54 protein-coding genes (2 of these 54 running past the window's edge) are annotated in these 56,041 nt (G+C 69.5%); 28 read left to right on the top strand and 26 right to left on the bottom strand.

The window, feature by feature from the left end:
• The 5 genes from GGQ91_RS16910 to obgE all read left to right on the top strand — a co-directional run.
• Positions 1-20, top strand: the 3' portion of a protein-coding gene (locus tag GGQ91_RS16910; RefSeq protein ID WP_182592466.1) for a hypothetical protein. It extends 382 nt beyond the left edge of the window; the window shows 20 of its 402 coding nt (coding positions 383-402); the start codon falls outside the window, past its left edge; it ends in the stop codon at positions 18-20.
• Between the two features lie 191 nt (positions 21-211).
• Entirely contained in the window at positions 212-526 is a 315-nt protein-coding gene (rplU, locus tag GGQ91_RS16905) for a 50S ribosomal protein L21 (RefSeq protein ID WP_010683509.1), read from the top strand.
• 86 nt (positions 527-612) lie between these two features.
• Complete coding sequence (gene rpmA, locus GGQ91_RS16900) at positions 613-879, top strand: 50S ribosomal protein L27 (RefSeq protein ID WP_043352185.1); 267 nt, start codon at positions 613-615, stop codon at positions 877-879.
• A gap of 187 nt (positions 880-1,066) precedes the next feature.
• Positions 1,067-1,663, top strand: coding sequence for a GNAT family N-acetyltransferase (locus GGQ91_RS16895; protein ID WP_182592465.1), 597 nt, complete (start codon positions 1,067-1,069; stop codon positions 1,661-1,663).
• An 89-nt stretch (positions 1,664-1,752) separates the two neighbouring features.
• Positions 1,753-2,781, top strand: coding sequence for a GTPase ObgE (gene obgE, locus GGQ91_RS16890; protein ID WP_043754988.1), 1,029 nt, complete (start codon positions 1,753-1,755; stop codon positions 2,779-2,781).
• 84 nt (positions 2,782-2,865) lie between these two features.
• Here obgE and GGQ91_RS16885 read toward each other — a convergent pair whose 3' ends face one another.
• Positions 2,866-4,056 carry a cupin domain-containing protein gene (locus GGQ91_RS16885; RefSeq protein WP_043754985.1) on the bottom strand — a complete coding sequence of 397 codons (1,191 nt, stop codon included), beginning with the start codon at positions 4,054-4,056 and terminating at the stop codon, positions 2,866-2,868.
• A gap of 293 nt (positions 4,057-4,349) precedes the next feature.
• Between GGQ91_RS16885 and proB the strand changes: the two genes are divergently transcribed.
• The 10 genes from proB to GGQ91_RS16835 all read left to right on the top strand — a co-directional run bounded on the left by proB (position 4,350) and on the right by GGQ91_RS16835 (position 13,997).
• Positions 4,350-5,465: a glutamate 5-kinase gene (proB, locus tag GGQ91_RS16880; RefSeq protein WP_182592464.1), complete on the top strand. Its 1,116-nt coding sequence runs from the start codon at positions 4,350-4,352 to the stop codon at positions 5,463-5,465.
• A 158-nt stretch (positions 5,466-5,623) separates the two neighbouring features.
• Positions 5,624-6,922: a glutamate-5-semialdehyde dehydrogenase gene (locus GGQ91_RS16875; protein WP_182592463.1), complete on the top strand. Its 1,299-nt coding sequence runs from the start codon at positions 5,624-5,626 to the stop codon at positions 6,920-6,922.
• Positions 6,923-6,941: 19 nt separating this feature from the next.
• Positions 6,942-7,616, top strand: a complete 675-nt coding sequence (locus tag GGQ91_RS16870) for a nicotinate-nucleotide adenylyltransferase (protein WP_182592462.1) — start codon at positions 6,942-6,944, stop codon at positions 7,614-7,616.
• Between the two features lie 57 nt (positions 7,617-7,673).
• On the top strand, positions 7,674-8,063 hold the full coding sequence (gene rsfS / locus GGQ91_RS16865; RefSeq protein ID WP_075381505.1) for a ribosome silencing factor: 390 nt from the start codon (positions 7,674-7,676) through the stop codon (positions 8,061-8,063).
• A 15-nt stretch (positions 8,064-8,078) separates the two neighbouring features.
• Positions 8,079-8,573, top strand: coding sequence for a 23S rRNA (pseudouridine(1915)-N(3))-methyltransferase RlmH (gene rlmH / locus GGQ91_RS16860; protein WP_043358097.1), 495 nt, complete (start codon positions 8,079-8,081; stop codon positions 8,571-8,573).
• 6 nt (positions 8,574-8,579) lie between these two features.
• Entirely contained in the window at positions 8,580-9,947 is a 1,368-nt protein-coding gene (locus GGQ91_RS16855) for a murein hydrolase activator EnvC family protein (protein WP_182592461.1), read from the top strand.
• Positions 9,947-11,287, top strand: a complete 1,341-nt coding sequence (locus GGQ91_RS16850) for a S41 family peptidase (protein ID WP_043358098.1) — start codon at positions 9,947-9,949, stop codon at positions 11,285-11,287. The genes GGQ91_RS16855 and GGQ91_RS16850 overlap by 1 nt, the downstream gene beginning before the upstream one ends.
• Before the next feature lie 171 nt (positions 11,288-11,458).
• The gene (locus GGQ91_RS16845; RefSeq protein ID WP_182592460.1) at positions 11,459-12,694 is read left to right on the top strand and encodes a divergent polysaccharide deacetylase family protein; all 1,236 of its coding nucleotides are present in this window, start codon (positions 11,459-11,461) and stop codon (positions 12,692-12,694) included.
• A 94-nt stretch (positions 12,695-12,788) separates the two neighbouring features.
• Positions 12,789-13,343, top strand: a complete 555-nt coding sequence (locus GGQ91_RS16840) for an RNA pyrophosphohydrolase (RefSeq protein WP_182592459.1) — start codon at positions 12,789-12,791, stop codon at positions 13,341-13,343.
• Positions 13,344-13,367: 24 nt separating this feature from the next.
• Positions 13,368-13,997 (top strand): DUF2939 domain-containing protein, encoded by a 630-nt coding sequence (locus GGQ91_RS16835; protein WP_075381502.1) that lies wholly within the window; start codon positions 13,368-13,370, stop codon positions 13,995-13,997.
• 97 nt (positions 13,998-14,094) lie between these two features.
• On the opposite strand, the gene GGQ91_RS16830 is transcribed toward GGQ91_RS16835, so the two are convergent.
• Both GGQ91_RS16830 and GGQ91_RS16825 read right to left on the bottom strand, forming a co-directional pair.
• Positions 14,095-14,460, bottom strand: coding sequence for a hypothetical protein (locus GGQ91_RS16830; protein WP_043358110.1), 366 nt, complete (start codon positions 14,458-14,460; stop codon positions 14,095-14,097).
• A 24-nt stretch (positions 14,461-14,484) separates the two neighbouring features.
• Positions 14,485-14,913 (bottom strand): response regulator, encoded by a 429-nt coding sequence (locus GGQ91_RS16825; RefSeq protein ID WP_043380355.1) that lies wholly within the window; start codon positions 14,911-14,913, stop codon positions 14,485-14,487.
• A 207-nt stretch (positions 14,914-15,120) separates the two neighbouring features.
• On the opposite strand from GGQ91_RS16825, the gene GGQ91_RS16820 reads away from it, so the two are divergent.
• The 4 genes from GGQ91_RS16820 to GGQ91_RS16805 all read left to right on the top strand — a co-directional run bounded on the left by GGQ91_RS16820 (position 15,121) and on the right by GGQ91_RS16805 (position 18,755).
• The gene (locus GGQ91_RS16820; protein WP_043760585.1) at positions 15,121-15,795 is read left to right on the top strand and encodes a YoaK family protein; all 675 of its coding nucleotides are present in this window, start codon (positions 15,121-15,123) and stop codon (positions 15,793-15,795) included.
• Positions 15,792-16,805, top strand: a complete 1,014-nt coding sequence (locus GGQ91_RS16815) for a WD40 repeat domain-containing protein (protein ID WP_182592458.1) — start codon at positions 15,792-15,794, stop codon at positions 16,803-16,805. Before GGQ91_RS16820 ends, GGQ91_RS16815 begins: the two co-directional genes overlap by 4 nt.
• 80 nt (positions 16,806-16,885) lie before the next feature.
• Entirely contained in the window at positions 16,886-17,410 is a 525-nt protein-coding gene (locus GGQ91_RS16810) for a DUF2937 family protein (RefSeq protein WP_182592457.1), read from the top strand.
• A 106-nt stretch (positions 17,411-17,516) separates the two neighbouring features.
• Positions 17,517-18,755, top strand: a complete 1,239-nt coding sequence (locus GGQ91_RS16805) for a hypothetical protein (protein ID WP_043380516.1) — start codon at positions 17,517-17,519, stop codon at positions 18,753-18,755.
• Between the two features lie 4 nt (positions 18,756-18,759).
• Here the strand turns inward: GGQ91_RS16805 and GGQ91_RS16800 are convergent, their stop codons facing one another.
• On the bottom strand, positions 18,760-19,773 hold the full coding sequence (locus GGQ91_RS16800) for an alpha/beta hydrolase (RefSeq protein ID WP_043380518.1): 1,014 nt from the start codon (positions 19,771-19,773) through the stop codon (positions 18,760-18,762).
• Positions 19,774-19,889: 116 nt separating this feature from the next.
• On the bottom strand, positions 19,890-21,191 hold the full coding sequence (locus tag GGQ91_RS16795; RefSeq protein ID WP_043380521.1) for an RsmB/NOP family class I SAM-dependent RNA methyltransferase: 1,302 nt from the start codon (positions 21,189-21,191) through the stop codon (positions 19,890-19,892).
• 212 nt (positions 21,192-21,403) lie between these two features.
• Here GGQ91_RS16795 and GGQ91_RS16790 point away from each other — a divergent pair, with 212 nt between their 5' ends.
• Positions 21,404-21,577 (top strand): hypothetical protein, encoded by a 174-nt coding sequence (locus tag GGQ91_RS16790; protein WP_164706329.1) that lies wholly within the window; start codon positions 21,404-21,406, stop codon positions 21,575-21,577.
• Between the two features lie 21 nt (positions 21,578-21,598).
• Here the strand turns inward: GGQ91_RS16790 and panE are convergent, their stop codons facing one another.
• The 3 genes from panE to GGQ91_RS16775 form a co-directional block, all read right to left on the bottom strand.
• Positions 21,599-22,543: a 2-dehydropantoate 2-reductase gene (gene panE / locus GGQ91_RS16785; RefSeq protein WP_182592456.1), complete on the bottom strand. Its 945-nt coding sequence runs from the start codon at positions 22,541-22,543 to the stop codon at positions 21,599-21,601.
• A 7-nt stretch (positions 22,544-22,550) separates the two neighbouring features.
• Positions 22,551-24,044 (bottom strand): IMP dehydrogenase, encoded by a 1,494-nt coding sequence (gene guaB, locus GGQ91_RS16780; RefSeq protein ID WP_043351032.1) that lies wholly within the window; start codon positions 24,042-24,044, stop codon positions 22,551-22,553.
• Positions 24,045-24,355: 311 nt separating this feature from the next.
• Positions 24,356-25,246, bottom strand: a complete 891-nt coding sequence (locus tag GGQ91_RS16775) for a DUF3313 domain-containing protein (protein ID WP_043351034.1) — start codon at positions 25,244-25,246, stop codon at positions 24,356-24,358.
• A 207-nt stretch (positions 25,247-25,453) separates the two neighbouring features.
• On the opposite strand from GGQ91_RS16775, the gene GGQ91_RS16770 reads away from it, so the two are divergent.
• Positions 25,454-26,902 carry an MFS transporter gene (locus GGQ91_RS16770; RefSeq protein ID WP_182592455.1) on the top strand — a complete coding sequence of 483 codons (1,449 nt, stop codon included), beginning with the start codon at positions 25,454-25,456 and terminating at the stop codon, positions 26,900-26,902.
• On the opposite strand, the gene GGQ91_RS16765 is transcribed toward GGQ91_RS16770, so the two are convergent.
• From GGQ91_RS16765 to GGQ91_RS16750, 4 genes are all read right to left on the bottom strand, one after another.
• Positions 26,903-27,430, bottom strand: a complete 528-nt coding sequence (locus GGQ91_RS16765) for a DoxX family protein (protein WP_043754957.1) — start codon at positions 27,428-27,430, stop codon at positions 26,903-26,905. It lies immediately after the preceding gene.
• Between the two features lie 75 nt (positions 27,431-27,505).
• The gene (locus tag GGQ91_RS16760) at positions 27,506-28,777 is read right to left on the bottom strand and encodes a multidrug effflux MFS transporter (protein ID WP_052083506.1); all 1,272 of its coding nucleotides are present in this window, start codon (positions 28,775-28,777) and stop codon (positions 27,506-27,508) included.
• An 87-nt stretch (positions 28,778-28,864) separates the two neighbouring features.
• The gene (locus GGQ91_RS16755) at positions 28,865-30,151 is read right to left on the bottom strand and encodes an MFS transporter (RefSeq protein ID WP_043356721.1); all 1,287 of its coding nucleotides are present in this window, start codon (positions 30,149-30,151) and stop codon (positions 28,865-28,867) included.
• 37 nt (positions 30,152-30,188) lie between these two features.
• Complete coding sequence (locus GGQ91_RS16750; RefSeq protein WP_244538818.1) at positions 30,189-30,545, bottom strand: MarR family winged helix-turn-helix transcriptional regulator; 357 nt, start codon at positions 30,543-30,545, stop codon at positions 30,189-30,191.
• 242 nt (positions 30,546-30,787) lie between these two features.
• Between GGQ91_RS16750 and GGQ91_RS16745 the strand changes: the two genes are divergently transcribed.
• The gene (locus GGQ91_RS16745) at positions 30,788-35,632 is read left to right on the top strand and encodes an NAD-glutamate dehydrogenase (protein ID WP_182592454.1); all 4,845 of its coding nucleotides are present in this window, start codon (positions 30,788-30,790) and stop codon (positions 35,630-35,632) included.
• 4 nt (positions 35,633-35,636) lie between these two features.
• Here GGQ91_RS16745 and GGQ91_RS16740 read toward each other — a convergent pair whose 3' ends face one another.
• The gene (locus GGQ91_RS16740) at positions 35,637-36,812 is read right to left on the bottom strand and encodes an MFS transporter (protein ID WP_182592610.1); all 1,176 of its coding nucleotides are present in this window, start codon (positions 36,810-36,812) and stop codon (positions 35,637-35,639) included.
• Positions 36,813-37,641: 829 nt separating this feature from the next.
• Positions 37,642-38,166, bottom strand: coding sequence for a Ros/MucR family transcriptional regulator (locus GGQ91_RS16735; RefSeq protein WP_170861839.1), 525 nt, complete (start codon positions 38,164-38,166; stop codon positions 37,642-37,644).
• Between the two features lie 293 nt (positions 38,167-38,459).
• Here GGQ91_RS16735 and GGQ91_RS16730 point away from each other — a divergent pair, with 293 nt between their 5' ends.
• Positions 38,460-40,274 (top strand): outer membrane beta-barrel protein, encoded by a 1,815-nt coding sequence (locus tag GGQ91_RS16730; protein ID WP_403091343.1) that lies wholly within the window; start codon positions 38,460-38,462, stop codon positions 40,272-40,274.
• Between the two features lie 95 nt (positions 40,275-40,369).
• On the opposite strand, the gene GGQ91_RS16725 is transcribed toward GGQ91_RS16730, so the two are convergent.
• Positions 40,370-40,861, bottom strand: a complete 492-nt coding sequence (locus tag GGQ91_RS16725) for a nucleoside deaminase (RefSeq protein WP_075381495.1) — start codon at positions 40,859-40,861, stop codon at positions 40,370-40,372.
• A gap of 143 nt (positions 40,862-41,004) precedes the next feature.
• Here GGQ91_RS16725 and GGQ91_RS16720 point away from each other — a divergent pair, with 143 nt between their 5' ends.
• The 4 genes from GGQ91_RS16720 (at position 41,005) to rsmD (ending at position 43,899) form a co-directional block, all read left to right on the top strand.
• Positions 41,005-41,196 carry a CsbD family protein gene (locus GGQ91_RS16720; protein ID WP_043348685.1) on the top strand — a complete coding sequence of 64 codons (192 nt, stop codon included), beginning with the start codon at positions 41,005-41,007 and terminating at the stop codon, positions 41,194-41,196.
• Between the two features lie 77 nt (positions 41,197-41,273).
• A complete protein-coding gene (locus tag GGQ91_RS16715; protein ID WP_043348682.1) occupies positions 41,274-41,450 on the top strand; it encodes a DUF1328 domain-containing protein in 177 nt (58 codons plus the stop codon).
• A gap of 119 nt (positions 41,451-41,569) precedes the next feature.
• The gene (locus GGQ91_RS16710) at positions 41,570-43,345 is read left to right on the top strand and encodes a pseudouridine synthase (RefSeq protein ID WP_182592453.1); all 1,776 of its coding nucleotides are present in this window, start codon (positions 41,570-41,572) and stop codon (positions 43,343-43,345) included.
• A complete protein-coding gene (rsmD, locus tag GGQ91_RS16705) occupies positions 43,342-43,899 on the top strand; it encodes a 16S rRNA (guanine(966)-N(2))-methyltransferase RsmD (RefSeq protein WP_075381493.1) in 558 nt (185 codons plus the stop codon). Before GGQ91_RS16710 ends, rsmD begins: the two co-directional genes overlap by 4 nt.
• 6 nt (positions 43,900-43,905) lie before the next feature.
• Here the strand turns inward: rsmD and GGQ91_RS16700 are convergent, their stop codons facing one another.
• The 4 genes from GGQ91_RS16700 to GGQ91_RS16685 all read right to left on the bottom strand — a co-directional run bounded on the left by GGQ91_RS16700 (position 43,906) and on the right by GGQ91_RS16685 (position 46,653).
• Positions 43,906-44,280 carry a cupin domain-containing protein gene (locus tag GGQ91_RS16700; protein WP_075381492.1) on the bottom strand — a complete coding sequence of 125 codons (375 nt, stop codon included), beginning with the start codon at positions 44,278-44,280 and terminating at the stop codon, positions 43,906-43,908.
• Positions 44,281-44,338: 58 nt separating this feature from the next.
• Complete coding sequence (locus GGQ91_RS16695) at positions 44,339-44,779, bottom strand: helix-turn-helix domain-containing protein (RefSeq protein ID WP_043754937.1); 441 nt, start codon at positions 44,777-44,779, stop codon at positions 44,339-44,341.
• A gap of 399 nt (positions 44,780-45,178) precedes the next feature.
• Positions 45,179-46,117 (bottom strand): alpha/beta fold hydrolase, encoded by a 939-nt coding sequence (locus tag GGQ91_RS16690; RefSeq protein WP_182592452.1) that lies wholly within the window; start codon positions 46,115-46,117, stop codon positions 45,179-45,181.
• Positions 46,114-46,653 carry a phasin family protein gene (locus GGQ91_RS16685; RefSeq protein ID WP_179697850.1) on the bottom strand — a complete coding sequence of 180 codons (540 nt, stop codon included), beginning with the start codon at positions 46,651-46,653 and terminating at the stop codon, positions 46,114-46,116. Before GGQ91_RS16685 ends, GGQ91_RS16690 begins: the two co-directional genes overlap by 4 nt.
• A gap of 225 nt (positions 46,654-46,878) precedes the next feature.
• Here GGQ91_RS16685 and GGQ91_RS16680 point away from each other — a divergent pair, with 225 nt between their 5' ends.
• Positions 46,879-48,531 carry an AMP-binding protein gene (locus GGQ91_RS16680; RefSeq protein WP_182592451.1) on the top strand — a complete coding sequence of 551 codons (1,653 nt, stop codon included), beginning with the start codon at positions 46,879-46,881 and terminating at the stop codon, positions 48,529-48,531.
• 48 nt (positions 48,532-48,579) lie between these two features.
• On the opposite strand, the gene GGQ91_RS16675 is transcribed toward GGQ91_RS16680, so the two are convergent.
• From GGQ91_RS16675 to GGQ91_RS16645, 7 genes are all read right to left on the bottom strand, one after another.
• A complete protein-coding gene (locus GGQ91_RS16675; protein ID WP_182592450.1) occupies positions 48,580-49,347 on the bottom strand; it encodes an SDR family NAD(P)-dependent oxidoreductase in 768 nt (255 codons plus the stop codon).
• A gap of 215 nt (positions 49,348-49,562) precedes the next feature.
• Entirely contained in the window at positions 49,563-51,509 is a 1,947-nt protein-coding gene (gene mutL / locus GGQ91_RS16670) for a DNA mismatch repair endonuclease MutL (protein ID WP_182592608.1), read from the bottom strand.
• A gap of 63 nt (positions 51,510-51,572) precedes the next feature.
• Positions 51,573-51,926 (bottom strand): hypothetical protein, encoded by a 354-nt coding sequence (locus tag GGQ91_RS16665; RefSeq protein ID WP_043348654.1) that lies wholly within the window; start codon positions 51,924-51,926, stop codon positions 51,573-51,575.
• 186 nt (positions 51,927-52,112) lie between these two features.
• Entirely contained in the window at positions 52,113-53,099 is a 987-nt protein-coding gene (locus GGQ91_RS16660; protein WP_043380392.1) for a branched-chain amino acid ABC transporter permease, read from the bottom strand.
• 23 nt (positions 53,100-53,122) lie between these two features.
• Positions 53,123-54,010: a branched-chain amino acid ABC transporter permease gene (locus tag GGQ91_RS16655; protein WP_043380394.1), complete on the bottom strand. Its 888-nt coding sequence runs from the start codon at positions 54,008-54,010 to the stop codon at positions 53,123-53,125.
• Positions 54,011-54,038: 28 nt separating this feature from the next.
• Positions 54,039-55,256 (bottom strand): ABC transporter substrate-binding protein, encoded by a 1,218-nt coding sequence (locus tag GGQ91_RS16650; RefSeq protein WP_043348643.1) that lies wholly within the window; start codon positions 55,254-55,256, stop codon positions 54,039-54,041.
• Between the two features lie 95 nt (positions 55,257-55,351).
• A protein-coding gene (locus GGQ91_RS16645) for an ABC transporter ATP-binding protein (RefSeq protein ID WP_043380399.1) crosses the window boundary here: on the bottom strand, positions 55,352-56,041 show its 3' portion. 51 nt of this gene lie beyond the right edge of the window; only the last 690 of its 741 coding nucleotides appear in the window; the start codon falls outside the window, past its right edge — the gene reads right to left on this strand; it ends in the stop codon at positions 55,352-55,354.

Here is a 56,041-nt window from a genome sequence, read left to right as displayed (position 1 = left end):
CCGGCGCCCCGATCCGCTGACGGAGCCCCGGGAGTCCGGCGCGGATTGACACGGCGGCATCAGGCCCGTAGTGACCCCGCATGGCGCGCGGCCTCTGTTTGAGGTCCGCGCGTTTCGCGTTGTCCGGGCGGAAAGCCCGCGCAATGACTTCAAACAAGAAGCCGGTCCAGGGGCAGCCGCCCCGGAGGCCGTTCGAGAACACGAGAGAACGATGTTCGCAGTCATCAAGACGGGCGGTAAGCAGTACCGCGTCGCCGCCAACGACACCATCACCATCGCCTCCCTGGCGGGCGAGGCCGGCGAGGCCGTGACCTTCGGCGAGGTCCTCCTGTTCGCCGACGGCGCGGGCGCGACCCAGGTCGGCGCCCCGACCCTGTCGGGCATCAGCGTCACCGGCGAGATCGTGCGCCACGGCCGCGACAAGAAGGTCATCGCCTTCAAGAAGCGCCGCCGGCAGAACTCGCGCCGCAAGCGCGGTCACCGGCAGGACCACACGGTCGTGCGCATCACCGGCATTTCGGCCTGACGCACGCCAGACGCTGGGCGCGTGAGGATCCCTGAGGGTCCGATCCGCGACCGCATCCAAGCCCATCAGATTTCGGAGTTCATCCCATGGCACACAAGAAGGCAGGCGGCTCGTCCCGCAACGGTCGCGACTCGGAAGGCCGGCGCCTCGGCGTCAAGAAGTTCGGCGCGGAAGCCGTGATTCCAGGCAACATCATCGTGCGTCAGCGCGGCACCAAATGGCATCCCGGCGCCAATGTCGGCATGGGCAAGGACCATACGCTCTTCGCGCTGGTACCGGGCCATGTCCGCTTCGAGACGCGCCGCGGGCGCGCCTTCGTGGCCGTAACCCCGCTGGCCGAGGCCGCGGAATAAGAGGCGGGCGCCTTTAGAGGCGAAGCTGGCGTCCCGCCCGGTGTCCCACACCGGACCGGAGACGTCGTTGCCGAGCCCCTGACGGGCCGGTTCGGACGGAACACCCGGGGAGGATGGGACGCCATCCTCCCCTTCGTCGTCTTGAGGCGGTGCCCCGGAGCCGGGAACGCCGCCCTGCGAGGGCACGATGTTCCCCGATCTGACCCGTGATGACGTTTTCCGGATCGAGACGCGGCGGCTGTGGCTGCGCTGGCCGACCGCCAAGGACAGGGACGCGATCCTGAAGCTGGCCGGTGATCCGTCTGTCGCCGCGATGCTGGCGCGGGTGCCGCACCCGCTTCCGGCCCCGGTGGTGGATGCGTTCCTGCTGCAGGCGCGCGCGCAGAACACCGCCGGGTCGGCCCTCACGCTCGCCCTCGCGCCGCGGGCGGCGCCCGGCAGCCTCATCGGTGTGATCAGCATCGAGGGGCGGACCGAGGGGCCGCCGGAACTCGGCTACTGGCTCGGGCAGCCCTATTGGGGCAGCGGCCTGATGGCCGAGGCCGTGACGGCTCTGTGCCACGCCTTCTTCGCCTATACCGGCGGGATGGAACTGGCTGCGTCGGCCCGCACGGTCAACCCGGCGTCCCGGCACGTTCTGGAGACCTGCGGCTTCGTGCAGGCCGGCAGCGCGACCCGGCCCTTCCCGGCGCGCGGCGCGGATCTGCCGGTCGATCTCTTCAGCCTCGACCGGCGGCGCTGGCAGAACCCGCCGTCGGAGCCGGCGATGACGCGGGCCGCCTGAGGCGGCCTTACGGCGCCGGGGCTGGCCGGCCGCCGTCGACAGGGTGATGGTGCGGGTCGCGAATCCGCACCCGACAAAGGATTCAGGTCGTGAAATTCCTCGACGAAGCCAAGGTCTATGTCCGCTCCGGTGACGGCGGTCCCGGCTGCGTCTCGTTCCGGCGGGAGAAGTTCATCGAGTTCGGCGGGCCGAACGGCGGCGACGGCGGCCGGGGCGGCGATGTCTGGGTGGAGTGCGTCGAGGGTCTCAACACCCTCATCGACTACCGCTACCAGCAGCACTTCAAGGCCAAGAAGGGCGAGCACGGCATGGGCTCGAACTGCCACGGCGCCAACGGCGCCGACACGGTGCTGAAGGTCCCGGCCGGCACACAGATCTTCGCCGAGGACGGCGAGACGCTGCTCGCCGACCTGACCGAGGTCGGCCAGAGGATCCGCCTCGCCAAGGGCGGCAATGGCGGCTTCGGCAACGCCTATTTCACGACGTCGACCAACCGCGCCCCGAAGCACGCCAATCCCGGCCTGGAAGGCCAGGAGATGTGGATCTGGCTCCGGCTCAAGCTGATCGCCGATGCCGGCCTCGTCGGCCTCCCGAATGCCGGCAAGTCGACCTTCCTGGCGAGCGTCACCGCCGCGAAGCCGAAGATCGCCGACTACCCGTTCACCACCCTGCATCCCGGCCTCGGCGTGGTGCGCTCGGACGGGCGCGAATTCGTGCTCGCCGACATCCCAGGCCTGATCGAGGGCGCGCATGAGGGCGTCGGCCTCGGCGACAAGTTCCTCGCCCATGTCGAGCGCTGCCGGGTGCTGCTGCACCTCGTCGACGGCACGAGCGAGCATGCCGGCAAGACCTACAAGCTGGTGCGCGGCGAGATCGAGGCCTACGGCAACGGCCTCGCGGAGAAGCCCGAGATCGTGGCGCTCTCGAAGGCCGACGCCCTCGACGCCGACACGCTCAAGAGCCAGGTGGCCAAGCTGAAGCGCGCCGCCGGCCGCGCGCCGCTGGTCCTGTCCTCGGCGAGCCGAAAGGGCGTCCCCGAGGCGCTGCGGGCGCTCCAGTCCGAGATCGATGCCAGCGCCGAGGCCGAACGGAAGCCGGTGGACGCCTGGCAGCCATAGCCGTCGACCGGTTGTCCCGAGGACGCGGCGGCCGGGACCGACAGGACCGGGTCTGAGCCCTGTCGGTCCGGATCGAGCGTCGTCTCAGCCCTGCTTCAGCTTCGCGAGCGTGTCGGCGGGGACGCCGGTGAAGTTGTTGGCGAGGAGATAGTTCGGGCTCGCCTTGATCCAGGCATCGAGGTCGATTTCCTCGAACTTGCCGTTGTCCCAGGTCTGGACGATCTCGAGATCGTCGTCGCCGACGTTCTTGATCGCGTGGCCGAACCCCATGGGGATGTAGGCGACGTCGCCGGGCTTGAACTCCGCGACCTTGCCGCGGCCGCCCGAGCCGAACAGGGCCACCTGACCCTTGCCCTTCAGGTAATAGTGCCACTCGTTGGCGTTCACGTTCCAGTGGAACTTGCGCATCTGGCCCGGCCGGATCGTCATCACGCCGCCCGACATCGACTTGGACACCGGCCACTCGTCGACTGTGGCGAGGCGGAACGTCCCACCGTCGAAGTCGCGGACCGCGCGCGGATCCTTCAGGAGCCGGAACTTGTGGGTCGATTCCTTCGGCCAGGGCGCGTCGAGCGCCTGGGCGAGCGGGATCACCGGCCCGGCCTGGATGTAGGCCTCGCCCTTCGGGAACGCGTTCAGCGCGGCTGTCGGCAGGCCGAAATCGAGGGCCAGCATGTCCTTCGGCGACACGTCGACCCAATCGGTGATCGAGAACGTGCCGTGCTCCGAGAAGGCGCCGTTGTCGAACGACAGGATGAAGTGGCACGGCTTGTCGCCGATCGTCTGGATCGAGTGGCCGTGCCCCTTGGGGAAGAACCACAGGTCGCCCGGCTCGTAGTTGTTGATCTCGCTCGCCCCCGAGGGATCGAGGACCACGGTCTGGCATCGGCCGTCGATGACGTAAGCCCACTCGGCCGCGATGGCGTGCCAGTGCAGCTCCCGCGACGCGCCGGGATCGAGGAACATGTGTACGCCCGCGATCCCCTTGCTGATGGGGAACTGGTGGACGGTCGCCTCCTTGGCCCAGCCGCCCGACGTGATCTTGGGGACGTTGCCGTCGAGCGAGAAGTGGAAGTCCGGCATGGCGCCGACATCCTTCGGGTCGTGGTAGGCGACCGGGGCGCCGGGGGGCAGCTGCTGAACGTCCCGCCCGAAGCCGCCGGCCCCGGGCGCCCCGTGATCGGTCGCCGCGGCGGCGGCCCCCTGGGTCAGGGCGACGAGACCGCCGGCCCCGAGGGCTGCGGTCCCGAGAAACGCGCGTCGATTCGCGTCCATCTTGTCTGTGTCCTGTGTGCTGAGGTCGAGCGCGCCGGGGCTCGGTGCGGTGCAGCGTCGAGCCGGCCGCCGCGCTCCCGCGCCGCAATATCGATCTTTGGCATGCCACATACTCACGACCACGTGAGGGATGAGGCCGCTCGCAGGAACGTGTGCCGCGGTCGTGCCGGCCAACGATCTGGACGCGCCGGCGGCCCGAACCGCCCGGGCGCCGCGAGCCATGTCGTTGGACGGCTGTTCAAGAGGCGGGTCTTGCTTCACACCCGGCTCAAACGCGCGTTTTCGCAAGAATCATGATCCCTGCCCTCGAAGAATTCCGCCGTGTGGTCATCAAGGTCGGCTCGGCCCTGCTGGTCGATCGCAGTGCCGGCCGCCTGCGCCACGCCTGGCTCGCGGCGCTGGCCGAGGACATCGCGGAGCTGCACGGGCGCGGCGTCGACGTGCTGGTGGTGTCCTCCGGCAGCATCGCCCTCGGCCGGACGGTGCTGGGCCTTCCACCCGGCGCCCTGCGCCTGGAGGAGAGCCAGGGCGCGGCCTCCGTGGGGCAGATCACGCTGGCCCGCCACTGGGCCGAGGCTCTGGGCCATCACGGCATCGTCGCCGGCCAGATTCTCGTGACGCCCCAGGATACCGAGGAGCGCCGCCGCTACCTCAACGCCCGCGCCACCGTCCTGAAACTCCTGGAGATGCGCGCCGTCCCGGTCGTGAACGAGAACGACACGGTGGCGACGTCCGAGATCCGCTACGGCGACAACGACCGGCTGGCGGCCCGGGTCGCCACCATGATCGATGCCGACGTCCTGGTCCTGTTCTCGGATATCGACGGTCTCTACACCGCGCCGCCCAAGAACGATCCGGAGGCCCGCCACCTCGCCGTCGTCGAGCGCATCACCCCGGAGATCGAAGCCATGGCCGGCGGGCCGGCCTCCGAGCTGTCGCGGGGCGGCATGCGCACCAAGGTCGAGGCCGCCAAGATCGCGGCCTCGGGCGGCACCCACTTGGTCATCGCCGACGGGCGCGGGAAGAACCCGCTCAAGGCGATGATGGAGGGCGCGCGCTGCACATGGTTCCTCTCAGGCTCCACCCCGACGGCCGCCCGCAAGACCTGGATCGCGGGATCCCTGGAGCCGCGCGGCACCCTGACGATCGATTCCGGTGCCGAGCAGGCGCTGCGGAGCGGCGCCAGCCTCCTGCCCGTCGGCGTCCGATCGATCGAGGGCAGCTTCTCCCGCGGCGACGCCGTGTTGATCCGTGATCCGGTGGGACGGATCCTCGGCCGCGGCTTGGTGGCGTATGACAGCGCCGAGGCTGCGCTCATCATCGGTCACCCGAGCGCGCATATCCCGGACTTGCTCAATTATCCGGGCCGCGCCTGGATGGTGCATCGCGATGACTTGGCACTGTTCTAGAAAATGCCGATCTAAACTAATCTATTTACAATTTTCCGCTCCGATCATTGCGCCCAATCACGAGCCGGCACTCTTGTCGGACCGGTGTCGGGTGTGCAAATACGGCGCTTTCCATCGTCTGGCCGTTCCTGCGGCCGTCGCACATCGAGGACGCCAGCGTGCCCGTCCTGAACCTGAGATCGGACTTCGCCGAGGCCGATACCCTGCCGGAGCAGATGGCGGCCATCGGCCGTCGGGCCCGCGCGGCGGCCCGGCGTATGGCGCTGGCCTCGGCGCGAACCAAGGACGGGGCGCTCAAATCGATCGCCGAGCGGATCCGGGCGAGCCGTGACGAAATCCTGAGCGAGAACGCGCGGGACGTGGCCGCCGCCCGGAGCGCGGGCCAGAGCGCCGCCCTGATCGACCGTCTCACCCTGGATCCCGGGCGGCTCGCCGGCATGGCGGATGCCGTCGAGAAGGTCGGCTCCCTGGCCGATCCGGTCGGACGTCAGCTGGCCGCCATCGAGCGGCCGAACGGCCTGCTGATCGAGCGCATCGCGGTGCCGCTCGGCGTCGTCGGGGTGATCTTCGAGGCGCGCCCGAATGTGACTGCGGACGCGGGTGCGCTCTGCCTCAAGGCCGGCAACGCCGCGATCCTCCGCGCCGGCTCGGACAGCCATCGCACGGCTATGGCGATCGCGCGGGCCATGAGCCGCGGGCTCGCCGATGCCGGCTTGCCGGAGGACGCCATCCAGCTGGTGCCGACCCGCGACCGCGCCGCCGTCGGGCTGATGCTCGCGGGCCTCGACGGTTGCGTCGATGTCATCGTCCCGCGGGGCGGTCGCGGCCTCGTGGAACGCGTCCAGGCCGAGGCGCGCGTTCCGGTCTTCGCCCATCTCGACGGCATCAACCATGTCTATGTCGCCGCAGCGGCCGACCTCGACATGGCCCGCACCGTGCTGCTCAACAGCAAGATGCGCCGCACGAGCGTCTGCGGCGCCGCCGAGACCCTGCTGGTCGACCGCGCCTGTGCCGCGACCCATCTCGCGCCGCTCGTCCACGCGCTGCTCGAGAGCGGCTGCGCGGTCCGCGGCGATGCCGAGACGCGCGCCGTCGATCCGCGGGTGACCGCCGCCTCCGAGGAGGATTGGCATACCGAGTATCTCGACGCGATCATCGCGGTGCGGGTGGTCGACGGGATCGAAGCGGCCATCGAGCACATCGAGACCTATGGCTCGCATCACACCGACGCGATCATCACCGAGGACGACACGGCGGCGACCCGTTTCCTCGCCGAGGTCGATTCGGCCATCGTCACCCACAACGCCTCCACTCAATTTGCCGATGGCGGCGAGTTCGGCTTCGGGGCCGAGATCGGCATCGCCACGGGGCGGATGCACGCGCGAGGGCCGGTGGGTGTCGAGCAGCTGACCACATTCAAGTATCGCGTCCACGGCAACGGCCAGACGCGCCCGTGACCTGCGCTGAAGGTCCGGCGTGCGGCTGACCCTGCCGCCAAGCGCCCCCGGCATGCGGATCGGCCTCTATGGCGGGTCCTTCAATCCCGCCCATCTGGGCCACCGGCACGTGACCCTCGCGGCACTGCGTCGGCTCGGCCTGGATCGGGTCTGGTGGCTGGTGAGCCCGGGGAACCCGCTCAAGAGCCGGAGCGCCCTCCCCTCGGTGGAGGTGCGGTCTGCCCAGGCCCACCGCATCGCCCGTCATCCGCGGATCGCCGTGACCGGCATCGAAGCGGCTCTGGGCGTCCGCTTCACGGTCCAGACCCTGCGCTTCCTCAAGCGCCGCTGCCCCGGCGTGCACTTCGTCTGGATCATGGGGGCGGATTCGCTCGGCACCTTTCATCGCTGGAAGGGTTTCGCCGAGATCGCCCGGCTCCTGCCGATCGTCGTCATCGACCGGCCGGGTTTCACCATGACACCGCTCAGCGCCCGGGCTGCGCGGCGCTTGGCCGACGCCCGGATTCCCGAGGAGGCGGCATCGACGCTCGCGCTGCGGCCGCCGCCGGCCTGGGTGTTCCTGCACGGGCCCCGTTCGAGCCTGTCGTCCACGCAGATTCGCGCAAGTACGGGGCCAACGACGTCACGACGGCCGCAAGCGCGGTTGCAATCGACGACCGATACCGCCAATTTCATGTCATCCCGCACGGCATGACACCGCCGTGCGGCAGAACGAGGAACCAGGACTCTGCCCGAGACCAGCCGCACGGAGATGATCCGCACCCCCGTCCAAGCCCCGGTGGAAGCCGGTCAGGCGCGCTCGGACGACCTTAAGGCCCTTGCGCTCGAATGCCTCGATGACATGAAAGCCGAGGAGACGATCGCAATCGATCTGGCCGGCAAGACGTCGCTCGCCGACACGATGATCATCACCTCTGGGCGCTCGCAGAGGCATGTCGGCTCGATCGCCGACAAGATCGTTCAGGAAATGAAGAACCGCGGCTTCGGCAACGCCCGGGTCGAGGGCCTCCCGGCCTGCGACTGGGTGTTGATCGATGCCGGCGACGTGCTGGTGCACATCTTCCGTCCCGAGGTCCGCGGCTTCTACAACCTCGAGAAGATGTGGGGCGCCGACCGCCCGGTCGGGATCGCGGCCGGCTGATCCGGACCGCGGCCGATGCGCCTGATTCTGGCCGCAGTCGGACGTCTGAAGGCCGGTCCTGAGCGCGAGCTGGCCTCACGATATCGCGACCGTGCCGCGCAACTCGGTCGCGGGCTCGGCTTCGCCACTTGCGACAGCATCGAGGTCGCAGAATCCCGTGCCCGTCGCGCCCTCGACCGATGTGCCGAGGAGGCGGCGGCCCTGACGGGCCACATGCCGCCGGGCGGTGTGCTGGTCGCCTATGACGAACGCGGTCGTGCCGATATCGGAAGCGAGGCGCTGGCCGAACGCGTCGCCGCTTGGCGCGATGCCGCCCGGCCGGCACTCGTGGTGGCGATCGGAGGGCCGGACGGTCTCGACGCCTCAATTCGGACGAAGGCGGAGTTGATCCTGTCTTTCGGGGCCGCCACCCTGCCCCATGGACTCGTGCGCGTGCTCGCTCTCGAACAGCTCTACCGCAGCCTCACCATCCTGTCGGGGCACCCCTACCATCGCGGTGAGGCGGGCTGACCCCCTATGGCCATCCCTGAGATGACGGCCGGGTCGAAGTCCACGTCAAGACGCGCGCTGCAGACGCTGACCCTGGTCGCCCTCGTCTCGATCGGCTCGGCCGCGCGGTCGGAGACGCCTCCGGCCACCGACCCCGAAGCCATTCAGCGTGCCAATGAGGAACGTGAGCGCCGGGCCGAGAATCTGAAGCGCGTCCAGGATGCGATCGCGGCCAGTGCCGGCCAGCGTTCGCAGTTCGAGTCGGAGATCGCAGCCATCGGCTCCGACCGGGCGAAGCTCGACGCCGCCCTTCTCGATGCGGGCCGACAGGCGCAGGCGACGGAAGACCGCCTGAGCCGCCTGGAGGAGCGCCTGAAGGCGATGAGCGAGAGCGAGGCAGCGATCCGCCACTCGCTGCAGGGCCGACGCGGCATCGTCGCCGAGATCCTGGCGGCGCTCCAGCGCATGGGGCGCCGGCCGCCGCCGGCCGTTCTGGTGAGCCCCGAAGACGTGCTCGCGGCGATCCGGACCTCGATGCTGCTTGGCGCGGTGGTGCCGGAACTGCGCGGCGAGGTCGACACACTGGCGGCCGATCTCGCGGAAATGATCAGGCTGCGCGGATTGATCGCGCAGGACAAGGAAGGGTTGTCCAATGACCTTGCCGGCTGGGCGCGCGAACAGCAGCGCCTGCAGGCGCTGGTCGCCGCCCGCCGCGCCCGTCAGGCCGAGATCGAGAGCGGCCTCACGGCCGAGCGCCGCAGGGCCGCCGAGCTCGGTGCCCAGGCCAAGAACCTGAAGGACCTTCTCGATCGCACGGAGGCAGAGGTCGCAGCGGCGAAGCGCTCCGCCGAGGAGGCCAAGGCAGCGGCCGAGCGGGAGGCGCGCATCACCCAGGAGCGCTTCGCCGCGGCCGGCTTCCGCGACCCCGCCCGATTGGCACCCAAAGTCCACTTCGCCGAGGCGCGGGGCGAAGTGCCGCGGCCGGTGAGCGGACGCGTCGCACGCGGCTTCAACCAGCCCGATGGCAATGGTGGCACCACCCGCGGCGTGTCGTTTACGACCCGTCCCAAGGCGTCCGTCTCGTCCCCGGCCGACGGGTGGGTGCAGTTCGCCGGGCCGTTTCGGTCCTACGGGCAACTCTTGATCATCAACGCTGGCGACGGCTACTATCTTTTGCTAGCGGGGATGGATCAGATCAGCGTCGAGGTCGGTCAGTTCGTGCTCGCGGGCGAGCCGGTCGGCACCATGGGCGAGAAGAGCGCAGGTCCCGGCGGGTCCGAGGGTGATCCCACCCTGTACGTCGAGTTCAAGAAGGACGGCGGCTCCATCGATCCGGAGCCGTGGTGGGCGAAGAGCCCGAACAATACGGTACTTGGCGAGAAGGTTCGCGGCTGATGCGCAAGACTTCCCTGATCATGCTCGGCGCCTTCCTCGGTGCCGGCACCTCCATGGTGGCCACCCAGACCGACTTCCTGTCGGGCCCGCGGGCGGTGGCTGCCTCGGCCGAGACCTATCGCCAGCTCAGCCTGTTCGGCGACGTTTTCGAGAAGGTCCGCACGGACTACGTCGAGAAGCCCGACGAATCGAAGATGATCGAGGCAGCCGTCAACGGCATGCTGACGTCGCTCGACCCGCATTCGAGCTACATGGACGCCAAGGCGTTCCGTGACATGCAGACCACGACGCGCGGCGAGTTCGGCGGTCTCGGCATCGAGGTCACGATGGAAGACGGCCTGATCAAGGTCGTCACACCGATCGACGATACGCCGGCTGCCAAGGCGGGGCTGCTCGCCAACGACATCATCACGCAGATCGATGACGATCAGGTTCAGGGCCTCACCCTGAATCAGGCGGTCGACAAGATGCGCGGCCCGGTGAATTCGAGCGTCAAGCTCAAGATCACCCGCAAGGAATCGAAGGATCCGATCGACGTCACGCTCACCCGCGACGTCATCAAGATCAAGCCGGTACGCTCGAAGGTCGAAGGCGGCGACGTCGCCTATATCCGCCTGACCCAGTTCAACGAGCAGACCTTCGACGGCATGCGGGCTGCGATCGACAAGCTGTCGAGCGAGATCGGAGCCGACAAGATCAAGGGCTACATCGTCGACCTGCGCAACAACCCGGGCGGCCTGCTCGATCAGGCCGTGATGGTGTCCGACGCCTTCCTGGATCGCGGCGAGATCGTCTCCACCCGCGGCCGCAATCCGGACGAGACCCAGCGCTTCTCCGCCAAGGCGGGCGACCTGACCAAGGGCAAGCCGATCGTGGTGCTCGTCAACGGCGGCTCGGCCTCGGCCTCCGAGATCGTGGCGGGCGCCCTGCAGGATCACAAGCGCGCGACCATCATGGGCACGCGCTCCTTCGGCAAGGGATCGGTGCAGTCGATCATCCCCCTCGGCGGTTCGGGCGCCCTGCGTCTGACCACGGCGCGCTACTACACGCCGTCGGGTCGCTCGATCCAGGCCAAGGGCATCGAGCCGGATGTCGAGGTCCTGCAGGAGGTCCCGGACGAGCTGAAGGGCAAGGACGAGACCAAGGGTGAGGCAGGGCTGAAGGGTCACCTGAAGCAGAAGGATACCGACGAGCGCGGTGGATCCTCCGCCTACGTTCCGCCGGATCCGGCCAAGGACAAGCAGCTGATCTCGGCGGTCGACTTCCTGCACGGCATCCAGAAGGGCGCCGCCAACGGCACGCCTTCGGCGCAGCAGCAGAAGCCCAGCCTGCCGAACTGACGGCGTTCGGAACGCCCTGACGACCCGATCCCGTCCGGCGCCGCGCCGGGCGGGATTTTCCGTTCCGGGACCGGGCATTAGCGGAACGTTAACCATAACCGCCGGCAATGGACGGAAGGATTGGCGCATTGCCGATCGGCGCAGCAATCGTGATCCCGCATCGAGAGCCGCTTGACCGAGTCCACGGACGATATCCTCACGCGCCCCCTCGGGGTGCCTGAGGCGGTGCCGGCGCAGCCCACGAGCCGGCTCGGGCAGCTGATCGCGGCTGCCCGGCGGCCCCGTATCGCTGCTGCCGCGATCGCGGCCGGCTTTGCAGTGGCAGCCGGCCTTGTCCTCGCCCTCGGGGATCCCGACGGCGGCGAACCGCGCGTGCAGGTCGCGATCGCGATGCGCGAGCCCACGATGCGTCCGGCCACACAGGCGCCTCCCACCCTGCAGCCCCAGGTCCTTGCGACTGCCCCCAGCACGGCCCCGCTTCAGCGCAGCGCCGAGGAGGTTGAGACCGCGTCCGGCGTGACGGTGGTGCGGCCGCCCGGCAGCGGTCCGAGCGATGCGGTGGTGATCCGCGTACCGCCGCCGAATGCACCGCGGCTCGTCCCGGCGCCTGATCCGCGGATCAGCGAGGCCGGACGCCACGGGCTGATGCCGAAGCTCGGCGAGGGGCGCATCCGCCCGCTCGACGTCTATGCCCGCTCCGAGGAACCCGGCACCGGTCCGCGCATCGCCATCGTGGTGACCGGGCTGGGCATCGGCCAAGCCACGACGGCCGTGGCCACCGCACGCTTGCCCGCCGCCGTCAGCCTCGCCTTCCTCCCCTATGGCGGCGAGGCCGAGCACGCGACCGCACGCGCGCGGGATGCCGGCCATGAGATCTTCCTGCAGCTGCCGATGGAGCCGTTCGATTACCCTGACAGCGACCCGGGGCCCCAGACCCTGCTGACGGCCCTGAAGGGACCTGAGAATGCCGATCGTCTCGCCTGGGCGATGACGCGCTTCTCGGGCTATGTGGGCCTCGTGAATTTCATGGGTGCCAAGCTGATGGCCGATGCGGCCTTCGAGCCGGTGCTGCGCGAGATCGGCGCCCGTGGCCTGGGGTTCCTCGACGACGGAACGGCGCCCAAGGCCGCGACGATGCCCGCCAACAAGGGCAAGACACCGATCGCCCGCGCCGAGATCGTCCTCGACACCACGCCGCGCGCCGACGCCATCGATGCGGCCCTGGCGCAGGCGGAAGCCCGGGCGCGTGCCAATGGCTTCGTCCTCGTCTCGGCGACCGGAACGGCACTGAGCGTCGACCGGATCGCCCGCTGGGCGAAGGACATCGACGCCCGCGGTCTGCGCTTGGTCCCGGCGAGCGTTGCGCTGCGCGGCGTCCGCGACAAGCGGGTCTCGACGGCAGATTGAGGACGCGCGTGATTATAGTCAGCGCAAGTAGATCCACCCCCACCGGGATCGGGAAAGACTTGGGCGGCGTTGCCGCAACGGCCACCCCTGACCTATGGTCGTCTCGATGGTAACGGATTCGGACCTGGGCACCGCCCTGCCCTACCGCCCCTGCGTGGGCATCGCGCTGATTGCGCCATCGGGCGGCGTGTTCGTCGGACGGCGCAAGAAGGGTGCGGGTTCTGAGCATGTGGCCGGCCCGTACATGTGGCAGATGCCTCAGGGCGGCATCGATCCCGGCGAGGATCCCGAGGCCGCCGCGCGCCGCGAACTCTATGAGGAGACGAACGTACCGCCGGAGGCCGTGAAGCTCCTCGCCGAGATCCCCGAATGGCTCGCCTATGACCTGCCCCCGGCCGTGATGAAGCAGGCCTGGAAGGGTCGGTATCGTGGCCAGACGCAGAAATGGTTCGCCTACGGCTTCCTGGGCAGCGAGGACGTGATCGACGTGCTCAATCCCGGAGGCGGCGCCGACAAGCCGGAATTCGATGCCTGGCGCTGGGCGCAGTTCGCCGAACTTCCCGATCTGATCGTTCCCTTCAAGCGGCCGGTCTACGAGGGGGTCGTCGCGGCCTTCTCCGGTCTCGATCGATGGTCGGCGCAGCCTTGACCGCGCGGACGGGGCGCTGAGGCCATGCGCTGGCTCGCGATCCCGCTCGCCCTGGCCGTCGCGTGGCTTGCCTTCACCATGAGCCCGCTGTGGTCGCTCTACGACCTCGCGCAGGCGGTCCGCCGGCACGATGCCGCCTATGTCGAGGGCCATGTGAACTTCAGGACCCTGCGACTTTCGCTGGTCCGGCAGATCACCGCGGCAATGCGCACGGCATCCGAGACCGATCCTGACCTCGAGCCCCGCGACCGCCAGCGCCTCAACGACGCCGCCTACGGCCTGGCGCTTGCACTCTCCGAAACGATGGTGACGCCGGAAACGGTGATGGACCTTCTGGCCAATGGCTGGCCCGACAAGCTCGATGTCGAGCGGCCGGCCGGCGCTCATCCCGAGGGCTTGGCGATCCGCGGTTTGGGGCGGCTCGTGTCATACTATACGGCGTTGGAGATGCGGGGCTTTCGCGCCGTCGTGATCCCGATCCCGCCCGAGGGATCGCGCACCGAGCGCACGCGCATCCGGCTGCGGCTGCGCGGGTTGAGCTGGCGCCTCGTGGATATCGAGATGGCCGATGTTCTGCGCGAGCAGATCGCCGCCAAGTTGAGCCGGGCTCTGGCCCGCGCCAAGATCGGCGCCAGCGCCGGCGAGGAGCGTTAGACGGCGGGCCCTCGACGCGTCCGGCCGACTTCCGCTTCCGCCTATTCGGGTCGACGCGGAATTGCGCCTGACCCGTGCCGTACGGAGCGGGGCATGGCTACTTCGCCGTCGGGGTGCCGCCGGCAGCCTTGGGCTGGCGCGCCTCGTTCAGGTCCTCGGCTTTCTCCTCATCGGTGTCGCCGCTCTGCTCGATGGTCTTGCTCGGATTGGCGAGGAGCGACCGGACGATGCCGAGAAGCACCTCGCACTCACCGGGAAACTTGTAGCTCTCGAGGACGATCGCGGCATCGCGCAGGGTGCGCAGGTCGCGCACCAGCTGGGCATTGGCATCCTCGCGCAGCTCGCTCTTCTTGGCGATCGCCTCCTCGATCTGCGCGCCTTTCACGTCGCAGGCGGCTCGGGCCGGCGATGCAGCGATCGCGGCGGCGAGGGCGAAGCCGATTGCGGGAAGGGAGCGCCACATGGCGGATGTCCTCGAAGGTCCAGTTCAGACGGCATGAAGGAGCGCGGCGCGCAGGACGTCCTGCGTCAGCGCCACGAGTTGGCTCGGACGATAGGGCTTCGGCACGAACACCGAGCCTGGAACGGCCTCGCACGGCGGAAGGCAAGCCCGGCCGCCGGATGTGTAGACGACCGGGAGGTCGGGAGACAGCTCGCGGGCACAACGCGCCAGCGACAGGCCGTTCGTATTGCGGGCGAGGTCGATATCCGTGAAGAGCAGGTCGACGCTCTCGCGAGCCAGGATGGCCTCGGCTTCCCAGGCATCCGCAGCGGTGAGCACCCGATACCCTTCCTCGAGCAGCGCCTCGGCGGCCAGTTCGCACACGGTCGGCTCATCCTCGACGATCAGGATCGTGGCGGCCCGGTCCGGGACGGGCATGGACGGGCAGACGAATGCGGCGGCGAACGGAACCATGACGCAACTCCCACTCACCCGGCGGGGGCTCGATGGCCCCGGGCCGGATCGTAAGGGCAACGGCCCCTTCCGACGCGGCGTTCACCGTGTTTGCATCGAATTGCTCGGGTTTGGTGAGCGGCGCGTTAACCGCGGCCCGGCGTCCCTCAACGAAGCCGTTCAAATGGTTAACGGTTCGTTACCGGTCCGTGACGGCGAGGCCCGGTCGTGAGGCGTCCCTGGCAGCTCGGCTCCGGCCTGCTCCTCACGGGCCTCGCCGGTTATGTCGATGCCCTCGGCTTCGTGCGTCTCGGCGGCCTGTACATGTCGTTCATGAGCGGCAACACCACGCAGCTCGCGGTCCTGGGCGCCGGGGCCGAGCTGCATCGCATGATCCTGCCCGCGACCCTGATCGTCGCCTTCCTGGCGGGGTCGGTTCTCGGCAGCGGGCTGGCCATCCTGGTCCCGGCCCGGTGGACGACGCCCGCGGTGCTGGCCTACGAAACCCTGCTGATCCTCGCCGGTCTGGGGCTCGGCCTCGAGTCGCCCGAGCTGGGCCTCGCGGCCTTCTTCGTCGCCTTGGCGATGGGGTCGCAGAACGCTGTCCTGGCGCAGGTCACGGGCTTCCGAGCCGGGACCACCTTCGTGACCGGGGCACTGTTCAGCCTCGGCCAGAAGATCGCGCAGGCCCTGACCCGCACCGGCGATCCGCTGGGGTGGATCGGCGATGCTCTGGTCTGGATGTCGCTGTTGTTCGGCGCCTTCCTCGGTGCCCACGCCTATCAGCAATTCGGCCTGTACGCGTTGGTCGCCCCGGCGGCCGTCTCGGGCGGCCTGGCGTTGATTACCGCCTTCATGGTCTTGCGCGCCGCGCCGCCGGCCGCAAATGTCCCCCCGACATGAGCAGCGCCATCAGCAATCCCTCCCTCACCAGTCACGTCGCCGCGCTGGAGCCCGGCGAACACGTGCTTGCGACGCATTTCCTCAAGGATGTGCCGGCTCTGGCGCTGAGCGACGGCACCGTCGTCCTGGCGAAGGACGACGGCCTGACCCGCCTCGCCGCCCATCCCGACGGCGGCATCCTCGTGGCTGCCGGTGGCGGCGACCGCCTGCTCACGGGCGGCGACGACGGCCGCGTGGTGGCGATACGCGCGGATGGGACGATGGAGCCGGTCGGCCTCTCCAAGAGGGGGGCGTGGATCGATGCGCTCGCCGTCCATCCAGACGGCGCCTTGGCATGGTCGGCAGGCCGCACGGTCGTGGCCCGGGACGCGAAGGGTCGCGAGAAGACCTTCGAAGCGCCTTCCTCCGCCCGCGGCCTCGTCTTCGCGCCCAAGGGGTATCGCCTCGGAGTCGCCCACTACAACGGCGTGAGCCTCTGGTACCCGAACCTGGAGACGCCCGCCGAGGTGATCGGCTGGAAGGGTTCGCATATCGACGTGACGTGGTCGCCGGATGGGCGGTTCGTGGTCTCCACCATGCAGGAGAACAGCCTGCACGGGTGGCGGCTCCAGCCGGATCGCGGCCACATGCGGATGTCGGGCTATCCCGGCAAGGTCCGTTCGATGTCCTGGTCGTTCGATGGCCATTGGCTCGCCACGAGCGGCGCCGAGGCGGCGATCATTTGGCCCTTCGACTCCAAGGAGGGACCGACCGGCAAGGCTCCGCGGGAATGCGGCGTCCGTCCGGCCCGCGTGTCCCGGGTGGCGTTCCACCCGAAGGCGCCGGTTCTGGCCATGGGCTACGAGGATGGCTGCATCCTGCTGGTCCGCTTCACCGACGCGGCCGAACTCCTGGTCCGTCCGGCCGTATCGGGCAGCGGCGTGACCGCGCTCGCCTGGGATGGCCGCGGCGGCCGATTGCTGTTCGGCTGTGCCGACGGCAAGGCGGGCTTGCTGACGCTGCCGGGCTGAAGCCTGTCGCGGCTCCGGCTGGAACCGCGACCATCGGCATGTTCTTAGTCCGGGGTCGATTCCCGCACCAGAGGCCAGACATGTTTCGCGTGTTCCGCACCTTCGGCCTCGCGCTCGGCCTGTTGGGCGGCGTCGTCGCCGCGCAGGCGCCGGAATTCGCTCAGCAATACGCCCAGCGGCTCGGCGGCGCCGCCGACGAGCTGCGTCGCCAGGTGGCCGTCCTCGAAACCGACGCGCAGGCATCCGGCACGACCCGCGACGGCGCCGTCGATCGGCTGCGCGCCAATCCGGATCAGCTGGTCGCCCGCCGCGGCGACGCTGCCCAGGCGGATATCGCGCGTCTCGCCCGCCTGAGCGCCCAGCAGCAGGCCCTGGCCTCGGCGACGAGCCCCCTCGGGCGCGTCGTGGCGATGCTGCGCGATCCCGACCTGCCCGTGGCCGAGGCGGCCTATCGGGACTTCAGCCCGGCCATCCCCACCAGCGCCGACGGCCTCGCCGCGGGCCTGATCGGGTTCTTCGTCGCGTGGGGCGGCTGGCGCGTCGCCTCGGATGTGGGCCGGAGGGCGGTGCGTCGGCGCCCGCGGGAGACTGCAACCGTCGCCTGAGCGCGGTTCACGCGCCCGAGAGTGTGGCGCCACGTCTACAGCAGCTTGCGCGAGCCTTGCGTATCGAGCAGGGATCCGGCCGTCCCGGTCCGGAAGAAGGCGCATGATGCCGCGCGCGTCGACCTCCACCACCATCGATCCGGCGCTCGACGCCGCCGCCTTGCTGCGGCGCATCGGCTTCTTCGGTCTGTTCGTGGTTCTCCCGGTCCTGGCGCAGGTCGCCCGCCGCGCCTCGGTGATCCTCGCACCGATCGCCGTGATCCTGCTGATCATCGCGAGCGTCATCGACCGGCGCCAGCGTCCGGTGCGCCCGGCGACCTACCGCCTCCTGACCGCTCCGGCCTTCCTGGCCGGGATGCTGGTGGTCCTGTGGTCGGCTCTCTCGCTGACGTGGACCCCGTTCCTCGGGCCGGCCCTGGAGCGTCTGGCCAATCTGGGCGCCACGATCGGCCTCGCCCTCCTCGGCTATCTCGCGCTCCCCGACCGGATGCGTTCGGCGAATCTCTACCTCCTGCCCCTCGGCGTCGTGGCAGGCGGGATCGTGGCGATCATGCTCGGGTTGTTCGGCGCCCACATGGCGCCGTCCGGTGTCGAGGATGACGGCGCGCTGGATCGCGGCCTCGTCCTGCTGATCCTTCTGCTCTGGCCCGCGCTCGCATGGCTGCGATCCCGTCGCCGCGACCGGGAGGCGCTCGGCCTCGCGCTGCTGGTCGCCCTCGCCCTGACGGTCCAGCCGGACGGGACCCAGATCGCCGCACTGTCGGTCGGCGCCGTCGCCTTCGCGGTGACGAGCTACCGGCCGCGGTTGGGCGTGATGCTCACCGCCGTCCTCTCGGCAGCTCTCCTCGCGGCTGCGCCGCTTCTGCCCTTCCTGGCGCGGCCGGTGGGCGCCGCCCTCATGGGGCCGCTCGCGCCCGCCGTGCTGTCCCTGAAGAGCTGGCAGAAGGTGGTGACCGCCGATCCAGTGCGGCTGATCACCGGGCACGGCTTCGAGACGGCCCTACGCGGCCGCTTGGTCGGTCTCCTGCCGGCCAATGCTCCGACCACGGCGTTGTTCGAGTTCTGGTATGAGCTCGGGATCGTCGGTGCGCTGGCCGCCGCCTTCGCCCTGTACGCATCGATTCGGCGGGCTGGGCGGGACGGGCCGGCCCTGGTGCCGGGGGCGATGGGCTGCTTCGCGGCCGCCTTCACGGTGGCCTGCCTGAGCGTGGGGCTGACGGCGGTGTGGTGGCTGACGACCGTCGCCATCGCCATCGTGGTCTTCGTCGCTGTGGAGCGAGGTCAGTTCCGAACCAGCCGGCCGAAGGTGGCCAAGCTGCCCAGGATCCAGGCCCGCGAGGAGTAAGCGGTCAGGCGCGCAGGAAGCCGTGCAGGCGGATCCAGGCCAGGAACAGGCCGGGCCACGCCGCCACGGGGGTACCGGGCGCACCGAGGCCGAACCCGTGGCCGCCGCGCTCGAACAGGTGCAACTCGGCCGGAACCCGCGCCTTCCGCAGGGCCGAGAACATCAGCAGCGGATGGTCGGCCACGGCGATGGGATCGTCGATGGCCTGAACCAGGAAGGTCGGCGGCGTCTCGGGCCCGACCTGCAGGTCCACCGAGTAGGTCTTCATCTCGTCGGGGGTGACGTCGTCGCCGACCAAGATGCGGCGGGTCGCGGTCCGGTCGAACGGCTTGCGCATGGTGATGACCGGGTAGATCAGCCCGGCCAGCGCCGGCCGGATCGGCAGGGCATCGGCGGTGTCGATGCCCGCGTACAGGTCCCGGGCGCTGCCCACCGCGGTCTCGCCCATCAGGTGGCCGCCCGCCGAGAAGCCGAGGACGCCGACCCTGCCGGGATCGATGCCGAACTCCGCGCCGCGCGCCCGGACGAGCCGCAGGGCGCGCTGGGCGTCCTGCCGCGGCGCGTCCGGTCCCGAACCCCAGCCCTCCGCCGGCAGTCGGTAGACGAGGAGGAAGACCGTGATCCCGGCGGCGTTCAGGACCCGTCCGACCGGCACGCCCTCGTTGCCGAGCGAGATGAACTCGTATCCGCCACCCGCGGCGACGATCATTGCGGCGCCATTCGGATTGGCCGGTCGCATGACCAGCAAACAGGGCCGCGACACCCGGGTGATATCCCCGAACCGGCCCTCGACGTAGCGGTAACCGTCCGCCTTCGGTCCGTCGCCGCCGCCGGGCGCTTCGCCGGGCCACAGATCGATCACCTGCAGATCCGCGCCGGGCAGGGAGCGCGGAAGCGCCCGGACCGCCTCGTGCGGCGCCGGCTGGGGCGCCGTCTCCCCGGAGACCTCCGCGCGGGCGGTGCGAAGGCCCAGGACGCTTCCAAGGCCCGCGAGCAGGAAACGGCGGTCGAGCCGCAAGGGCATCCCCTCTGATCAAGCCGCGCACGGGGCCGCTCGTCGGCGGTCCCGACTCCCTAAGATGAGCGGGTCAAACGCCCCGGCAACCGCCGTCGGTTCCGTCGTGTCCGCGCGCGTCAGGCCTTGCGCGCGATGATCGCGACATAGAAACCGTCGGTCCCGGTCCGAAGCGGGCTCATCTGGATCCCGTGGGCGGTCCTCCGCACCGCCGCCCGGAGCGAATCCGGTCCTGCGGCCAGCACCTCCTCCGCCGGGACGACATCGAAGCGACCGCGCCAGCGCGACAGCAGACCGGACACGGCTGCGTCGTTCTCCGCCGACAGCAGCGAGCAGGTGATGTAGACGATCCGGCCGCCGGGCCTGACGAGCCGCGCCGCCCGGTCCAGGACCTGCGCCTGTTCGGCGGTGCGCAGCGCGAGGCTTCCCGGCCGCAGACGCCATTTGGCGTCCGGATTCCGGCGCCACGTCCCGGATCCGGTGCAGGGCGCATCGACCACGACCCGATCGACTTTACCGTCGAGATCCTCCAGCACGTCGACCCGTGCCTTGCCGCTCCGCGGGGTCCGCACCTCGGCCACCGCGCCGGACCGGCGCAGGCGTTCGTGAATCGGCGCGAGCCGGCGCGGATCGCCATCGGTGGCGATCAGTCGGGCCTCGTTCCGGGTCTCGGCGGCCAGGGCCAGGGTCTTGCCGCCACCGCCGGCGCATAGGTCGACGATGATCTCGCCGGCCCGGGGGGCGGCCAGGAGTGCGGCGAGCTGCGATCCTTCGTCCTGGATCTCGTACCAGCCGTCCAGGAACTCCGCCTCCACGTGCAGCGCCGGACCGCGCCCATCGGCACCGATCGGAATGCGCAGACCCGCCGGCGCGTGGGGTGTCGGCGCGGCATCGAAGGCCGCCAGCGCCGGCAACACCGCGTCGCGGTCGCCGCGCAGGGCGTTCACCCGGATATCGAGGGGGGCCCGCCGCGCCAGTGCCTTCAGCTCCGGGACGAGCTCGTCGCCGAGCGTGGCCGCAAGATCGGGAAGCACGAAGGCCGGGGCGTCGCCCGCGACTTCGGGAGGAGCGTCGTTCAGCGTCCCACCGTCGAGGCGGGCGCGCTCGTCGTCGCTCAGGGGTGCGGGCGCGAAGCGCTCCCCCGTGAACAACGCCGCCACCGAAGCGGCGGCGAGGCCCTGCTGGAGTCGCAGCGTGCCGATCAGGATGGCGCGCGGCGTCTCCGCGCCCATGATCCAGGCCGCCGAAGCCCGGCGCCGCAGAGCATCGTAGACGAGGCTGGCGATGCCCGCACGGTCACCCGAGCCGGCGAAACGATGGGCGAGGCCCCAGTCCTTGAGGGCGTCGGCGGCCGGCCGGCGACGCTCGGCGATATCGGTCAGGACTTCGATGGCGGCGGAGCAGCGAGCGGCGGGAGTCAGGGGTCGGATCCTCCGGAATGGGTCGGCGACGACGCGAAACGGCCACGCTTGGCCCACGATGCCGCCACGATACGGCCGAGCTTCCTGCACCTTCAGGGCGCAGATCGTGCCGCGGTTGGGCCGCCGTGCGGGCCGCCACGTGTCGTATGGCATCCGCCCGTCCCGGACCAGTGTGGTCCGCCGCCGGGCGCATACCGGGAGTACCTCAGCCCATGACGTCCATTGTACGCGTCGCCCTCGCGGCCCTGGTGACCGCCTCCCTCGCCGCCTGCGCGAGCGCCCCCGCCGCACAGCCGGACCTGACGCCGCCGCCGCGTCCGCGGGTCGATGCCAAGACGCAGCTGGAATACGGCACGCCGCCCGCGCCGCCCCCCGGCCGCTACTGAGACGTCAGCGCGGGGCGCGGCTCAGGCCGTTTCCCGCGCCCGCCGAGCCTCGTAAGCCTTGAGGCCGGTATAGACCGCGGTCAGGACCTGGAACGAAACCTCCGGCGCAAGCCGCTGGCCGCGGGCGATCAGATCGCCGATCACGTGATCCGCCTCGATCCGACCCTTGCTCTCGATGTCGCGCAGCATCGAGGCCGTGAAGGTGGATCCGGCCGCCGTCAGCTGCGCCCGCGCCCGCTCGGCCACGATGGCGCGCGGCTCGAAGCCGCTCGATGCGGCCACGATCGTGCATTCGGCATGGAGCGCTTCGATCAGGGCGGTCCCCTCGGGCGCCGCCACGATGTCGCCGACCGCGGCGCGCATCAGCGTGGTCGCTCCGGCGAGCGTCGCCAGGAACACCCATTTCTCCCACATCTCCTGCAGGATCACGTCGCTCAGGCGCGGCTGGAACTTCAGGCCGCGCATCATGGCGTCGACAGCCTCGATCCGCGCCGAGCGCGACCCGTCCCGCTCACCGTAGGTGATGCTGCACAATTCGCTCATGTGGCGGATCGCACCGTCCGGCGCGACCGTCGCCGCGATGGCGCAGGAGCCGCCAAGCACGCGCTCGGCGCCGAACTGGGCGTCGAGCGCGTCGAGATGCGACATGCCGTTCAGCACGGGCAGGATCGCCGTGTCCGCACCCACCGCCGGCGCCAGATCCGAGATGGCGCTGTCGAGGTCGTAGGCCTTGCAGGACAACAGGATCAGGTCGAACCGCCCGGCCTCGCCCAGATGGTCGGCCGTCACGGTGGGCGGATCGGGCAGGTGCAGATCGCCGAGCGGGGAGCGGACGTTCAGGCCGTCCGCGGCGAGCTTCGCCGCCCGGGCCGGCCGGACCAGGAAGGTCACGTCGGCCCCCGCCTCGGCGAGACGCGCCCCGTAATAGCCGCCGGTCGCGCCGGCCCCGACGATCAGCGTGCGCATCGGTCCCTCAGGTCCGCGACGGATAGTTCGGGCTCTCGCGGGTGATCGTCACGTCGTGGACGTGGCTCTCGCGCAGTCCGGCATTGGTGATGCGGATGAACTGCGCCCGCTCCTGGAACTCGGGGATCGTGGCGCCGCCGACATAGCCCATGGCGGCGCGCAGGCCGCCGGCGAGCTGGTGCAGGACGTTGCCCACGGGGCCCTTGTAGGGGACCTGCCCCTCGATGCCCTCCGGCACGAGCTTGTGGGTGTCGTTCACCTCGGCCTGGAAGTAGCGATCGGCAGAGCCGCGGGCCATGGCGCCCACCGAGCCCATGCCCCGGTACGACTTGTACGAGCGGCCCTGGTAGAGGAACACCTCGCCCGGCGCCTCGTCGGTGCCGGCGAGCAGCGAGCCGAGCATCGCCACGGAGGCACCGGCCGCGATCGCCTTGGCGAGGTCGCCCGAGTACTTGATGCCGCCGTCGGCGATGACCGGAATGCCGGCCTCGCTGGCGGCCTCGACGGCCTCCATCAGGGCGGTGAGCTGCGGCACGCCGACGCCCGCGACGATGCGGGTGGTGCAGATCGAGCCCGGCCCGATGCCGACCTTGATGGCGTCCGCGCCGGCATCGATCAACGCCTTGGCGCCGTCCCGCGTCGCCACGTTGCCGGCGATGACCTGCACGGCGTTCGAGAGCTGCTTCACCCGGGCGACGGCGTCGAGCACCTTGATCGAGTGGCCGTGGGCGGTGTCGACCACGATGACGTCGCAGCCGGCGTCGATCAGGCGCTCGGCCCGCTCGAAGCCGCTGTCACCGGTCGTCGTGGCGGCGGCGACCCGCAGGCGACCCTGCTCGTCCTTGACGGCGTGCGGGTAGGCGACCCGCTTCTCGATATCCTTGACGGTGATCAGGCCGATGCACCGGTAATGGTCGTCGACGACCAGCAGCTTCTCGATCCGGAACTGGTGGAGCAGGCGCTTGGCCTCGTCCTGGGTCACGCCCTCGCGGACCGTGATCAGGCGGTCGCGGGTCATGAGCTCGGCAACCGGCTGGGCCGAATTCGTCGCGAAGCGGACGTCGCGATTGGTGAGGATGCCGACGAGCTTGCCCCGCGAGCCGTTCGGGCCGCGCTCGACCACCGGAATGCCGGAGATCCGGTTGAGCTTCATCACCTCGAAGGCGTCGGCCAGCGTCTCGTCGGGATGGATGGTGATGGGATTCATCACCATGCCGGACTCGTACTTCTTGACGAGGCGGACCTGCTCGGCCTGCTCCGGCGGCTCCAGGTTGCGGTGGATGACGCCCATGCCGCCATTGGCCGCCATGGCGATGGCCATCGGGGCTTCCGTCACCGTGTCCATGGCCGAGGCCAGGATCGGCAGGTTCAGGGGGATCGTGCGGGTGAGCCGGGAGGCCACGTTCACTTCGGTGGGCATCACCGAGGAGGCGGCGGGCCGCAGGAGCACATCGTCGAAGGTGAGGCCCTCGATGATCGATGCGGTTTCTACTCGGGCCATGTGCCAACTTTCCTCGGACGGGGGCGCGCAGGGATCGCGCTGCGGGATCGGGTTGGCAAGTGCCAGTATCACGGGCTCCGCGACGGCGCCAATGCACGCGCGACGCGTCGCAACCCGAAAACACGCAGGGCTCGCGGCTTATCCACGCCCGGTCGGGTCGCGGGGCGGTGCGCGCAGTCCCCGCGACGGTTGATCGCAACCGTCAGCCGCCCTTCGTCTCGGATGAAGCCAAGCGACCCAGGGCGGCGCCTTCGCGTGTAGCGCCGTCGTGGATTGCTTCGCCCGCGAAGACCGGGTTGGCGGCGTGCGCCCTAGCGCATGGCCGGCGTGGCCGGCCCCTTGTCGGTATATTCGGGCGGCAGGCCGATATAATCGCCGAGCATGCCGTCGATGCCGGGCGCGCGGCCGAAGGCCTCGCAATCGGGGTCCAGCGGCGCCTCACCGAGCGTCGTGACGCGGATCCGGTCCCAGGTCGGCAGCGTGTTGGGGGCCGTGAACGGGTCCTCGCCGGTCGCCAGCATGTAGCCGAAATCCTGGCCGAACTCGCCGGCGAGGTCGTAGGCGTCGCTGGCGCGGGAGAAGCGCGGCTGGCTGGTGAAGGAATTCGCCGCTCCGCCCCAGACCATGGCGGCCCGCTGCTCGCGACGCCGGTCCAGAGCCTCGGCCTCGACGGTCAGGCTCCCGAGCCCGATCGGCACCCGCGGGATCGGCACGCGCCCGACCCCCTCCGCGAAGCTGAGACCCAGCTGCGAGGCCACGGTCACACCCGCCGAGCCCGCGATGGTCGCGCCGGCGCCGAGGAGATCCGTCGGATCCACGCGGGTGACCTGCGCGCGCACGGTCAGATCCGCGTCGCGGCTGGTGACGATGTCGTACTTCAGCGACAGGTCATAGCAGAGCGCCCGGTCGGCGGCGTTCGCGATGAGCCGGCGCTCGGCCGCGGTCAGGGGCGCTGCACCGGAGACGTCGGCGTGGAACGCCGTCGGGATGATGCGGACCGTGCGCGCCTTCGCCAGCGCGGGCCGGTCGACGTAGATCCGCGAGGCCGAGGCGACCTGATCGCTGGACTTCAGCCGGTCGTAGCGCGTCAGCGAGCCGCGATCGTTGAGCAGGACGGTGCCGCAGGCGGCGACCATCGAGAGAAGGGCGACGCCGGCGGCGATCCGCGCCACGGAGCGGACCTTGCTGGGGCTGGGCTGCATCGAAATCCTCGCGCGCCGGCCCCGGGCCGGCAGGAGCGGCCTCACGGACGCGTGATGGAAACTTAGCCATTGGCGCACCCGCAAAAAAGGTAGCTCCGCGCCGCAGCTCAACCTCTGTTGCACGATGGATACATTCGCGAAACACGAGGGTGCGAGGTGGCCGCGCTGCCGTGCAACCGCGGCGGTGCGACACGCGTCTGCTGTGTGATGCCTGCGACCCCTCAAAGACCGCTCTGGATCGTCCCGCTGACGGTCGCCACCGCCCTGTTCATGGAGAACACCGATTCCACGGTGATCGCCACGGCGCTCCCGAGCATCGCGGCGAGTCTCCATGAGGACCCGATCGCCCTCAAGCTCGCGCTGACCTCCTATCTGGTCAGCCTCGCGATCTTCATCCCGGTGAGCGGCTGGATGGCCGACCGCTACGGGTCGCGGACCGTGTTCCGCGCGGCCCTCGTGGTGTTCATGGCGGGCTCGCTGGCCTGTGCGGCCGCGAACGGGCTCGCGTGGTTCGTCGCGGCGCGGTTCCTCCAGGGAATGGGCGGCGCCATGATGGTGCCGGTCGGGCGGCTCGTGGTCCTGCGCAGCGTGCCGAAATCGCAGCTCGTCACCGCCCTCGCCTATCTCACCTTTCCGGCTCTCGTCGGCCCGGTACTGGGTCCGCCGGTCGGCGGCCTGATCACGACATGGTTCGACTGGCGGTGGATCTTCTTCATCAACCTGCCGATCGGCTGTGCCGGGATCGTGCTGGCGAGCCTGTACTTCGAGGACATCCGAGAGGCGGAACGGCCGCCCCTCGACCTGCTCGGCTTCGCCCTGCTCGGCACCGGGCTGGCGGCGCTGATGCTCGGGCTGGCCTCGCTGGGCCGCCACCTGCTGCCGGCCACGATCTCCTGGGGCTGCCTCGCAGCGGGCGCGATCCTGCTGCCGCTCTACTGGGCGCATGCCAGGCGCATCGCCCACCCGATCGTGCGCCTCGACCTGATGCAGCGGCCGACCTTCCGCGTCGCCGTGCTCGGCGGCAGCCTGTTCCGGATCGGCACCGGCGCGATCCCGTTCCTGCTGCCGCTGATGCTGCAGGTCGGCTTCGGCCTCGATGCCCTGCAGTCCGGCCTGATCACCTTCGCGGCGGCAGCCGGCGCGATGTTCGTGAAGACCCTGGGTCCGCGGATCCTGCGCCGCACCGGATTCCGCGCGCTGATGGTCTGGAACGCCGTGCTGGCGTCGGCCTTTCTGGCGGTGAACGGGTTCTACACGGCGCAGACGCCGCACTGGATCATGGTGGGCCTGCTGTTCATCGGCGGCTGCGCGCGCTCGATCCAGTTCACCTGCATCAACGCCATCGCATATGCCGACCTCGAATCGCGCGAGATGAGCGCGGCCACGAGCTTCGCCAGCGTCTGCCAGCAATTGTCGCTGAGCCTCGGCGTGACGCTCGGCGCGCTGGCCCTGGAAGGAACGGCCCATTGGCATGGCCGAACGCAGATCACGGCCGCGGATTTCGGGCCGGCTTTCTTCGCCGTGGCGGTGATCTCGGCAGCCTCCGTGCTGGCGTTCCGCAATTTGTCGCACGATGCCGGCGCGGAGATCTCCGGGCGCAAGACGGTCGCGCCGTCGCCGGCCGCGACCGCCGAGATGAGGCCCCGCCACGGCTGATCAGGCGGCAGCCCGGGCGGGCGGGCGCCCGGCCGCCCGCTTGCCTCCGCCCCGCGACGCGGCGGCCTTGCCGGACGCCTTCGCGGACGCGGGCTTCGGGCTCGGCGGCGGGGCGCGGTTTCCGGCACGCCAGCCCTGCCAGCTCAGGGCGCCCGGGCCGCTCAGGGCGTACATGAGGAATCCGCCCGCGAGACCGAGATCGGCGAGCATCAGCGTGCGCTCGGCGATCGCGGCGGGTCCGACGTAGTGCCAGAACGGGTGGAGCACGAAGGCCGTCACGGCGGCGAAGACGGCGAGCGCCAGACCGGTCAGCCGCGGCAGCACGCCGAGGATGAGCGCCAGCGGGCCGAAGACCTGCACCACGACGGCGGCCGTGGCGACACCGTTCGGGAAGGGCATGCCGGCGCCGGCAAGCGTCAGCGCGAAGCCCGAGACGTTGAGCGCCCGCGCGATGCCGGTCGGCAGGAGCGCGGCGGCGAGCAGCAGACGCGCAGCGAGGAGGGTTCCGTCCTGGGCGCGGGCAAGCATGGGCGGGTCCGGTCGGCTGGGATCAGGCGTGGAGCTTGACGCCTTCCCGCTGAAGACCGCGTTAAGGCGTCCGGATCAGCCGCCGACACCGCCGCGGAACAGCCGGCCGCGCTCCGTCCAGGCCACCACGAGCAACGACAATGCACCGAGGCTCGCATAGCCGACAGCCACCGGCATGACGCTGCCGTCGAAGGCCTGTCCGATCAGGAAGCCGCAGAAGGCGCCCAGGATCGTCGTGTAGAAGCCGAGGAACGACGAGGCCGTGCCGGCGATGGCCCCGAGCGGCTCGAGCGCGAGCGCGTTGAAGTTCGGCATCGCGAAGCTGATCAGGAACTGGTTGACCGCCAGGATCGACAGGAACAGCGCGAGCGGCGGATGCCCGTGATAGGCGAGCCCGGCGGCGATCTGCACGAGCCCCACCAACGTGAAGGCGATGACGCCACTGTGCGACATCGCCCGCATCCCGAGCCGCCGGACGACGCGGGCGTTGATCAGCGTCGCGACGCCCATGGCGCCGGCCACGAGCCCGAAGGCCAGGGGAAAGAGCGGGCCGAGGTGATACAGGCCGGTGTCGAACAGCTGCTGGGCCGAGCCGACGTAGCCCATGATGCACCCGGTCATCAGGCCGAGCGCGGTGGCATAACCGACGGCGACGCGGGTCTTCAGGGTCAGGCGGATCGCCTCCCAGGTGGCGGCGGGCGAGAGCGGCCGGCGGTATTCCGGGTGCAGCGTCTCGGGCATGCGCAGGGAGAACCAGACGGTCAGCCAGAAGGCCAGGATCAGCATCGAGACGAAGACATAGACCCAGGAGCCCAGCGCCAGCATCATGCCGCCGATCGCCGGTGCGATCATCGGGACGATCAGGAACACCATCATGGTGAACGACATCACGCTCGCCATCTCCCGGCCGGCGAAGCGGTCGCGCACGATCGCCACCGAGAGAACGCGCCCGCCGGCTGCACCGATGCCCTGGATGATCCGCGCGGCCAGCAGCCAGCCGAAGCTCGGCGCCATCATCGCGAGCCCGCAGCCGACCACGTAGACGGCGAGGCTCGCGAGCAGCACCGGGCGCCGGCCGAGGGCATCGGAGACCGGTCCGTAGACGATCTGCGCGAAGCCGAAGCCGATCATGTAGACGTAGACGAGGAGTTGCAGCCGGTTCGGATCCGGCACTCCGAACCGCGCCTCGATGGCCGGGAAGGCCGGCAACAGATTGTCGATCGAGATGGCCGTCACCGCCATCATCAGCGCGATGATGGCGACGAACTCGGCAAATCCCGGTCCGGACCAGGGACGCGGGGTCCGGACCTCCTGGACCGGCGGCAGGGGCCGGATCGCGACTGTCAAAACGGGCTCTCGGGATGCGCTGGGAGGAGCCGATCAGGGCTCCTCCTTCGCGGCGCACTTATGACGACCGCGCTCACCCCGCGCAGTTCAGGCCGGCAGCGGATGCAGGGCCGGCGCGGCCGGCTTGCGGCCCACGAAGGTCGCCATGAGAGCGGCGACGAGGCAGAGCAGGCCGGCCGAGATGAAGGCGCCGAAATAGGTGCCGCTCTCGGTGCGGATCATCCCGCCGAGCCAGGCTGCGGAAGCCGCACCGATCTGGTGAGCTGCCGCGATCCAGCCGAACATCAGGGCCGCGTTCTCTTCGCCGAACGACTTGCCGGCCAGCTGCACGGTGGGTGGCACGGTGGCGATCCAGTCGAGCCCGTAGAACACCGCGAAGAGGGACAGGCCGTAGAAGCTGAAGTCGAAGGAATAGGGCAGAAAGATCAGCGAGAGGCCGCGCAGGCCGTAATACCACGCGAGCAGCTTGCGCGAGTCGAACCGGTCGGTGAGCCAGCCCGAAGCCGTGGTGCCGATCAGGTCGCAGATCCCCATGAGGGCCAACAGGCCGGCAGCCGTCACTTCGGCGATGCCGTGATCGATACAGGCCGGGATCAGATGCGTGCCGACCAGGCCGTTGGTAGAGGCGCCGCAGATGAAGAACGTGCCGGCGAGCAGCCAGAAATCCCGGGAGCGCAGTCCGATCCGCAGGCCGCGCAGCGCCCGCAGGGCCGGATTCTCGGTGAGGACCGGCGTCGGCGTCACCACGGTCTCGCCGTAGCGGGGCAGGCCGAGATCGGCCGGGCGATCCCGCATCAGCAGGGCCACCAGCGGGATCAGGGCCAGGGTCGCGGCCGCGACCACCAGGGAGACCGAGCGCCAGCCCTGGCCGACCGCGAGGGAGGCGAGCATCGGCAGGAAGACGAGCTGCCCGGTGGCGCTGCTCGCCGTCAGCATGCCGAGCACGAGACCGCGCCGCTTGGCGAACCAGCGTCCCGCCACGGTGGCGCCGAGGACGTTGGCGACCATGCCGGAGCCCGACCCGACGACGATGCCCCACAGCAGCACCATCTGCCAGGGCGCGGTCATGAGGCTCGTTGCGGCGGTGCCGAGCGCCAGGATGAGGAGCGCGCCACAGATGCAGCGCCGCAGCCCGAACCGCTCGATGATGGCGACCGCGAAGGGCCCGATCATCCCGTACAGGAAGATGTTGAGCGCGATGCCGACGCCGATCGTCGCCGCGGTCCAGCCGAATTCCCGCTCCCACGGCACGATCAACACGCTCGGGGTGGCCCGGACTCCGGCGCCGACGAGCAGCACCAGGAAGGTCACCGCGGCGATGATCCAGGCATAATGCAGCGGCGGCTTGGCGTGCGTGTCGGCGATGACGGACATGAACGGCCTCTGGAAAGGGCGGATTGCGGCGGATCGGTCAGGAGACGGAGGTCAGGGCGTCGGCGAGGGCGGCCACGGCCGCTGGCTCGACCCGGGCGTTGATGCGCGCCTGGGCGTCGCGCCAGTACGGCGTCGCCGCCGCGATCGCCTCGCCGCCGGCCTCGGTCAGCACGACCACGCGCTCGCGGGCGTCGGCCGCGCCAGGCGCGATTCGCACGAGGCCGCGACGCTCCAGCGGATCGAGGTTGCGGCCCATCGTGGTCCGCTCCAGGGCCGCCTCCGCGGCAAGTCGCGTCAACGGCGTCGGTCCGAGCCGCTGCAGCAGGCGCAGGATCGCGAACTGCGTCACGCGCAAGCCCACCGGCCGCAACGCGGCGTCGTAGGTCGTGGTCACCGCCCGTGTCGCCCGCCGCAGGGCTGAGCAGGTGCAGAGCTCTTGAGGACCATCGCCGGAATGAATGTCGGCCATAATATGTGCATATACACCCTTCTCGTCGGCGACAAGGCGCATCTGCGGTGAGCCTGACGGTTTGCGCCGATCGACACTGGCGGGCCGGCAAACCGGCGGGGGTGTCATCGACACGGCGGAAGACGCTGCTATCGATTGGATGAGTGACCCGGTTCGGGAGACGCGCGATGACACTCGAAACCGCCACGGCCTTGTCTTCCTCAGAGCAGAAGACGGCCCGGACGGGATTGATCGAGGCGGCCGCCGACATCGTGACCGAGCAGGGCGGACCGGGCGGCTTCGTGCGCGACCTGTTCGGCCGCGTGACACCGGAGGATCTGGCCTCCTACGACGCGGTGACTCTCGCCGATCTCGCCGCGCGCGCCCGTGCCTTCCTGGCTGAGCCGCGCCGGCCCGGTGAACCGGCACGGTTGCGCCTCAGCGAGGGTGCCCTCGTCCGCGGTGGCCGGGCGCGCGAGATGACGATCCTCGAAGTCGTCAACGACAACCGGCCCTTCCTCCTCGACTCGACCCTCGCCGAACTGACCGAGCAGGGCCTGTCCCCGCACCTCGTCGCGCACCCGATTCTCGGCATCGAGCGGGATGGCGGCGGCGGTCTGATACGGGTCGTCGGCGAAACGACGGCCGATGCCCAGGGCAGCCTGGCGCGCGAGAGCTTCATCCACATCCACCTCGACCGGCTGGCGGCCGAGGCCGGCGAGCGGCTGCTGGACGCCCTCGCGGCGGTCTACCGGGACGTCGCTCTGGCGACCGACGATCACGACGCCATGCTGACGCGCGTTGCGGAACTCGCGACGGATCTCGGCCGCGCCCCGACGCCGATGCCCGAAAGCGAGACCGAGGAAGCACGCGCTTTTCTGGAGTGGCTGACAGAGGGCCAGTTCCTGCTCCTCGGCATGCAGCAGCACGGTATCGACGGTGAGGGGCATCCCCTGGTCGAGGGGTCGAGCCTCGGCGTGCTGCGCGATCCCGGCGCCACGCCCCTGCGCCGGGGCCGGATCCCCGTGGACTACACCCCCGAAATCCTCGCCTTCCTGGAGGAGCCGCAGCCCCTCATCATCACGAAGGCGAGTGTGAAATCCCGCGTCCACCGCTCGGCCTTCCTGGACTATGTGGGCGTCAAGCTCTTCTCCGGGCTCGGGAAGCTGTCCGGTGAGGTGCGGATCGTCGGCCTGTTCACAGCGTCGGCCTATACCAGCCCCGCCCGCGAGGTTCCGGTCCTGCGCCGGAAGGTGGAGGCGGTGGTCCAGCGCGCCGGTCTCGACCCGACGAGCCATGCTGGGCGAAGCCTCCTCGCGGTACTGGAGAGCTATCCGCGCGACGATCTGTTCCAGATCGACATCGAGCGGCTCTACCGGTTCACCCTGGCCATCGCAGCTCTGGCCGACAGGCCGCGAGTGCGCGTGCTCTCGCGCCCGGACCGGTTCGGCCGCTTCGTGTCGCTCCTCGTCTACGTTCCGAAGGACCGCTACGATTCTGCGGTACGAGGCCGGATCGGCACCTACCTCGCCGAGGCCTATGGCGGCCGGCTGAGTGCCGCCCACCCGGACTATCCGGAGGGCTCCCTCGCCCGGATCCACTACATCATCGGCCTGTCCGACACGGGCAGCCCGGAGCAGGACCCAGCGGCCCTCGAAGCCGGCATCACCGCCCTGGTCCGGACCTGGGGCGACGCATTGCGCGAGGCGCTCGCGGAGGCTCACGGCGGCGACCAGGCGCGCATGCTGGCCGCCCGCTACGGCGACGCGTTCTCGGCCGCCTACCGGGACAATTTCCAGCCGGAGGTCGCAGTCGCCGACGTGGCGATCCTCGAGCGCCTCGGCGACAGCCAGCCGCGGGCCGTGCAGCTCGGCCGCCGACAGAGCGACTCGGCCGCGCAGGTCCGGCTGAAGGTCTTCTCGCGGGGCGCCGCCATCGCCTTGTCCGACCGGGTGCCCGGCCTGGAGAATCTCGGCTTCCGCGTCATCAACGAGCGCACCTATCGGGTCGTGCCGACAGGGGTCGAAGACGGCGCCCGAATCTGGCTGCACGACATGCTGATCGAGCGCGCCACCGGTGTCGCGATCGATCTCGACGCCCTGGAACGGCCTCTCGAGGCTGCGATGCTCGCCATCGCCGACGGAGCCGCGGAATCCGATGGCTACAACCGCCTCGTCCTCGAAGCCGCCCTCCTCTGGCGGGAGGCCGCCCTCCTCCGGGCGCTCGGTCGCTACCTGCGTCAGCTGCGCATCCGGTACGGACAGGACTATCTCGCCGGTACGCTGAGCCGGCATGCCGGGATCACGCGGGACATCGTCGCCCTGTTCCGCGCCCGGTTCGATCCGGCACTCGTCGGAGACAGGGCCGCCCGAGAGGCCGGGATACGCGCCTGCATCGAGACCGCGCTCGCCGAGGTCACCAGCCTCGACGACGACCGGATCCTGCGCCGGTTTGTGAACCTCGTCGAGGCCGCGGTACGGACCAACTTCTTCCAGAGCGGTGCCGACGGCCATCCCCGCGAGACGATCAGCTTCAAGTTCGCCTGCGCCCGGGTGACGGCGATGCCGCTGCCGAGGCCCCTCTTCGAGATTTTCGTCTACGCGCCCCGCGTCGAGGGCGTGCACCTGCGCTTCGGCTATGTCGCCCGCGGCGGCCTGCGCTGGTCCGACCGGCCGGAGGATTTCCGCACCGAAATCCTCGGGCTGGTGAAGGCTCAGCAGGTGAAGAACGCCGTGATCGTGCCCGTGGGCGCCAAGGGCGGCTTCTTCCCGAAGCGTCTGCCCCCGGCGTCAGACCGGGCCGCCTGGATGCAGGAGGGCACCGAGAGCTACCGGATCTTCATCCGGACCCTCCTGGAACTCACCGACAACATCGTCGACAACGCCATCGTGCCGCCGCCGGACACGGTGCGGCACGATCCCGACGACGCCTATCTCGTGGTCGCCGCCGACAAGGGCACCGCCACGTTTTCGGACATCGCCAACGCGCTTTCCCTCGAGAAGGGTCACTGGCTGGGTGACGCCTTCGCGTCCGGCGGCAGCCAGGGCTACGACCACAAGGGCATGGGCATCACCGCCCGCGGCGCCTGGGAGGCCGTGCGCCGGCATTTCCGCGAGATCGACGTGGACGTGCAGACCGATCCGATCGCCACGGTCGGCGTCGGCGACATGTCGGGGGACGTGTTCGGCAACGGCATGCTGCTCTCGAAAAGCATCCGCCTCATCGCCGCCTTCGACCACCGCGACATCTTTCTCGATCCGGACCCGGATGCGGCCACGAGCTTCGTCGAGCGGCGGCGGCTGTTCGATCTGGGGCGGTCCTCCTGGGCGGATTACGACAAGAGCCTGATCTCGGAGGGAGGCGGCGTGTTCTCGCGCAGCCTGAAGACGGTCCCGCTCTCCGCGGCGGTCCGGGCCGCCCTCGGTTTCGACCGCGCCGAGGCGACGCCGACCGAACTGATGCAGGCGATCCTGAAGGCGCCGGCCGACCTCCTGTGGTTCGGCGGTATCGGAACCTATGTTCGCGCGACCACCGAGACCGACGAGGATGCCGGCGATCGCGCCAACGACGCCGTCCGGATCACCGGGGCGGAGCTGCGCGCGAAGGTCGTCGGCGAAGGTGCCAATCTCGGCCTGACGCAGCGCGGACGAATCGAGGCGGCGCGCGCGGGCGTCCGGCTGAACACCGACGCCATCGACAACTCCGCCGGCGTGAACACCTCGGATGTCGAGGTGAACATCAAGATCGCCCTCATGACGCCGGAGCGGGACGGCCGGCTGAGCTACGAGGCGCGCAACGCCCTGCTCGCCGATATGACCGACGAGGTCGGACGTCTGGTCCTCCGCAACAACGAGTTGCAGACCCTCGCCCTGTCGCTCGCCCAGCGCGGCGGACTCGGCGAGACCGGCTTCGCCATGCGGACCATGCAGGCGCTGGAGGCGGAAGGCCGCCTCGACCGGACGGTGGAGTTTCTTCCCGACGACGCCACGCTCACCGAACGCATGCGCCGGAACGAGGGCCTGACCCGGCCGGAATACGCGGTGCTGCTCGCCTACGCGAAGCTGTCTCTGCACGACGCCATCCTCGACAGCACCGTGCCGAACGATCCCTATTTCGACCGGGAGCTGCAGCGCTACTTCCCGAAGGCCCTGCGCGCGCGCTTCCCGGACGCCGTGAAGGCACACCGCTTGCGCCGCGAGATCATCGCCACGGCGCTCGCCAACATCATCGTCAACCGCGGCGGGCCCTCGCTGGTGACACGGCTCGTGGACGGCACCGGCGCCGACGCCGCGATCATCGCCAAGGCCTACGCGATGACCCGGGACGCCTTCGGGCTGATGGAGCTGAATCTTGCCATCGACGGTCTGGCGGGCCGCGTTTCGGGGCGGGAGCAGCTCGATCTCTATGCGGAGGTGCAGGATCTGCTGCTGAACCGGATCGTCTGGTTCATCCGCAACCTCGATCTGAGCGGAGGGCTCGCCCCCATGGTCGCCCGCTACCGGGACGGCATTGCCGCCGTCGAGGCGGCGCTGCCCGAGGTGCTCGGGGATGAGGCCCGCGCAGCCATCGACGCCCGCGAGGCGGAACTGACGGGGCACGGCATGGCCCCGGCCCAGGCCCGGCGGCTGGCCTCGCTCACCGCGCTCGGATCCGCACCCGATGTCGTCCGCGTCGCAGAGGCGAGTGGCCGACCGGTCGCTGAGGTGGCCGCGACCCATTTCGCCCTGGAGCATGCCTTCCGGCTCGACGATCTGGCGGCCGCGGCGCGGACTGTGCCGGTGGCCGACACGTTCGACCGCGTCGCGCTGGAGCGCGCGGTCGCCGGCATCGCCGCCGCCCATCGCAAACTCACCGCCGAGGTGGTGGCGGATCTGGGCGCGGGCCCCGACGCGGTGGAGGCTTGGGTGAAGGCGCGCGGCGCTCCGCTGGCCCGGATCCGCGACGCGGTGGACGCGATCGGTGCGTCCGGCCTCACCGTCTCCAAGGCGACCGTGGCCGCCAGCCTGCTGGGCGACCTCGTTCGGGCCGACTGATTGTTCAGGCCCCGGGCACGGAAGCCGACGCAACTTCGTGGCGACGGCGGCTGACCGCGGTGAGGACCAGGCCGAGCCCGGCGAGGGACATCGCCGCGGCGATCAACGGAAGCTCGCGGTAGCTCGCGCCGAGGGTCAGAGCGGTACCACCGATCCAGGCGCCGACGGCATTGCCGAGGTTGAATGCGCCCTGGTTGAGCGTGGAGGCGAGGTTCGGCGCATCGGTCGCGGCTTCGACAACCCAGATCTGCAGCGGCGAAACCAGCGCGAAGACGAGTCCTGACCAGAGGACCATCACGGGAACGGTCAGAACGGGATCGTGCGCGACGGCCGCCAGGGCCAGCAAGGCGGCCACGATGCCGAGGAAGCTGCCGATGATCGTCGCCATCGGACTCCGATCGGCAAGATGACCGCCGGCGAGGTTGCCGATGGTCAGGCCCAGTCCGGCCGAAAACAGCACACCCGTCACGCCACGCGGAGAGAAACCGGACACCCCGGTCAGAAACGGTGTGATGTAGGTGAATACGGTGAAGAAGCTCACGGACGACAGGGTCGAGATCAGCATCGGCCGCAAGACCGGCCAGCGGCCGAGCGCCCTGAACTCGCTGGCGAGACGGCCACGCGTTCCAGGAAGGCCGGTGGGCACACAGAGCTGGATCGCGAGGCCGGCCGCGAGGCCGATCGCCACCACCGCCCAGAAGGTCGACCGCCATCCCGCGACCTGGCCGAGGGCGGTCCCCAGGGGCACACCCAGCACGTTGGCAAGCGTCAGGCCCGCGAACATCAGCGAAACCGCCTGCGTGCGCCTCTCTCGCGGCACGAGGTCCCGCGCCACCACCGCGCCGATTCCGAAGAACGCGCCGTGGGCGAAGGCGGTCAGGATGCGCGCCGTCATCAGCAAGGCGTAGCTCGGTGCCAACGCGCAGCCGAGATTTCCTGCCAGGAAGACGGCCATCAGCGCGAGAAGCGCGGTCTTGCGCGGCAGGCCCGCGGTGGCGATCGCCACGATCGGCGCCCCCACGACCACGCCCATGGCATAGCCCGACACCAGATAGCCGGCCTGCGGGATGGTGACACCGAAGCTCTGCGCCACCTCCGGAAGCAGGCCCATGATGACGAACTCGGTGGTGCCGATCCCAAACGAGGCGACGGCAAGGGCGAGGATCGGCAGAGGCAGCACGGCAAAGTCCTTCGGCACGGGCAAGATCCGATGGTGCAGAGCAGCATCGCAGCGCGTCGGCGATTGGATAGCGCCGTTGACGCGGCGCACACTTGCGCGACGCGCAGAGAGCCCGCCGGTGCGGATCGGCCTGGCCGGAGCGGAGGAGCAGGGAGTTCCCGGTGGATGGGGGCGCGGGAACACGGGTCGCTGCGGCTGGGATGCCGCACCTGCGGCTCACCCGCGCCGCGAGCTTCCGGATGGCCGGAGCCGCCTTCGATCAGGTCGAGACAGCGCCAGCCCAGCGCCGCGCTTGGCCTAGGCGTCCGTCGGAACGTGAAGTGGAGATTGCCTCGTCCGGCGCCCCGGCGCCTGTCTTGCGAGGCCAGAAGTCGCGGCGTGACCGGAGACCACCCCCGAGTGCGGCCGCGGCAATCGATCGGTGGGATCGGCTTAAAGACGATGGAGGCCAAGTAGGCCTGAACCGAGGCAGTGTCGAAGCAACGACACCGCCTCGTTGAGCGGAGGTCATTACAACACTGTCTTCGCAGACGTCAGCATCGCAAGTCAGGTAGGTAGACGGGTCCTGGCCGCGGGGGCCGCCCGAGCTGCGGGACGCGTCCAACGTGACTGAGCGATCCGGGCCACGAGATCCATCGTGCCTGAGCCTAAGTGGCACCGGCGGACATCGAGAGTCGAAGTCGCCGGCCCAGCGGAGCCACGCCAGCGCAGAAGGCAAGACTCCACCCAGCCAATCGAGCGAGGTAATCTGTGCGGCAAGCCGCTCAGTAGTCTTGTGTCATCGCCCGACACATTGATCGCAATGGATCGTTTCCGTCGATTCGGCCGACTACTCCGCCACGACCTTTTTCCGCCCGCGCGGCTTGGAAGCAGGCGCGACCACGGCTTCCGGTGTCGGCGCCGGCGCTGGCGCTGGCGCCCCGACGTTCTTGCGGCGCTGCTGCCCGAGGCCCAGAGCCCGAGCCAGCTCGGAGCGTTGGGCGGAGTAGCTTGCAGCGGTCATGGGATAGTCCCGCGGCAAGCCCCACTTCTCACGGTAGGCCTCGGGCGTCAGACCTCGCAACGTAAGGTGACGGCGAAGCGTCTTGTACGGCTTCCCGTCCTCGAAGCTGATGATATGATCCGCCGTGACCGACTTGCGGATCTGGGACGGGCTCATCTTTTCAACGGGCGAATTCGCGGCACGACTTTGAGTTGTCAAACCACTCAATGCCGCATGGATGCCGCCAATCAACCCGGGAAGCTCCGAAGCCGGCACGGAATTGTTCGACACATAAGCCGCCACGATATCTACCGTGAGATCGACCGACGGGCTGTGCTCGTTAGCTGCGCTGTCACTCACGATAAACTCCATGAGTACAAATCACCAAGTCGATCAATCCAGGTCGGATGCGATCGAATTCATCATAACGATAGCAGAGTATACAAAAAATCTCAATCATAATTGCGGAGGCGCGGAGAGATCGAAACCGCTCGGCGTCGATGCCAGGGGGATGCCAGGGGATGTCAGGGCGATGCCGTCGTTGACCGGGCATTAACCATGCCGTCGCTAGGGTTCGTTAACCATGCCGGCGACCCGTTTCTGGGCGGCATGATCGATGACCTTCGGACTTCGGTGCCGGAGATGTGGGCGGAGACCGGGATCAGGTGCGGACGGCGGCTGACCGGCGGAAACGGCAGAACTCGCGGCTGGCCGTCGCGGCGCTGAGCTTAACGCTCGCGACGCCGGCGCTGGCTCAACGCTTCGACGCGACGAGTCCCGTCACGGGTCAGCCCGACAATCCCGGCATCGGGCAGGAGGCGGCGCCGAACGGCCTGCCAGCCCTCAAGCGGAGCATCCCTGACGGCCTGACCCGCGATTCAGGACGCAGCTCGCTCGGCGGGGACACGACGGGCGGCGAGCAAACCGGAGGCGACAGCCTTCGGTCCCCGCTGTCGCCTCCGATACCGCGACAGACGCTGGGCCAGCCCGGCCAGTCTCAGCTCGACACTCGGATCACGACGGGCGGCCGGCGGACCGGCGGAAGCTCGACGGCTCCGGCCAACATCGCCCCTTCGACACTCCTGCGCACCCGAGCCGCTCCCCCCCGGCGGATCGGGTCCGCGACCCGGCGCGTCACCCAGAGCGTGACGCAGGTTCCGCCCCCGGCGCTGCGGTTGTCGCCGGTGGTTCAGCAACCGGTGGTCGGCGTACCGAATCCGTCGACGGTGACGCCGATCCGGCCCCTGTTCCCTCTGCAGGCCATCGGACCGACACTCGGCCTCCTGACGCCGGGCTTCATCCTCGGCACCGACTTGGCGCGCGCGATCCCCACCGATCCAGCCTTCGCGCCCATCGGCTATCAGGTCGGCACCTTCACGGTGCTCCCGACCTTCGCACAGAGCATCGGCTACGACTCGAATCCGGACCAGACCAGCCGGCAGATCGCAAAGGGCTCGGTCGCCCTGCGCACAGACGCCACGGTCGACTTCCGCAGCAACTGGTCCTCGAGTTCCCTACAGGGTTCGCTCAGGGGTTCTTACCTCGAAACGCCGCAGAACGAGGCCGCGAGCCGCCCCGCAGCGGACGGCACCGTGCGCCTGCGGATCGACGCCAACCGGGATCTGCGCATCGACGCGGAGGGACGCTTCCTGGTGGACACGCAGCGCACGTCGAGCGCCAACCTGCAGGCGCCCGCGGCGACGAGCCGGCCGCTTCTGGCTGTTTACGGCGGATCGCTGGGCGCCACGGAGACGTTCAACCGTCTGTCGGTGACGCTGCGCGGATCCATCGACCGGTCGGAATTCGACAATGCCCGCTTGGCCAATGGGACGACCATCAATCAGTCCGACCGGAACCTGAATCAGTACAGTCTCCAATTGCGCACGGCCTACGAGGTCAACCCCGATTTCAGCCCATTCATCGACCTCCTCGGCGACACCCGCGTCTACGATCAGCGGTTCGACCTGACGGGTGTGCGCCGGGATTCGGACGGCATCGCGCTCGCCTTCGGCACAAGCATCGGGCTCGCGCGCTCCGTGACGGGTGAGATCTCGGCCGGCATTCAGCATCGGACCTACGTCGACCCGACCCTCCGGGACATCAATGCGCCGTTGCTCAACGCGGCCCTGGTCTGGGCGGCAAGCCCGCTCACCACCGTCCGGCTCACCGCCGCGACGGGCGTCACCGAGACGACGATCCCGGGCTCCAGCGGCGTGCTGACCGAGGTCGCAACGCTGGAAGTGCAGCACGATCTCCTGCGCAACCTGTCGATCGTCCTGGGCGGATCCTACCTCCGCAACGATTATCAGAACAGCACCATCCGCGAGAACGGCTTCTCTGCAACCGCGCGCGTCGACTACCACTTCACGCGCTGGCTGACTCTGCGAGGCACTTATCTCTACCAGAAATTCGACAGCACCGTCGCCGGATCGAGCTTCCAGGAGAACACCTTCCTGCTCGGATTGCGGGTGAACCCATGAGGCGCCGCTCGCATCGCGATCGTTAGGGCCGGCGTCATCGTCTCATCTCGCCGCGCCGTCCGAGGCCATCGAGACCAGCGCGGCTGATCCGCCGTTCAACCGCGGCGCTGGGCGAAGAAATCCCGGAGCAGGGCCGCGGCTTCACGCTCGCGGAAGCCGCCATAGACTTCCGGCGCGTGATGGCAGGTGGGCTGATCGAAGACGCGCGGGCCGTGCTCGACCCCACCGCCCTTCGGGTCCGACGCGCCGTAATAGAGCCGCCGTATCCGCGCGATGGATATGGCCCCCGCACACATCGGGCACGGTTCCAGCGTGACATAGAGATCGCAGCCGGTGAGGCGTTCCTCACCGAGGACCGCACAGGCTGCCCGGATCGCCAGGATTTCCGCGTGCGCGGTCGGGTCGTTGAGCCGCCGCGGTTGGTTGTGCGCGACCGCGAGGACGATCCCGTCCCGGACCACCGCGGCGCCGACGGGGACTTCCCCGGCCTCGGCGGCGGCGCGGGCGGCGGCGAAAGCGTGATCCAGTGCGGTCAGCGCTCCGGACGATGGGCGGTCCGGACGATGGATCGGATCGGAAGCGACCATGCCCTCAAGCCCGGGCCTGCACGGAGGCGCGGCGGCGTCCCGGCCTGATCCCCGTCAATGTTAAGGGCTGGAACATTCGACCGACCGTGACCGTTTCTTGAACCAGTGCGGCATCGCCGCAGGTCGAACAAGAGGACAACGCCATGAGCAGCACCACCGACAAGATCAAGGGCGTCGCCAACGAGGCTCTTGGGAAGGCCAAGCAGGGCATCGGCGATGTGACCAACAACGACAAGCTCAAGGCTGAGGGCGCGGCTCAGGAACTCAAGGGCAAGGCGCAGGCTACGGTCGGCGATGCGAAGAGCGCGGTGAAGTCGGCCACCGACAAGCTCTGAACGTCAAGCACAACCGGAACGGAACCCGCCTCGCGCGGGTTCCAGTCTTGAACTGAACCGGACTAAGCGAGGATGCCATGATCGGCTGGGCTGTCACATTTCTCGTCGTCGCTCTCGTAGCGGCGCTCCTCGGCTTCGGCGGCATCGCCGGAACGGCCATGGAGGCTGCCAAGATCGTCTTCTTCGTGGCGATCGCCCTGTTCCTGATCTCCGCCGTCTTCGGCGTGATGCGCGGTCGCTCACCCCGGATCTGACGGCACACACGCGCATCGATCTTCGAGGCGGTCCCGATGGGCCGCCTTCGTCGTTTCAGCCTAGGCTCAACCGCACGTGCCGTCTCGCCTGTGGAGTGTGGCTCTGATAAGCGGCAGGCATGACCGATCTGCCGAACGACGATAAGCCCGAGGCGGGCGCTGCCCGCCCGGCCCCCGAGTCAAACCAGGGCCAGGGCTGGACCCCGCCGACCGATGCGGGCAGTGCCGCGGACGCCCCTGAAGCTCCGAGGAAGCCGACAGCCAAGGCGAAGGCGGGTGCCAAGACTGCGCAGCCGCAGCCGGCGACCCCGACCGAGGACGAGGGCGCTATCGAGACGCCGCCCGGCGAGCGTATCGCCAAGGCTATGGCACGGGCCGGCATCGCCTCACGGCGGGATGCTGAAGCGATGATCCTCGCTGGTCGCGTCAGCGTCAACGGCGAGACGCTGACCTCCCCCGCCCGCAACGTCACCGAGAACGACCGCATCCTGATCGACGGCGAACCGATGCCGTCGCGCGAACGGAGCCGCCTGTGGATCTTCCACAAGCCCCGGGGGGTGGTGACCACGGCCCGCGATCCCGAGGGTCGCCAGACCGTCTTCGAGGCGCTGCCCGAAGAACTGCCGCGGGTCGTCGCGGTGGGACGCCTCGACATCAACACCGAGGGTCTCCTGCTCCTGACCAACGACGGCGGCTTGGCCAAGGTGATCGCGCATCCCGACACGGGCTGGCTGCGCCGGTACCGGGTCCGTGCGCACGGCGACACCGATCAGGCGCAGCTCGACAGGCTGGCCAAGGGCGTGACCATCGATGGCATGGAATACGGCCCGGTGGAGGCCACCCTCGACCGCGTCCAGGGCGACAACGTCTGGCTGACGCTCGGCCTTCGCGAAGGCAAGAACCGCGAGGTCAAGCGTATCCTTGAGCATCTCGGCCTCTCGGTGAACCGGCTGATCCGGCTGTCCTTCGGCCCGTTCCAGCTGGGCGATCTGGAGGTCGGGCTGGTGGAAGAGGTGCGCACGCGCGTGCTGAAGGACCAGCTCGGCAAGAGCCTCGCCGAACAGGCGGGCGTGGATTTCGACAGCCCGGTCCGGGAACCGATCGCGCCCTTCGGCGAATCGCGACCGTCCGACCGGGAAGCTCGGGCTGCACAACAAGCTCCATCCCGGCGCAATGCTGCGCGTCCGGCACCGACGCCTCGGGTCTCGACGGGCGGTACCGGACCCGGACCCCGCAACTCCGCGTGGCGCGACGAGGACGCGACGAAGCCGCGGGGGACGCGCATCCCCCGCCGCGGTGCGGACCCTCGTGCGGCGCAGGCCGCCGCGGCCGAGCGGGGTCGCGAACGTGTCGGCTCGATCCGCACCGGCGAGCGCCGCGTCGTCGTCGAGCGCCTGACGGCGACGCCTGCGGAGCCAGCGCCCGTCGAGAAGCCGCGGCGCCGTTTTGCCGACAAGGCCGGACAGGAACGGCCGGAGCGCAATGCCGGCCCACGCGGCGAACGCGGCACCGGCGAGTGGAAGCGCCGGGAGACAGGGCGAGACGACCGGCCGCGCGGGGATGCGCGCTTCGAGGATCGCCGCGACGGCAAGGCTGGCGATCGGCGCGAACGCGCATTCGACGCCAAGCCGGCCGACGGAGCGGCCCGAAAGGCCGGTTCGTTCCCGCCCCGGAAACCCGCCGCCGGTGGCGGCAAACCGGCCTTCGGAGGCCCGAAGCCGGGAGGCGCACGTCCCGGTGGATCCCGTCCCGGTGGATCCCGTCCCGGCGGCAAGCCGGGCGGCTTCTCTGGCGGCGCGCCCGGCAAGGGCGGCGGGCGACCGGGTGGTCGTCCCGGTGCCCCGCGCGGCGGAGCCAAGCCCGGCGGTGGCCGACCGCCACGCGGGACGCGATGAGGATCGTCGGTGGCGCTTGGCGGGGCCGCAGGCTCGCCACGCCGCGCACCGAAGCGATCCGGCCGACTTCGGATCGACTCCGGGAATCGCTGTTCAACGTGCTGACCCATGCCTACGAGCAGGCTGTCGAGGGCGCTCAGGTTCTCGACCTGTTTGCCGGGACGGGCGCTCTCGGATTCGAGGCCCTGTCGCGGGGTGCCGCCTACGCGTTGCTCGTCGATGAGGGCGCCGAAGCCCGCGCGGTGATCCGCACCAATATCGAGGCGCTCGGGGCCGAAGGCGTGACGCGCCTGTTCCGTCGGGATGCGACCCGGCTGGGACCTGCCGCCTCGGCGGGCCCATTCTCGCTCGTCTTCTGCGATCCACCCTACGGCAAAGATCTGGCGCCGCGCGCCCTCGAGAGCGCTGCCGCGGGCGGATGGCTCGCCCCTGGGGCTCTTGTCGTGGTCGAGGAGGCCGCAGCCGTCCAGCTGGTCTGGCCCGCAGGCTTCGAATCGGTGGAACGACGCGTCTACGGCGACACGGCGGTGGCGATCGCTCGATTTGGCGCCTGAGCCCCTCTAGGGAGCTTCGACCATTTCCTCTGCGGAAACCGTCAGCTCAGCGCCGAAATGGATAGCCAGCCAGACGGTGGGAGACGCGGTCCAGTGGACCCGGTGCCGACGGTGCGGAGCGATCATCACGGCATCGCCAGCGACGAGGCGACGCGGGGCCGACTCGTCGGCGAACAGGAGGTCGGCCGCGCCCGTCAGGACGGCGACCCACTCGGCGTGCGGCTGATCGTAGTAGAAGCCCGGCGGACTCGCTTGCCCGGTCGAGACGATGCGCTCCACCCGGAGACCCGGGCTGGCCACCAAGACCGACACGACCTCATCGGCTGCGCCGAGCGGCAGATCGGCCAGCAGATTGGTCACGGTCGTCGGTCGTTCGGCCATGATTCATCCCCGGCAGATCTCACGCGGCGCTGGGCTGGAGCGCCGCGCCGGCCCGATCTCACGCGTTGCGCGTTGCGGTGGGAGACTGAGGCGCCGCTTCGTCCGCCGATCGCAGCTGGCCGATCCGCGCGGCGGATTTCACCAGCGAGAGCACGTCGCGGCGCATCTGATCGTCGGCGATCTGATTGTAGGCCCGCAGGATCTCGACGGCGCCGGCCACCCGAAGCAGCGCCGGGCCATTCTCCGTCGAAGCCTCGGGCTCGGGCTCGAAGAAGCTTGAGACCGGGACGCCGAGTCGCTCGGCGATTGCCTGCAGACGGCCGGCTCCGACCCGGTTCTTGCCGGTCTCGTACTTCTGGACCTGCTGGAAGCTGACACCCAATGCACTGGCCAGGGCCGACTGGCTCAATCCGTTAGCGGCCCGAAGGAACGCGATGCGGCTGCCGACCCCGTGATCAATGGCTGTCGTCTGCTTCGGCTTGGGGGTTGGGTTCGCCATCGTTGGTAGTCCGGATGTTCTTAAATGTTGGCAGGCTTGCTCGCCCGGATCCGGGGCGCCAATCACAACTGACAGGTGCAACATTGCGCCGCGAAGATCCAGACGTGACATCTGTTAGTGCCACAGGTCAGCCGCGCGTGCAACGAATGGTTACGCTTTCAAAATCTTGAGCCCGGAAGACTCCCGGGCGGGCCTCTCAATGACCACGACATGAACAACTAAACGATCATCCGCGATCATACAAAAGTGATCGAAATTGACTAGAGCCCCGCATTCGAAAACTGCAGCGCGCTATTGGGTTGCCTGCTCCACGTTGGCCCGGGAATGCCGACCCACGGGGACACGGCGTGACACACAGAGGTTCGACCCGGAAATCGCAGCCGTTCGGCGGCGATGCGTTCACGCCGCAGGACCGAGCCAGTCGGTGACGATTCGCAACTGCTCGTCGTCCAGCAATGCAGGCGCGTGGCCGCACTGGGGGATCTCGACGCGCTGTGTCGGAGGTCCCCTGCGGGTCATCTCGTCGGCGGTCGAAGCGAGGAGCAAGTCCGAATGCTCTCCGCGCAGGAGCAGGACGGGACAGGTTATGACGTCCCAGTCGCGCCACATGCTGACACTGTAAACCCGGCCGGGTCGGAACGCGTCGCCGATCCCGGGATCGTAATGGGGCCGCCAGCCGCCGTTCGGCACTTGGTGAAAGCTGTACTTGGCGATGTGGCGCCATTGCTCGTCGGTGAGCGGTCCGAATGCGCCCAGCACCGTGCGCAGGCGCGACTCGCCCGAGGCCAGGTTATGGTGAAGCCGGGGCGCGTCGCGCAGGCGCGAGCCGATCTCGCGGATGGGCGCCCAGGGTAGAAACGGGCCGATATCGTTGATCACCATCCGGCGGATCGGAGAGCGTGCGGCGGCGGCCAGGACCATTCCGGTGAGGCCGCCGAGGGAGGTGCCGACCCAGTCGATCTTCCCTGGAACCCGGAGATGCGCGATGAGCGCCGCCATGTCGGCGGCGTATTGCGGCAGGCCGTAGAGTTCCGGATCCTTCAACCAGCCGCTGAGACCGCGCCCGGGCAGGTCGGGACAGACGACCCGGTAGCCCAGCTTCGCCAGCCGATAGCCGAGCGCGTCGAAGTCGCGACCCTGGCGGCTCAGGCCGTGCACGCAGATCACCACGTGCGGGCTGTCCGCTTCGCCCCATTCCACGTAAGCGATGCGATGGAAGTCGTGCGGCGCATAGGCTTGGAAATGGCCTGTCCGGAACGGCACATCGGCGCGACTCAGATCGTCGAGCCGCGGATTCGTCTCGGGTCCGGAAGCCGGCGCCGCGCCGGCGGCGGTCACGGAGTCTCCGTGCGCGCGGCGGCCTCGCGGGCGAGGCGGCTGGCCGTCTGATGGAGGTCGACCATCTGGTCGGTGAGCCGACGCGCCTGCTCCTGCAGGAACGCGATGTTCAGCGCCACGACCTCGCGGGCATCGGCTGCCGCGGCAAGGCGGTCCGCGAAATCGAGACCCGCACGGACATTCGTGTCCGAGGCCACGAGCATCCGGTGGCTGATCTCCCGCATCGCCGCCATGGTATGGACGGCATTGTCCTCAACGGCATTGTAGAGCCGCGCGCCGGCATCGTCCCATTGCTCGCGCAACGTGCGGGCACCGGCCGCATGACGATCGGCAAGATGGTGCGCGGTCTCGCGGCTCGAGCCCATGACCGCGCGCCAGCCCTCGAAACTCTGTGCCGCCGACGCCTCGAAGGCGTTCAGCGCCATCTCGCCGGCCTCGGCGAAGCGCTCATACGCCTCGCGCGCCCGGGCGACACTGCTCTCGGCCATGGCGCGGCCGGTCTCTTTGGAGACCACCGGCAGGTTGTCGTTCCCCACTGTCGTCTCCCGCAGATCGGACGATCGCATCCGGCCTCGGCCGCGCACGGCCAAGGATAGGGCATCCGACAGGGTTGTCTTCCCGTCAATCGCGCCCGGTAACAGAATCCGCGCGCGGCCCACGCTGTCACGGCAATCGCAATTGACAGGTGTGACGGCCGGGAAATCATCGTCGCACGGAGCGCACGCCACGCTCACCGCCCGATCAGAAGGCAGCAAGTGTCGATGATGGAGACCGGACCGATCCCCGCCGAGGCTCGCGAGGCCGGCCTCCACCCGTTCGAGGTCGGGCTCGGCCGCCGGCCAGCCAACTACGTCGCGCTGACCCCGGTGAGCCTGCTGGCGCGCGCCGCCGCCGCATGCGGGGCACGGATTGCGGTCATCGACGGAAGCCGCCGCTTCACCTATGCGGACCTGTACGGGCGCTGCCGCCGCCTCGCCGCGGGCCTCGCCGGTCGGGGCATCGGATCGCTCGACACCGTCGCGATCCTGGCACCGAACGTGTCCGAGATGATCGAGGCGCATTTCGCCGTCCCGATGCTCGGCGCGGTCCTCAATCCGCTGAACACCCGTCTGGACCCGGCGACGATCGCGTTCTCGCTCCGGCACGGTGGAGCCCGGGCGCTCATCGTCGAGGCCGAGTACGCCGCGCTGGCCGCGCGGGCGCTCGCCGATTTCGCCGAGCCCGTCCTGGTTGTGGCGATCGGCGAGACCGGCATCGACGGGGCTGTGCCCTACGATTCCCTGCTCGCCGAAGGCGATCCGGACTATGCCTGGGTCGGTCCAGAGGACGAATGGCAGTCGCTCTGCCTGCTCTACACGTCGGGAACGACCGGAGATCCGAAAGGCGCCGTCTACAGCCATCGCGGTGGCTATCTCCAGGCTCTCGGCAACGCCGTGACCTTCGGGCTGACCGACGCGAGCGTGTATCTCTGGACGCTGCCGATGTTCCATTGCAGCGGCTGGTCGTATCCCTGGGCCAGCGTTGCCGCTTGCGCCACGCAGGTCTGCCTCCGGAAGGTCGAGCCGGCGTCCATCTTCCGGCTGATCGCCGAGCACCGGGTGACGCATCTGTGCGGCGCACCGATCGTACTGTCCATGATCGCCCACGCGCCGGCCCACGACCGCGTGCCGTTCCCGCAAACGGTGCGCTGCGCGGTCGGCGGCGCGGCGCCCTCCTCGACGATCATCCGCACCATGGAGGATCTGGGCTTCCAGGTGACGCATCTCTACGGGGCCACCGAGAGCTACGGGCCCGCGACGGTCTGCCTGGCACAGCCGGATTGGGCCGACCTTCCCGAAACCGAACGATACGCCCGCATGGCCCGTCAAGGCGTGCCGCTGGCGACCCTGGAGGCCGTAAGTGTCGCCGACCCGGCAACCGACGCGCCGGTGCCGCGCGACGGCGTATCGGTCGGCGAGATCCGGCTGCGTGGCAACACGGTGATGAAAGGCTATCTCGGCAACCCGGACGCGACGGAGCAGGCGCTCGCAGGCGGCTGGTACCGGACCGGCGACCTCGCGGTCTGGCACCCGGACGGGTCGGTGGAGATCAAGGACCGGGCGAAGGACATCATCATTTCGGGCGGCGAGAACATCTCCAGCCTGGAAGTGGAGGAGGTGCTGATGCGCCACCCCGCGGTGATGCTCGCGGCCGTCGTGGCCAAGCCGGACCCGACCTGGGGCGAGAGCCCCTGCGCCTTCCTGGAGCTGAAGCCCGGCGCGACGGAACCCGCCGACCAGGAGTTGATCGCCTTCTGTCGCGAGCGGATGGCGCGCTTCAAGGTGCCGAAAACCGTCGTGTTCGGGCCGTTGCCGAAGACGTCGACGGGCAAGATCCAGAAGTTCGTCCTGCGCGAGCAGGCGCGGGCTCTCTGAGCCACGCCCGTCCGGCGCGTCGGAACGGGTCACGTCACCATGCAGCCCCTAGAGGCCGGAGACGAGGTGGCCCCCGTCGACCGCCACGACACTGCCGGTCATGTAGGCGCCGGCATCCGAGGCGAGCAGCAGCAGCGGCCCATCGAGTTCCGCCGCCTCGCCCAACCGACGCTGCGGAACGCGCTTGATCAGCGCCTTGCCGGCGTCGGATTCGAAGAAGGCGTCGTTCAGCTCGGTCTTGATGTAGCCCGGAGCGAGCGCGTTCACCCGAATCCCGTGGCGCGCCCATTCGAGTGCCAGACTCTTGGTGAGCTGCACCACGGCGGCCTTGGAGGCGGCGTAGGGCGCCAGTCCACCGGTCACCCGCAGCCCGAGGATCGAGGCGATGTTGACGATGCTGCCGCCCGCGCCGTGTCGGACCATGCGACGCCCGGTTGCCTGAGCCACGAGCCAAACCCCCTTGAGGTTCGTGTCGAGCACGGTGTCCCAGTCGGACTCGTCGAGATCGAGGGCCGGTTTCGTCGCCGTCACACCGGCATTGTTCACCAGGACCGCCACGGGTCCGAACCGCGATTCAGCGGCATCGAGCGCCCGCTCGACGCTCGCGGCGTCGGTGACGTCCATGACGACGGCATGGGCCTCTCCGCCTTCGGACGCGACGCGGGTGACGGTTTCGGCGAGGGCATCGGCCCGGCGGGCCCCCAGCGACAGGCGGGCTCCGGCGCGGGCGAGAGTTCCGGCGAAGTGACGGCCGAGGCCGCTTGAGGCACCGGTGATGAGGACGTGACGGCCGGCGAGATCGAATGGGCCCGTCATCTCAGCGCACCGACGCGACGGCCGGAGCCGCGCTCCGCTTGCGTTCGGCGTCGCGGCACGAGCCGGTGATGAGGATATCGGTCATGGCTCTGCGCCTCCCCTGCATGCACCGGCGATCCGCGGCCGCCGGCTCCCCGGTCTTCGCGCCGAGGCATCGACCGTTCTTTTGGACCGCCCCTGCCCGGTAGGCCAGCCAGACCGGCGAAGCCGTCACCTCATCGGCGGCCAAACAGCCGCTCGATATCGGCGAGCTTCAGCTCGATCGAGGTGGGACGTCCATGGTTGCACTGCCCGGAATTGGGCGTGGCTTCCATCTCGCGCAGGAGGGCGTTCATCTCCTCCGGTCGCAGCCGCCGCCCGGCGCGGATCGAGCCGTGACAGCTCATGCGCGACAGGACCGCGTCGAGGCGCCGGCCGAGCGGGCCGCCCTCCGCAGCCGGGACGCCGCCCTCCTCGTCGCCGCTGGCCTCCAGGGCGTCGAGGATGTCGGTGACGAGGTCGCGAGTCGAAGCGCCGAGCAGCGCGGCCGGCACCTCGCGCACGAGCACCGCCCCCGGCCCGAAGGCCTCGATGGCGAGACCCAGCCGCTCGAGGTCCGGCGCCGCGGCGACCAGCCGGTCCGCCTCCTCGGGGCTCATCTCGACCACATCGGGGATCAGCAAGCCCTGGCGGGCGATGCCGCCCGTTTCCCGCTCGGCCTTCATCCGCTCGTAGACGAGCCGCTCGTGCGCGGCGTGCTGATCGACGATGACGAGGCCGTCGCGGGTCTGGGCGAGGATGTAGGTTTCGTGGATCTGTGCCCGGGCCGCGCCGAGGGGATGATCCAGCGTCTCCGTCGCATCGTCGGCGACGCGGATATCGGCCTGGGGCGGCGCCGACACCGGGGCCGGATCCGGGCCCGCGAACACGGCCTGCGCAGCCTCGCCGAATCCCGCCGGCGCGGCCGGCACAGGCTGCGGCGCACGCCACGCGGTCTGCGGACGGTAGCCTGACGGTGCCGCGACCGACGGCGTGCCCACCGGAAACAGGCCCGGTCGCGTCGGTCGGAACAGGCTCGGGGCGGCAGCGCCGCTATGGGTCGCGAGCGGCGGACCGGCGGGGCGCAGGGCGTCGAGAGTCCGCGCGGCGCCGGTGGTGGCCGAACGGGCGCCGCCGCGGCGCAGGGCGTCGTGGATCGCGCTCACGATCAGCGCCCGCACGAGGCCCGGCTCGCGGAAGCGCACCTCGGTCTTGGCCGGGTGGACGTTGACGTCGACGCGGTCCGGGTCGCACGCGATGGAAAGGCCGAGCACCGGATGGCGGTCGGAGGCCAGGGTGTCGGCGTAGGCGCCGCGGATCGCGCCCAGCAGGAGCCGGTCGCGCACGGGGCGCCCGTTGACGGCAAGATGGATATGGGTCGCCGCGCCGCGATGATAGGTCGGCAGGCCGACATGGCCGGTCACGGCAAAGCCCTCCCGGACCAGGGAGACCGGCAGCGCATTGGCGAAAAAGTCCGGCCCCAGAACAGCGGCGAGCCGGCGCAGCGCCGCCTCGGGTCCGGTCTCCGCGGGCAGGACCAGGGGCTGCCCGGCATCGGCGCGAAGGGTGAAGCGGATCCCGGGCTGCGTCGCGGCGAGCCGGCGCAGCGTTTCGGCGACGGCGGTGTTCTCCGCCCGGTCCGATTTCAGAAACTTGAGCCGTGCCGGTGTCGCGGCGAACAACTCGGTCACTTCGATCCGGGTCCCACGCTGCGCCGGTGCCGGACGGACCTGACCCTTCAGCCCCGCCTCGACCGTCAGGCTGGCCCCGGCCTCGGCATCCGGGGTCCGGGTGACGATGGCGAGCCGCGACACCGCGCCGATCGACGGCAGCGCTTCGCCGCGGAACCCGAGGGTGGCGATCGCCGTGAGGTCGCCGCCTGGAAGCTTTGAAGTGGCGTGCCGCTCCACCGCGAGGTCAAGATCGTCCGGCGTCATGCCACGGCCGTCATCGACGACCCGGATCAGCCGCCGTCCCCCGGCCTCGATGGTGACCTCGATGGCACGGGCCCCGGCATCGATGGCATTCTCGACCAGCTCCTTCACGGCAGAGGCCGGACGCTCAACGACTTCGCCGGCCGCGATGCGATCGACGAGCACGGGGTCGAGGCGACGGACGGACGGCGCGGTCAGGGCGGTGGACATCGCCACAGAGAATAGTCCCTGCGCCGCGGTGATCCAATCACGCTGCGCAGTGCGGACTGGGAATCAGGCGCGGCGCAGCGATCCGCCCAGAGAAATCCGGCCGCCGCCGCTGCGCGTCCCCTGGCTTGTCGCCACCTGGGGCCGGCGCGACAGGTCGAACAATGCGTTGCCGACGACGCCTGCCGTCCGCCGCAGGGTGGCACCGTCGCAGGTCGACGCAACGCGAACGCCGATCGCATGGGTGTGACTGCGGCCGTAGAGCCAGACCGCGAGCCGCGCCCGGGTCGCCTCCGGGATGCCCTCGAGGAGAAAGACCGCGCCCTCAGGATCGGCCTTGATCAGGCGACCGACGACGTCCGGTGCCACCGGGCACTCGAGGGCGGGATCGTCGATGCTGAGCGTCCGGTCCTGAGTCATAGCGCCCCCTGGCAGCGTCAAGCCGTCAGCGTGGGCGGTCTTGGTTAACGAATGCTCACCGCGCGACGTCGGAAACGCAGACCGCCTGCGAAGCCGCTCATCTTCGGCTCGCCGTGATGCAGCCCGACGCCATGCGCCCGCATCTTCGGAACGCTAGTCAGTCCGTCTCCGGTGACGGTGCGGGCGCTACAACGGCCGGCGGACAACCCGGGCGATCAGCCCGATGATGCCCTCCCGGAACAGCAGCACGCAGAGCACGAACACACAGCCCTGGATGATCGTCACCCAGGCCCCGAACTGCGCGAGGTAGGTCTCCATGGTGACGATCACCAAGGCCCCCACGATCGGTCCGAAGACCGTGCCCATGCCGCCCACGAGCGTCATCAGCACGACCTCGCCGGACATCGACCAGTGCACGTCGGTGAGCGAGGCGAGCTGGAAGACGATCGCCTTGGTGGAGCCCGCGAGTCCGGCAAGGGTCGCGGAGAGGACGAAGACCGCGAGCTTGTACTGGCTCGCCCTGTAGCCGAGGGAGATCGCCCTGGGTTCGTTGTCGCGGATCGCCTTCAGCACCTGCCCGAAGGGCGAGTGGATGATCCGGTAGATCAGCAGCATCCCCGCCATGAAGATTACGGCGACGACGGCGTACATCGCCCGGTCGTCCGCGAGGCTGATCGCGCCGAACAGGTTGCCGCGGGGCACCGCCTGGATGCCGTCCTCGCCGCCGGTGAACTTCGCCTGCAGGGAGAAGAAGAACACCATCTGGGCGAGCGCCAGGGTGATCATCGAGAAGTAGATGCCCTGCCGGCGGATCGCCAAGGCGCCGAAGATCAGACCCAGCAGGGCCGCCGTCACCGTGCCGCTGAGGATCGCCAGTTCCGGCGTGAAGCCGAGCTGCTTGGCCGTGTAGGCGCAGAGGTAGCTCGCCATGCCGAAATAGGCGGCATGACCGAAGGATAGCAGGCCGCCGTAGCCGAGCAGCAGGTTGAAGGCGAGCGCGAACAGCGCGAAGCACAGCACCTTCATCAGATAGACGGGGTACAGGACGAGCGGCGCTACGATCAGCAGCAGCGCGATGCCGATGAAGATCAGGCGATGGAGCGCCTTGTCGTCCCGGCTCGTCGGGAGCGCGGCGGCAATCGGGGCGGCCTCGAGGGCGGCGGTGTCGGCCATGGGTGTCGAGCCTCAGTTCGCGGTCAGGCCGTGCGCCCGAACAGGCCGGCGGGTTTGACGAGCAGCACCAGCACCATGATCACGAAGATCACGGTGGCCGACGCCTCCGGATAGAACACCTTGGTCAGCCCCTCGACGAGGCCCAGGGCGAAGCCCGTGATCACCGACCCGATGATCGAGCCCATGCCGCCGATCACCACCACGGCGAAGACCACGATGATGATGTCGGCGCCCATGTTGGGGTTCACCGAGTAGATCGGCGCGGCGAGCACCCCGGCGAAGCCTGCGAGCGCGACGCCGAACCCGTAGGTCAGTGTCAGGAACAGCGGCACGTTCACCCCGAAGGCCTGGACGAGCGTCGGATTCTCGGTGGCGGCCCGGAGATAAGCGCCGAGCTTGGTCTTCTCGATGACGAGCCAGGTGGCGATGCAGACGGTCAGCGACGCGACCACCACCCAGGCCCGGTAGTTCGGCAGGAACATGAAGGGCAGGCGCTGGCCGCCGGAGAGCTCCGCCGGGATCGCGTAGGGCAGCCCCGAGACGCCGTACTGGTTGCGGAACAGGCCCTGGATGATCAGCGCCAAGCCGAAGGTCAGCAGAAGTCCGTAGAGGTGGTCGAGCTTGTAGAGCCGGGCGATGAGCACCCGCTCCAGCACGATGCCGAAGGCGCCCACCACGAGGGGCGCGAGACCCAGCGCCCACCAGTAGCCCAGGCCCACATAGGTGAGCAGCATCCAGGCCACGAACGCGCCCATCATGTAGAGCGCGCCGTGGGCGAAGTTGATGATGTTCAGGAGCCCGAAGATGATGGCGAGCCCCAGCGACAGGATCGCGTAGAACGAGCCGTTGATCAGGCCGAGCAGCAATTGCCCGAACAGGGCCTGCGTCGGCACTCCGAAGATCGTGGTCATGGCCGTTCTCCGCGCCCCGATCCCACCGTCAACCCTTCACGAGGGGGCAATTGCCCTCGTTGAGCGGCCGGAAGACCTGATCGCCCGGGATCGTCTCGAGCTTCTTGTAAAGATCCCACTCGCCCTTCGACTCGGCGGGCTTCTTGACCTCGAACAGGTACATGTCGTGGATCTTGCGGCCGTCCGCGCGGATCACGCCCTTGCCGAACAGCGGATCGTCGGTCGGCATCGCCTTCATCTTGGCGACCGTGGCGGCGCCGTCGGTGGTGGATTTCAGCTCGGCCACCGCCTTCAGGTAATGGAGCACGTCCGAGTAGACGCCGGCATGGTTGGCGGTGGGCTTCGAGCCACCCTTCATCTGCTTGGCGAAGCGGTCCGAGAAGGCGCGTGTTTGATCGTTCAGGTCCCAGTAGAACGGCTCGGTGAGCACGAGACCCTGGGCGACCTTGGTGCCCAGCGAATGCACGTCGGAGGAGAAGACCAGAAGGCCGGCCAGCGCCTGCCCGCCCTCGGTGATGCCGAATTCGCCCGCCTGCTTGATCGCGTTGATCGTGTCGGTTCCGGCATTGGCCAGGCCGATGACCTTGGCGCCCGAGCCCTGCGCCTGAAGCAGGAAGGACGAGAAGTCCGAGGTCGGGAACGGCGTCTTCACCGAGCCGACGACCTTGCCGCCGTTCTTGGTGATCACCGCGCTGGTGTCGCGCTGAAGCGTCTGTCCGAAAACGTAATCGGCCGTGAGGAAGAACCACGTATTGCCGCCGCGCTTCACCATGGCGCCGCCGGTGCCGTTGGCCAGCGCCACCGTGTCGTAGACCCAATGGATGGTGTTCGGCGTGCATTGCGGGCCGGTGAGGTCGGCGGTGCCGGCGCCGGTGTCGATGAAGACCTTGTTCTTCTCCTTGGTGACCTGGCTGATGGCCAGCGCCACCGAGGAGGTCACCCCGTCGGTGATCATGTCGACGTTGTCGCGGTCATACCATTGCCGGGCGATGGCCGCCCCGACATCCGGCTTGTTCTGGTGATCGGCCGAGACGATCTCGACCTTCAGGCCGTGAGCGTCCGGCTTGAAGTCTTCGACGGCGAGCTTCGCGGCCACGACCGAGCCCTCGCCGCTGATGTCGGAATAGGCGCCCGATCGATCGCCCAGGATGCCAATCTTCACGTTCGTCTGCGCAGCAGCGGTGCCCATCATCAGGGCGCCGGCGAGGGCGGCGAGGGTCGCGGGCCGGGCGATACGTCCGAACATTTTCGTTTCCATCCTTGTAACGGCGCAGCGGATCTCCGCCAGCCGAGTATCGGGGCGCCGATTGTTGGCGCTTCTACGGTTTTTGCGAACGGGCTTCAGACGCCGAGATAGGCGTGGAGCTTGTCGATATTGGCGTCAAGCTCGGCATTGGGGATCATATCGACCACCCGCCCCTGCTCGATCACGAAATGCCGGTCCGCCAGGGTCTGGGCGAAGCGGAAGTTCTGCTCCACCAGAACGATGGTGTAGCCTTTCGCCTTCAATTGCTGGATGGTCCGGCCGATCTGCTGGACGATGACCGGCGCCAGTCCCTCCGTCGGTTCGTCGAGGAGGATCAGCTTGGCACCGGTGCGCAGGATGCGTCCGATCGCCAGCATCTGCTGCTCGCCGCCGGAGAGCTTGGTGCCCTGGCTGCCGGCGCGCTCCTTCAGGTTCGGGAAGAGCTGATGGATCTCGTCCACCGACATGCCCCCCGGCTTCACCCGCGGCGGCAGCATCAGGTTCTCGTGGACCGTGAGGCTCGCGAAGATGCCCCGCTCCTCCGGGACGTAGCCGATTCCGAGGCGGGCGATGTTCCGGGACGCCATGCGGATGGTCTCGACACCGTCGTAGACGATCGAGCCGGCGCGCTTGCCGAGGATGCCGATGATGGCCCTCAGCGTCGTGGTCTTTCCGGCGCCGTTGCGCCCGAGCAGCGTGATGACTTCACCGGTCCGGACGTCGATGTCGATCCCGTGGAGCACGTGGCTCTCGCCGTACCAGCCTTCCAATCCGCGGACGGTGAG

The organism is Methylobacterium fujisawaense (assembly GCF_014138435.1).
Taxonomy (GTDB): Bacteria; Pseudomonadota; Alphaproteobacteria; order Rhizobiales; family Beijerinckiaceae; genus Methylobacterium; species Methylobacterium fujisawaense.
The sequence above is the reverse complement of the archived record's forward strand: the minus strand, read 5'-3'. Positions and strand labels throughout refer to the sequence as shown.

Bases quoted from the DNA above. Each gene is read 5' to 3' on its own strand.
- GGQ91_RS16810 (WP_182592457.1), top strand. From the start codon at position 16,886: ATGTTTCGCGTGTTCCGCACCTTCGGCCTCGCGCTCGGCCTGTTGGGC.
- GGQ91_RS16765 (WP_043754957.1), bottom strand. From the start codon at position 27,430: ATGCTTGCCCGCGCCCAGGACGGAACCCTCCTCGCTGCGCGTCTGCTG.
- GGQ91_RS16710 (WP_182592453.1), top strand. From the start codon at position 41,570: ATGACCGATCTGCCGAACGACGATAAGCCCGAGGCGGGCGCTGCCCGC.
- guaB (WP_043351032.1), bottom strand. From the start codon at position 24,044: ATGGCCCGAGTAGAAACCGCATCGATCATCGAGGGCCTCACCTTCGAC.
- GGQ91_RS16735 (WP_170861839.1), bottom strand. From the start codon at position 38,166: ATGGAGTTTATCGTGAGTGACAGCGCAGCTAACGAGCACAGCCCGTCG.
- GGQ91_RS16790 (WP_164706329.1), top strand. From the start codon at position 21,404: ATGACGTCCATTGTACGCGTCGCCCTCGCGGCCCTGGTGACCGCCTCC.
- GGQ91_RS16815 (WP_182592458.1), top strand. From the start codon at position 15,792: ATGAGCAGCGCCATCAGCAATCCCTCCCTCACCAGTCACGTCGCCGCG.
- GGQ91_RS16700 (WP_075381492.1), bottom strand. From the start codon at position 44,280: ATGGCCGAACGACCGACGACCGTGACCAATCTGCTGGCCGATCTGCCG.
- GGQ91_RS16850 (WP_043358098.1), top strand. From the start codon at position 9,947: ATGCGCAAGACTTCCCTGATCATGCTCGGCGCCTTCCTCGGTGCCGGC.
- proB (WP_182592464.1), top strand. From the start codon at position 4,350: ATGATCCCTGCCCTCGAAGAATTCCGCCGTGTGGTCATCAAGGTCGGC.
- GGQ91_RS16655 (WP_043380394.1), bottom strand. From the start codon at position 54,010: ATGACCACGATCTTCGGAGTGCCGACGCAGGCCCTGTTCGGGCAATTG.
- GGQ91_RS16725 (WP_075381495.1), bottom strand. From the start codon at position 40,861: ATGGTCGCTTCCGATCCGATCCATCGTCCGGACCGCCCATCGTCCGGA.
- GGQ91_RS16720 (WP_043348685.1), top strand. From the start codon at position 41,005: ATGAGCAGCACCACCGACAAGATCAAGGGCGTCGCCAACGAGGCTCTT.
- GGQ91_RS16770 (WP_182592455.1), top strand. From the start codon at position 25,454: ATGCCTGCGACCCCTCAAAGACCGCTCTGGATCGTCCCGCTGACGGTC.
- GGQ91_RS16895 (WP_182592465.1), top strand. From the start codon at position 1,067: ATGTTCCCCGATCTGACCCGTGATGACGTTTTCCGGATCGAGACGCGG.
- GGQ91_RS16675 (WP_182592450.1), bottom strand. From the start codon at position 49,347: ATGACGGGCCCATTCGATCTCGCCGGCCGTCACGTCCTCATCACCGGT.
- GGQ91_RS16745 (WP_182592454.1), top strand. From the start codon at position 30,788: ATGACACTCGAAACCGCCACGGCCTTGTCTTCCTCAGAGCAGAAGACG.
- GGQ91_RS16680 (WP_182592451.1), top strand. From the start codon at position 46,879: ATGATGGAGACCGGACCGATCCCCGCCGAGGCTCGCGAGGCCGGCCTC.
- GGQ91_RS16830 (WP_043358110.1), bottom strand. From the start codon at position 14,460: ATGTGGCGCTCCCTTCCCGCAATCGGCTTCGCCCTCGCCGCCGCGATC.
- rpmA (WP_043352185.1), top strand. From the start codon at position 613: ATGGCACACAAGAAGGCAGGCGGCTCGTCCCGCAACGGTCGCGACTCG.
- GGQ91_RS16825 (WP_043380355.1), bottom strand. From the start codon at position 14,913: ATGGTTCCGTTCGCCGCCGCATTCGTCTGCCCGTCCATGCCCGTCCCG.
- rlmH (WP_043358097.1), top strand. From the start codon at position 8,079: ATGCGCCTGATTCTGGCCGCAGTCGGACGTCTGAAGGCCGGTCCTGAG.
- GGQ91_RS16715 (WP_043348682.1), top strand. From the start codon at position 41,274: ATGATCGGCTGGGCTGTCACATTTCTCGTCGTCGCTCTCGTAGCGGCG.
- GGQ91_RS16650 (WP_043348643.1), bottom strand. From the start codon at position 55,256: ATGTTCGGACGTATCGCCCGGCCCGCGACCCTCGCCGCCCTCGCCGGC.
- panE (WP_182592456.1), bottom strand. From the start codon at position 22,543: ATGCGCACGCTGATCGTCGGGGCCGGCGCGACCGGCGGCTATTACGGG.
- rplU (WP_010683509.1), top strand. From the start codon at position 212: ATGTTCGCAGTCATCAAGACGGGCGGTAAGCAGTACCGCGTCGCCGCC.
- GGQ91_RS16665 (WP_043348654.1), bottom strand. From the start codon at position 51,926: ATGACTCAGGACCGGACGCTCAGCATCGACGATCCCGCCCTCGAGTGC.
- GGQ91_RS16775 (WP_043351034.1), bottom strand. From the start codon at position 25,246: ATGCAGCCCAGCCCCAGCAAGGTCCGCTCCGTGGCGCGGATCGCCGCC.
- GGQ91_RS16660 (WP_043380392.1), bottom strand. From the start codon at position 53,099: ATGGCCGACACCGCCGCCCTCGAGGCCGCCCCGATTGCCGCCGCGCTC.
- GGQ91_RS16835 (WP_075381502.1), top strand. From the start codon at position 13,368: ATGCGCTGGCTCGCGATCCCGCTCGCCCTGGCCGTCGCGTGGCTTGCC.
- rsfS (WP_075381505.1), top strand. From the start codon at position 7,674: ATGATCCGCACCCCCGTCCAAGCCCCGGTGGAAGCCGGTCAGGCGCGC.
- GGQ91_RS16855 (WP_182592461.1), top strand. From the start codon at position 8,580: ATGGCCATCCCTGAGATGACGGCCGGGTCGAAGTCCACGTCAAGACGC.
- GGQ91_RS16840 (WP_182592459.1), top strand. From the start codon at position 12,789: ATGGTCGTCTCGATGGTAACGGATTCGGACCTGGGCACCGCCCTGCCC.
- GGQ91_RS16755 (WP_043356721.1), bottom strand. From the start codon at position 30,151: ATGTCCGTCATCGCCGACACGCACGCCAAGCCGCCGCTGCATTATGCC.
- mutL (WP_182592608.1), bottom strand. From the start codon at position 51,509: ATGTCCACCGCCCTGACCGCGCCGTCCGTCCGTCGCCTCGACCCCGTG.
- rsmD (WP_075381493.1), top strand. From the start codon at position 43,342: ATGAGGATCGTCGGTGGCGCTTGGCGGGGCCGCAGGCTCGCCACGCCG.
- GGQ91_RS16885 (WP_043754985.1), bottom strand. From the start codon at position 4,056: ATGGACGCGAATCGACGCGCGTTTCTCGGGACCGCAGCCCTCGGGGCC.
- GGQ91_RS16805 (WP_043380516.1), top strand. From the start codon at position 17,517: ATGCCGCGCGCGTCGACCTCCACCACCATCGATCCGGCGCTCGACGCC.
- GGQ91_RS16695 (WP_043754937.1), bottom strand. From the start codon at position 44,779: ATGGCGAACCCAACCCCCAAGCCGAAGCAGACGACAGCCATTGATCAC.